Source organism: Burkholderia sp. Ed8, assembly GCF_040761425.1.
GTDB classification, from domain to species: domain Bacteria; phylum Pseudomonadota; class Gammaproteobacteria; order Burkholderiales; family Burkholderiaceae; genus Burkholderia; species Burkholderia seminalis.
In genome coordinates, this window is sequence record NZ_CP142886.1 from 3,648,182 (window position 1) to 3,704,640 (window position 56,459).

At 67.0% G+C, this 56,459-nt stretch carries 52 protein-coding genes and 3 pseudogenes (2 of these 55 running past the window's edge); 17 read left to right on the plus strand and 38 right to left on the minus strand.

Annotated features, from left to right (window positions below; translation table 11 throughout):
- Together VXM69_RS30785 and VXM69_RS30790 are read left to right on the plus strand one after the other, a co-directional pair.
- A protein-coding gene (locus tag VXM69_RS30785; RefSeq protein ID WP_034188908.1) for an inositol monophosphatase family protein crosses the window boundary here: on the plus strand, positions 1-189 show its final stretch. The gene continues 615 nt to the left of window position 1, outside the view; the window shows 189 of its 804 coding nt (coding positions 616-804); its start codon lies off the left edge, out of view; it ends in the stop codon at positions 187-189.
- A 317-nt stretch (positions 190-506) separates the two neighbouring features.
- Positions 507-2,129 (plus strand): NAD(P)/FAD-dependent oxidoreductase, encoded by a 1,623-nt coding sequence (locus VXM69_RS30790; RefSeq protein ID WP_367189726.1) that lies wholly within the window; start codon positions 507-509, stop codon positions 2,127-2,129.
- A gap of 118 nt (positions 2,130-2,247) precedes the next feature.
- On the opposite strand, the gene VXM69_RS30795 is transcribed toward VXM69_RS30790, so the two are convergent.
- On the minus strand, positions 2,248-2,943 hold the full coding sequence (locus VXM69_RS30795; RefSeq protein WP_034188910.1) for an isoprenylcysteine carboxylmethyltransferase family protein: 696 nt from the start codon (positions 2,941-2,943) through the stop codon (positions 2,248-2,250).
- 365 nt (positions 2,944-3,308) lie between these two features.
- Between VXM69_RS30795 and VXM69_RS30800 the strand changes: the two genes are divergently transcribed.
- Positions 3,309-3,845, plus strand: a complete 537-nt coding sequence (locus tag VXM69_RS30800; protein WP_082744779.1) for a 2'-5' RNA ligase family protein — start codon at positions 3,309-3,311, stop codon at positions 3,843-3,845.
- Positions 3,846-3,910: 65 nt separating this feature from the next.
- On the opposite strand, the gene VXM69_RS30805 is transcribed toward VXM69_RS30800, so the two are convergent.
- Complete coding sequence (locus VXM69_RS30805) at positions 3,911-4,576, minus strand: nucleotidyltransferase family protein (RefSeq protein ID WP_319001520.1); 666 nt, start codon at positions 4,574-4,576, stop codon at positions 3,911-3,913.
- A gap of 166 nt (positions 4,577-4,742) precedes the next feature.
- Here VXM69_RS30805 and mutS point away from each other — a divergent pair, with 166 nt between their 5' ends.
- Positions 4,743-7,400, plus strand: a complete 2,658-nt coding sequence (mutS, locus tag VXM69_RS30810) for a DNA mismatch repair protein MutS (RefSeq protein WP_175027432.1) — start codon at positions 4,743-4,745, stop codon at positions 7,398-7,400.
- The gene (locus VXM69_RS30815) at positions 7,381-8,652 is read left to right on the plus strand and encodes a hypothetical protein (protein WP_367189727.1); all 1,272 of its coding nucleotides are present in this window, start codon (positions 7,381-7,383) and stop codon (positions 8,650-8,652) included. Before mutS ends, VXM69_RS30815 begins: the two co-directional genes overlap by 20 nt.
- Here VXM69_RS30815 and VXM69_RS30820 read toward each other — a convergent pair.
- Entirely contained in the window at positions 8,632-9,177 is a 546-nt protein-coding gene (locus tag VXM69_RS30820; RefSeq protein ID WP_034188913.1) for a peptidylprolyl isomerase, read from the minus strand. The genes VXM69_RS30815 and VXM69_RS30820 overlap by 21 nt on opposite strands.
- Positions 9,178-9,209: 32 nt before the next feature.
- Here VXM69_RS30820 and VXM69_RS30825 point away from each other — a divergent pair, with 32 nt between their 5' ends.
- Together VXM69_RS30825 and VXM69_RS30830 are read left to right on the plus strand one after the other, a co-directional pair.
- Complete coding sequence (locus VXM69_RS30825; RefSeq protein ID WP_124609699.1) at positions 9,210-10,430, plus strand: cupin domain-containing protein; 1,221 nt, start codon at positions 9,210-9,212, stop codon at positions 10,428-10,430.
- A gap of 56 nt (positions 10,431-10,486) precedes the next feature.
- Positions 10,487-10,733, plus strand: a pseudogene (locus tag VXM69_RS30830) (hypothetical protein).
- On the opposite strand, the gene VXM69_RS30835 reads toward VXM69_RS30830, so the two are convergent.
- The 11 genes from VXM69_RS30835 to VXM69_RS30885 all read right to left on the minus strand — a co-directional run bounded on the left by VXM69_RS30835 (position 10,734) and on the right by VXM69_RS30885 (position 20,068).
- Entirely contained in the window at positions 10,734-10,937 is a 204-nt protein-coding gene (locus VXM69_RS30835; RefSeq protein WP_006487056.1) for a hypothetical protein, read from the minus strand.
- Between the two features lie 108 nt (positions 10,938-11,045).
- The gene (locus VXM69_RS30840) at positions 11,046-11,822 is read right to left on the minus strand and encodes an MBL fold metallo-hydrolase (protein WP_367189728.1); all 777 of its coding nucleotides are present in this window, start codon (positions 11,820-11,822) and stop codon (positions 11,046-11,048) included.
- A gap of 4 nt (positions 11,823-11,826) precedes the next feature.
- Entirely contained in the window at positions 11,827-12,972 is a 1,146-nt protein-coding gene (gene bamC / locus VXM69_RS30845) for an outer membrane protein assembly factor BamC (RefSeq protein ID WP_034188916.1), read from the minus strand.
- A gap of 111 nt (positions 12,973-13,083) precedes the next feature.
- Complete coding sequence (gene dapA / locus VXM69_RS30850) at positions 13,084-13,986, minus strand: 4-hydroxy-tetrahydrodipicolinate synthase (RefSeq protein WP_034188917.1); 903 nt, start codon at positions 13,984-13,986, stop codon at positions 13,084-13,086.
- Positions 13,987-14,032: 46 nt separating this feature from the next.
- The gene (locus VXM69_RS30855; RefSeq protein ID WP_175027430.1) at positions 14,033-14,635 is read right to left on the minus strand and encodes a bifunctional 2-polyprenyl-6-hydroxyphenol methylase/3-demethylubiquinol 3-O-methyltransferase UbiG; all 603 of its coding nucleotides are present in this window, start codon (positions 14,633-14,635) and stop codon (positions 14,033-14,035) included.
- A gap of 8 nt (positions 14,636-14,643) precedes the next feature.
- Positions 14,644-15,846 carry a tryptophan--tRNA ligase gene (locus VXM69_RS30860; protein ID WP_006487046.1) on the minus strand — a complete coding sequence of 401 codons (1,203 nt, stop codon included), beginning with the start codon at positions 15,844-15,846 and terminating at the stop codon, positions 14,644-14,646.
- 8 nt (positions 15,847-15,854) lie between these two features.
- Positions 15,855-16,517 (minus strand): site-2 protease family protein, encoded by a 663-nt coding sequence (locus tag VXM69_RS30865; protein ID WP_034188919.1) that lies wholly within the window; start codon positions 16,515-16,517, stop codon positions 15,855-15,857.
- Positions 16,518-16,564: 47 nt separating this feature from the next.
- A complete protein-coding gene (locus tag VXM69_RS30870) occupies positions 16,565-17,197 on the minus strand; it encodes an L-threonylcarbamoyladenylate synthase (protein WP_034188920.1) in 633 nt (210 codons plus the stop codon).
- 69 nt (positions 17,198-17,266) lie between these two features.
- The gene (locus VXM69_RS30875) at positions 17,267-18,097 is read right to left on the minus strand and encodes a 3',5'-nucleoside bisphosphate phosphatase (protein WP_034188921.1); all 831 of its coding nucleotides are present in this window, start codon (positions 18,095-18,097) and stop codon (positions 17,267-17,269) included.
- A gap of 82 nt (positions 18,098-18,179) precedes the next feature.
- Positions 18,180-19,070, minus strand: a complete 891-nt coding sequence (locus VXM69_RS30880; protein WP_059562003.1) for an alpha/beta hydrolase — start codon at positions 19,068-19,070, stop codon at positions 18,180-18,182.
- Between the two features lie 140 nt (positions 19,071-19,210).
- Entirely contained in the window at positions 19,211-20,068 is an 858-nt protein-coding gene (locus VXM69_RS30885) for a ferritin-like domain-containing protein (RefSeq protein WP_367189730.1), read from the minus strand.
- Positions 20,069-20,211: 143 nt separating this feature from the next.
- Between VXM69_RS30885 and VXM69_RS30890 the strand changes: the two genes are divergently transcribed.
- The 3 genes from VXM69_RS30890 to VXM69_RS30900 all read left to right on the plus strand — a co-directional run bounded on the left by VXM69_RS30890 (position 20,212) and on the right by VXM69_RS30900 (position 22,203).
- Complete coding sequence (locus VXM69_RS30890) at positions 20,212-20,736, plus strand: gamma carbonic anhydrase family protein (protein WP_034188924.1); 525 nt, start codon at positions 20,212-20,214, stop codon at positions 20,734-20,736.
- Positions 20,737-20,761: 25 nt separating this feature from the next.
- A complete protein-coding gene (hslO, locus tag VXM69_RS30895; protein WP_034188925.1) occupies positions 20,762-21,712 on the plus strand; it encodes an Hsp33 family molecular chaperone HslO in 951 nt (316 codons plus the stop codon).
- Between the two features lie 134 nt (positions 21,713-21,846).
- Entirely contained in the window at positions 21,847-22,203 is a 357-nt protein-coding gene (locus tag VXM69_RS30900) for a hypothetical protein (protein ID WP_049034861.1), read from the plus strand.
- Between the two features lie 87 nt (positions 22,204-22,290).
- On the opposite strand, the gene ftsB is transcribed toward VXM69_RS30900, so the two are convergent.
- The 9 genes from ftsB to VXM69_RS30945 all read right to left on the minus strand — a co-directional run bounded on the left by ftsB (position 22,291) and on the right by VXM69_RS30945 (position 33,253).
- Positions 22,291-22,716 carry a cell division protein FtsB gene (ftsB, locus tag VXM69_RS30905; protein WP_034188927.1) on the minus strand — a complete coding sequence of 142 codons (426 nt, stop codon included), beginning with the start codon at positions 22,714-22,716 and terminating at the stop codon, positions 22,291-22,293.
- Positions 22,717-22,797: 81 nt separating this feature from the next.
- Positions 22,798-24,081, minus strand: coding sequence for a phosphopyruvate hydratase (gene eno / locus VXM69_RS30910; RefSeq protein WP_006478406.1), 1,284 nt, complete (start codon positions 24,079-24,081; stop codon positions 22,798-22,800).
- 106 nt (positions 24,082-24,187) lie between these two features.
- A complete protein-coding gene (gene kdsA, locus VXM69_RS30915) occupies positions 24,188-25,042 on the minus strand; it encodes a 3-deoxy-8-phosphooctulonate synthase (RefSeq protein WP_034188928.1) in 855 nt (284 codons plus the stop codon).
- Positions 25,043-25,045: 3 nt separating this feature from the next.
- The gene (locus VXM69_RS30920; protein WP_034188929.1) at positions 25,046-26,698 is read right to left on the minus strand and encodes a CTP synthase; all 1,653 of its coding nucleotides are present in this window, start codon (positions 26,696-26,698) and stop codon (positions 25,046-25,048) included.
- Between the two features lie 181 nt (positions 26,699-26,879).
- A complete protein-coding gene (locus tag VXM69_RS30925; RefSeq protein ID WP_034188930.1) occupies positions 26,880-27,725 on the minus strand; it encodes an alpha/beta hydrolase in 846 nt (281 codons plus the stop codon).
- A 126-nt stretch (positions 27,726-27,851) separates the two neighbouring features.
- Positions 27,852-30,335, minus strand: a complete 2,484-nt coding sequence (locus VXM69_RS30930; protein WP_367189731.1) for a DNA internalization-related competence protein ComEC/Rec2 — start codon at positions 30,333-30,335, stop codon at positions 27,852-27,854.
- 57 nt (positions 30,336-30,392) lie between these two features.
- Positions 30,393-31,181 carry a TatD family hydrolase gene (locus VXM69_RS30935; RefSeq protein WP_367189732.1) on the minus strand — a complete coding sequence of 263 codons (789 nt, stop codon included), beginning with the start codon at positions 31,179-31,181 and terminating at the stop codon, positions 30,393-30,395.
- Between the two features lie 67 nt (positions 31,182-31,248).
- Positions 31,249-32,007 carry a lipoprotein-releasing ABC transporter ATP-binding protein LolD gene (gene lolD, locus VXM69_RS30940; protein WP_080287859.1) on the minus strand — a complete coding sequence of 253 codons (759 nt, stop codon included), beginning with the start codon at positions 32,005-32,007 and terminating at the stop codon, positions 31,249-31,251.
- Positions 32,000-33,253 carry a lipoprotein-releasing ABC transporter permease subunit gene (locus tag VXM69_RS30945; RefSeq protein WP_034188934.1) on the minus strand — a complete coding sequence of 418 codons (1,254 nt, stop codon included), beginning with the start codon at positions 33,251-33,253 and terminating at the stop codon, positions 32,000-32,002. The genes lolD and VXM69_RS30945 overlap by 8 nt, the downstream gene beginning before the upstream one ends.
- A gap of 162 nt (positions 33,254-33,415) precedes the next feature.
- On the opposite strand from VXM69_RS30945, the gene VXM69_RS30950 reads away from it, so the two are divergent.
- The 5 genes and pseudogenes from VXM69_RS30950 to VXM69_RS30970 all read left to right on the plus strand — a co-directional run bounded on the left by VXM69_RS30950 (position 33,416) and on the right by VXM69_RS30970 (position 40,147).
- Positions 33,416-34,480: a regulator gene (locus tag VXM69_RS30950; RefSeq protein WP_367189733.1), complete on the plus strand. Its 1,065-nt coding sequence runs from the start codon at positions 33,416-33,418 to the stop codon at positions 34,478-34,480.
- 14 nt (positions 34,481-34,494) lie between these two features.
- Positions 34,495-36,191 (plus strand): annotated as a pseudogene (gene recJ / locus VXM69_RS30955) (single-stranded-DNA-specific exonuclease RecJ).
- A 167-nt stretch (positions 36,192-36,358) separates the two neighbouring features.
- Entirely contained in the window at positions 36,359-37,462 is a 1,104-nt protein-coding gene (gene prfB / locus VXM69_RS30960; RefSeq protein ID WP_367189734.1) for a peptide chain release factor 2, read from the plus strand.
- 73 nt (positions 37,463-37,535) lie between these two features.
- Positions 37,536-39,062, plus strand: coding sequence for a lysine--tRNA ligase (lysS, locus tag VXM69_RS30965; RefSeq protein WP_034188937.1), 1,527 nt, complete (start codon positions 37,536-37,538; stop codon positions 39,060-39,062).
- Positions 39,063-39,407: 345 nt separating this feature from the next.
- Positions 39,408-40,147: pseudogene (locus VXM69_RS30970) on the plus strand (glycine zipper 2TM domain-containing protein).
- 145 nt (positions 40,148-40,292) lie between these two features.
- Here the strand turns inward: VXM69_RS30970 and iscX are convergent.
- The 12 genes from iscX to VXM69_RS31030 all read right to left on the minus strand — a co-directional run bounded on the left by iscX (position 40,293) and on the right by VXM69_RS31030 (position 49,421).
- A complete protein-coding gene (gene iscX / locus VXM69_RS30975; RefSeq protein WP_021157676.1) occupies positions 40,293-40,502 on the minus strand; it encodes a Fe-S cluster assembly protein IscX in 210 nt (69 codons plus the stop codon).
- A 19-nt stretch (positions 40,503-40,521) separates the two neighbouring features.
- Complete coding sequence (fdx, locus tag VXM69_RS30980) at positions 40,522-40,863, minus strand: ISC system 2Fe-2S type ferredoxin (protein ID WP_034188939.1); 342 nt, start codon at positions 40,861-40,863, stop codon at positions 40,522-40,524.
- Positions 40,864-40,958: 95 nt separating this feature from the next.
- Positions 40,959-42,827 carry a Fe-S protein assembly chaperone HscA gene (gene hscA, locus VXM69_RS30985; RefSeq protein ID WP_367189735.1) on the minus strand — a complete coding sequence of 623 codons (1,869 nt, stop codon included), beginning with the start codon at positions 42,825-42,827 and terminating at the stop codon, positions 40,959-40,961.
- Between the two features lie 54 nt (positions 42,828-42,881).
- Positions 42,882-43,409, minus strand: coding sequence for a Fe-S protein assembly co-chaperone HscB (gene hscB, locus VXM69_RS30990; RefSeq protein WP_006491598.1), 528 nt, complete (start codon positions 43,407-43,409; stop codon positions 42,882-42,884).
- 94 nt (positions 43,410-43,503) lie between these two features.
- Positions 43,504-43,827 (minus strand): iron-sulfur cluster assembly protein IscA, encoded by a 324-nt coding sequence (gene iscA / locus VXM69_RS30995; protein ID WP_011885413.1) that lies wholly within the window; start codon positions 43,825-43,827, stop codon positions 43,504-43,506.
- Positions 43,828-43,893: 66 nt separating this feature from the next.
- Positions 43,894-44,301, minus strand: a complete 408-nt coding sequence (iscU, locus tag VXM69_RS31000; protein ID WP_006481982.1) for a Fe-S cluster assembly scaffold IscU — start codon at positions 44,299-44,301, stop codon at positions 43,894-43,896.
- 67 nt (positions 44,302-44,368) lie between these two features.
- Positions 44,369-45,592, minus strand: a complete 1,224-nt coding sequence (locus VXM69_RS31005; RefSeq protein WP_034188941.1) for an IscS subfamily cysteine desulfurase — start codon at positions 45,590-45,592, stop codon at positions 44,369-44,371.
- A 65-nt stretch (positions 45,593-45,657) separates the two neighbouring features.
- The gene (iscR, locus tag VXM69_RS31010) at positions 45,658-46,197 is read right to left on the minus strand and encodes a Fe-S cluster assembly transcriptional regulator IscR (RefSeq protein ID WP_006401955.1); all 540 of its coding nucleotides are present in this window, start codon (positions 46,195-46,197) and stop codon (positions 45,658-45,660) included.
- 117 nt (positions 46,198-46,314) lie between these two features.
- Positions 46,315-46,797, minus strand: a complete 483-nt coding sequence (locus VXM69_RS31015) for a low molecular weight protein-tyrosine-phosphatase (RefSeq protein ID WP_124609690.1) — start codon at positions 46,795-46,797, stop codon at positions 46,315-46,317.
- A 101-nt stretch (positions 46,798-46,898) separates the two neighbouring features.
- The gene (locus VXM69_RS31020) at positions 46,899-47,126 is read right to left on the minus strand and encodes a hypothetical protein (protein ID WP_034188943.1); all 228 of its coding nucleotides are present in this window, start codon (positions 47,124-47,126) and stop codon (positions 46,899-46,901) included.
- A gap of 129 nt (positions 47,127-47,255) precedes the next feature.
- Complete coding sequence (locus VXM69_RS31025; RefSeq protein ID WP_034188944.1) at positions 47,256-48,665, minus strand: lactate utilization protein B; 1,410 nt, start codon at positions 48,663-48,665, stop codon at positions 47,256-47,258.
- A gap of 33 nt (positions 48,666-48,698) precedes the next feature.
- The gene (locus tag VXM69_RS31030; protein ID WP_049031305.1) at positions 48,699-49,421 is read right to left on the minus strand and encodes a (Fe-S)-binding protein; all 723 of its coding nucleotides are present in this window, start codon (positions 49,419-49,421) and stop codon (positions 48,699-48,701) included.
- A gap of 183 nt (positions 49,422-49,604) precedes the next feature.
- Here VXM69_RS31030 and VXM69_RS31035 point away from each other — a divergent pair, with 183 nt between their 5' ends.
- Positions 49,605-50,414 (plus strand): IclR family transcriptional regulator, encoded by an 810-nt coding sequence (locus VXM69_RS31035; RefSeq protein ID WP_034188946.1) that lies wholly within the window; start codon positions 49,605-49,607, stop codon positions 50,412-50,414.
- 86 nt (positions 50,415-50,500) lie between these two features.
- On the opposite strand, the gene pbpG is transcribed toward VXM69_RS31035, so the two are convergent.
- Positions 50,501-51,670, minus strand: a complete 1,170-nt coding sequence (gene pbpG, locus VXM69_RS31040) for a D-alanyl-D-alanine endopeptidase (protein ID WP_034188947.1) — start codon at positions 51,668-51,670, stop codon at positions 50,501-50,503.
- 652 nt (positions 51,671-52,322) lie between these two features.
- Between pbpG and VXM69_RS31045 the strand changes: the two genes are divergently transcribed.
- A complete protein-coding gene (locus tag VXM69_RS31045; RefSeq protein ID WP_034188948.1) occupies positions 52,323-52,889 on the plus strand; it encodes a phasin family protein in 567 nt (188 codons plus the stop codon).
- A 205-nt stretch (positions 52,890-53,094) separates the two neighbouring features.
- Here the strand turns inward: VXM69_RS31045 and lpdA are convergent, their stop codons facing one another.
- Positions 53,095-54,858: a dihydrolipoyl dehydrogenase gene (lpdA, locus tag VXM69_RS31050; RefSeq protein ID WP_034188949.1), complete on the minus strand. Its 1,764-nt coding sequence runs from the start codon at positions 54,856-54,858 to the stop codon at positions 53,095-53,097.
- Positions 54,859-55,141: 283 nt separating this feature from the next.
- On the minus strand, positions 55,142-56,459 hold the 3' portion of the coding sequence (gene aceF / locus VXM69_RS31055; protein WP_367189736.1) for a dihydrolipoyllysine-residue acetyltransferase. It continues 335 nt past the right edge of the window; only the last 1,318 of its 1,653 coding nucleotides appear in the window; its start codon lies off the right edge, out of view; the stop codon is at positions 55,142-55,144.

Genomic DNA, 56,459 nt, shown 5'->3' on the forward strand with positions numbered 1-56,459 from the left:
GGCATCAACGTGTGGGACATGGCGGCGGGCAGCCTGCTGATCACCGAGGCCGGCGGCCTCGTCGGCAACTACACGGGCGACGCCGATTTCCTGCATCGTCATGAGATCGTCGCGGCGAACCCGAAGATCTACGCGCAGATGATCCCGATCCTCAACCGCTACAGCCGCTTGCATCCGGCAGCGGAGTAAACGCCCGGGCCGCGCCCGCATGGCGCGGCTTTCGCGCAAACGCTCGTGGGCATCGCCAGGATCGCGTGCCGTCCGCCTCCCGGTCACCCGGGAGGCGCGGTAATCTTCCGTGCGCAAGGCGCGCTTCGTGCGCCTATCCTGAAGTTGCCCGAGTTGTCCGGACGGGCCGGCGCGCTGCCGCTCGCACCGCTTGCCCGTAACGACAACGAATGGTTTGCGCCCGGCAGGCGCGCGCGGCGAACAACGCCGTCATCGGCATGCCGGCCCCCCCTGTATCAACATCGCCACGGCGCCGTGGCAATCGCATCCGAGTCCCCATGTTACGGCTAAGCGAAATCAAACTCCCCCTCGACCACCCCGAAAGCGCGCTCGAGGCCGCGATTCGCGCGCGCCTCGCCGAGCTCGGCGTGGCGGCGGACGCGCTCCTCCGTTACACCGTGTTCCGTCGCGCGCACGATGCGCGCAAGCGTTCGGACATCAAGCTCACGTATATCGTCGATCTCAAGGTCAAGGACGAAGCGGCCGCGCTCGAGCGCATCGCCGGCAAGCCGCATTGCGGCGTGACGCCCGACATGGCCTACCACTTCGTCGCGAAGGCGCCCGAGCGCGCCGATTTCCTGCGCCCGGTCGTCATCGGCATGGGGCCGTGCGGCCTGTTCGCGGGCCTGATCCTCGCGCAGATGGGCTTCCGCCCCATCATCCTCGAACGCGGCAAGGCCGTGCGCGAGCGCACCAAGGACACCTTCGGCCTGTGGCGCAAGAGCGTGCTCAACCCCGAATCCAACGTGCAGTTCGGCGAAGGCGGCGCCGGGACCTTTTCCGACGGCAAGCTGTACAGCCAGATCAAGGATCCCCACCACTATGGCCGCAAGGTGCTGGACGAGTTCGTCAAGGCCGGCGCGCCGGAAGACATCCTGTACCTGAGCCGGCCGCACATCGGCACGTTCCGCCTCGTCAGCATGGTGGAAAAGATGCGCGCGTCCATCCACGAACTCGGTGGCGAAGTGCGTTTCGAAACGCGGGTCGACGACATCGAGATCGACCAGGGCAAGGTGCGCTCGCTCAAGCTGTCGAACGGCGAAACGCTCCGGTGCGACCATGTCGTGCTGGCCGTCGGCCACAGCGCGCGCGACACGTTCCAGATGCTGCACGATCGCGGCGTCCATATCGAGGCGAAGCCGTTCTCGCTGGGTTTCCGGATCGAACATCCGCAGGGGCTGATCGACCGCAGCCGCTTCGGCAAGTTTGCGGGCCACAAGCAGCTCGGCGCGGCCGACTACAAGGTGGTCCATCACTGCAGTAACGGCCGGGCCGTCTACAGCTTCTGCATGTGCCCGGGCGGCACGGTGGTCGCGGCGACCTCCGAGCCGGGCCGCGTCGTCACCAACGGGATGAGCCAGTATTCGCGCGCCGAGCGCAATGCGAACGCCGGCATCGTCGTCGGCATCACGCCGGACGACTATCCCGGCGGCCCGCTGGCGGGCATCGCGTTCCAGCGCAAATGGGAGGAACGCGCGTTCGAACTCGGCGGCGGCGACTACCGCGCGCCGGGCCAGCTGGTCGGCGATTTCATCGCAGGCCGGCCGTCGACCTCGCTGGGTTCCGTGGAGCCGTCGTACAAGCCCGGCGTGAATCCGACCGACCTCAGCACCGCGCTGCCGGACTACGTGATCGAAGCCATCCGTGAAGCCCTGCCCGAGATCGACAAGAAGATCGCCGGCTTCGCGATGCACGACGCCGTGCTGACCGGCGTGGAGACACGCACGTCTTCACCGATCCGGATTCGACGCAAGGACGACTACCAGAGCATGAACGTCGAAGGCCTGTATCCGGCCGGCGAAGGCGCCGGATATGCGGGCGGCATCTATTCGGCCGCCATCGACGGCATCGAAGTCGCGCAGGCGGTCGCACTCAGCATGACGTCGGGGCACACGTCCTGACAGGCCGGAAGGGGTCGGCGCGCGAAGGTCCGTGACCTGAGCGCGCCGACTTTTTTCATGTCTGCCGCACGGGTGCGCTTCGTCGACGCTCGGCCATTGCGCGCTTTCCGCATTCCCGTCAAAACACGCCCGGAATCAGCCGGTACCGGACTGTCGCCTTGTACGCGCGATAATCGGCGTCTTCCGACAGCACCCGTTCTTCCATGCTGATTCGGCCGATCTGCAACAGCATCCAGACGCCGATCGTGACCAGGTTTCGGGTGCTGAAGTTAGCCAGCAGGAAGCCGATTTCGGACAACAGATAACCGGTGTAGATCGGGTGCCGCATGAACCGGTACGCGCCGGTCGAGACGACCCCGCGATTCGCCGGCAGCAAGCCGAACGAGCGCCCGAGCGACAGTTTGGCGAACAGCTGCCACGCGATCCCGATAATTTGCCAGGTGCCCCCCGCCCACTCCGGAATCAGTTGGGTACTGGCGGTCAGCTGATAGGTCAGGCAGTAGAACGAGCCGCCCAGAGAAAAGCACACCGCGACGGGATGCCAGTCGCGCTGTTTCGGCAGTTTCGCAAAAGCCGACATGCCGACGGTCAGTACCGCGGAAACCAGCAGCAGGATCAGCGTGATCCGGCTCGGGTCCGATCGCCACGGTATATAGATCAGATAGGCAAATACGCCCAGCACGGTGACCGACGCCACGCGAGCGCAAAGCTCGATCCAATTGATCCGCTCCGACTCATCCGCGACCGCCGTAACGTGCGGCACCAGGGTATTCTGCGCGCACGCGCCCCCCGCGTCCTGTATGGCCTGCTTCATGGTTGTGCCCCGTAACTCACTGCGTTTTTATATATTGCCGTTTCAGACTAGCACGCTCCCCTCCTTGAAACTTGTCTAAGTTTCAGTTTAGAGAGGTTGATTGGTGTAAGTCCCGAGAGAACAGGCGATTAAAACGGCCGAGTCACTGGAGCAGGTGGCGTGCCAAACGTTTCACAGTTTGCGGCACTCTTCGGCGGACGAAATCGCCTGCAGTCTCCGGTAACGGGCGGCTGGTGTCTTCGATGAAATGGGGGCCTGATTATCCGCACTGTTAAGGCTCTGATCGGAAGGTTACGCTGCAAGCTACGCCACCGCATTCCTACCGTATTGCCGCAATGCGGCGGCCGCCAAAAGAGGATCGCAGTATGGTCACGACAGCGTTTGTCGTCGAAGTTTCCGCAGCCGAACCTGCAGTCGCCGACCTGCGGCGGCGCTTCGATGCTTCTGCAAGCCTGGGCGTCCCGCCACATATCACGCTTCTGTTCCCTTTCATGTCACCCGACGAAATTACGTCGACCGTAATACGACAATCCGAAAGCGCGTTGAGCTTTGTGCCATCGTTCGATTTTTCGTTGACGCAGATTGGTCGGTTTCCGACCACCACCTATCTCACCCCCGACCCTGCCGAGCCGTTCGTCGCACTGACAACTGCTTTAGTCGAACGCTTTCCCGGATATCGTCCGTACGGCGGCGTACACGATGGCACGATTCCGCATCTGACTGTCGCGCACGGTGACGCCGCAACCGCAAATTCCGCAGCCATCGCGCTGGAAGAACGTCTGCGCATGCTTGCGCCGATTCGAACGCGGTGTAGTTCCGTGTCTTTGCTTGAAAACACCTCAGGGCGCTGGAAACAGATGCATGTATTCGAACTTCCCGCAATCAACGTGCGGAGCCGATAGGCCCAGCCCCACCACGCCCGCAACACCTATTGAATGCGCCAGTGACACCGGTACGCCTCGGATAATCAGCAAGGTACGATGACAACTCGAGGCCAGCGCTTTCGGTATTGCTTTTCCGCTACACGCTTTCGATATGTCTCGACACTCACTCGCCGTGGGTTGCGCCGAATGACCATTGAAAAAAGATCGTCCAGCCCATGAGGCGCAATAACGTCGACCGAGTCGTCATCACGAAGCACGACCCCGACCGAGGTCGCAAATTCGGGCCACGACGCGACTGACTCCTCCAGCGAACCCAGTGGTGAAACTGGATGGCCAAAGGTTCGCTCGAACCAGAGGTGAACGGCGGCCTGATTGGTTACCTCCCAGCGCACACCGGGAAGCATGTCGGTCAAACGAAGCTTGAAGCGCGCGTCCCGTGCGGCGGAGAAATCGGTCGAGTCAAAGTAAGCAACATCGATGTCCGATAGCGCAGACGGCGTCCGAAACGCGTGCAGTTCATCCCACACCAGGTTGCGTACCGCTCCTGCCCCAATACACCATGAGGTGAGCTTCAGGCTACGCGTGGCGACGAGTGCCGCCCAGAACCATTCCGATTGGCGCACGATACTCGTGAGACGTGCTTCCAAGTCGACTGCTGACATGGGCGCTTTTTCTCCATTGACGACGCGTTGACTGCCGGCCAAACAGCGCAAGATCCAATAGCGGAAATCGGCAATCAACTTGCCCACCCTTCCGGACGATTGTCGTCCCATCCGAGCGTCATCGTCCAACTATTCGGACACGTGATCTGCCACGCTCCCTCGCCCGCACCTGGCCAAACGGCGAACTTCGCGCGTGCACGTGGACGCGACTGGTAAACTCGTGCAACCCAAGCAACAACTTCCCGCCTGACCTATGACCACGCTGTCGCCCGAAGCCTTCGCCGGCCATACTCCAATGATGCAGCAGTACCTGCGCATCAAGGCCGATCATCCCGACACACTCGTCTTCTACCGGATGGGCGACTTCTACGAGCTGTTCTTCGAGGACGCGGAAAAGGCCGCACGCCTGCTCGACCTGACCCTCACGCAGCGCGGCGCGTCGGCCGGCACGCCGATCAAGATGGCCGGCGTGCCGCATCACGCAGTCGAACAGTATCTGGCGAAGCTCGTGAAGATGGGCGAATCGGTCGCGATCTGCGAGCAGATCGGCGACCCTGCCACATCGAAGGGGCCGGTCGAGCGCAAGGTCGTGCGTGTCGTCACGCCCGGCACGCTGACCGATGCCGCGCTGCTGTCCGACAAGAACGACGTGTACCTGCTCGCGATGTGCACGGGCCACAACAAGCGCGGCGTCACGGTCAATGTCGGCCTCGCCTGGCTGAACCTCGCCAGCGGCGCGCTGCGGCTCGCCGAAATCGAACCCGATCAGCTCGCAGCCGCGCTCGAGCGCATCCGGCCGGCCGAAATCCTGACGCCGGACGGTGCGACCGACGCCGTGCCCGCAAGTGCCGGCGCGAGCAAGCGCGTGCCGGCCTGGCACTTCGACATCGCATCGGGCACGCAGCGCCTGTGCGACCAGCTCGACGTCGCGAGCCTCGACGGATTCGGCGCGCATTCGCTGACGAGCGCGTGCGGCGCAGCCGGCGCGCTGCTGCTCTATGCGGCAGCCACGCAAGGCCAGCAGTTGCGGCACGTGCGCAGCCTGAAGGTCGAGAACGAAACCGAATACATCGGACTCGATCCGGCCACGCGCCGCAACCTCGAACTAACCGAGACGCTGCGCGGCACCGAATCGCCGACGCTGTATTCGCTGCTCGACACCTGCTGCACGACGATGGGCAGCCGCCTGCTGCGTCACTGGCTGCATCACCCGCCCCGCGCGTCGGTCGCCGCGCAATCGCGCCAGCAGGCAATCGGCGCGCTGCTCGATGCGCCGGCGAACGCGAGCCTCGACGCGCTGCGCGGCGCGCTGCGCCAGATCGCCGACGTCGAACGGATCACCGGGCGGCTCGCGCTGCTGTCCGCGCGCCCGCGCGACCTGTCGAGCCTGCGCGATACGTTCGCCGCGCTGCCGGCACTGCGCGAGCGCATCAGCGCGATCGTCGCGAATGCCGATGCGCTCACGCGCGTCGACGCGGCGCTCGCACCGCCCGCGGAATGCCTCGACCTGCTCACCAGCGCGATTGCGCCCGAGCCTGCCGCGATGGTGCGCGACGGCGGCGTGATCGCGCGCGGCTACGACGCGGAACTCGACGAACTGCGCGACATCTCGGAGAACTGCGGGCAGTTCCTGATCGACCTCGAAGCGCGCGAACGCGCGCGCACCGGCATCGCGAATCTGCGCGTCGAATACAACAAGGTGCACGGCTTCTACATCGAGGTCACGCGCGGCCAGACGGACAAGGTGCCCGACGATTACCGCCGCCGCCAGACGCTGAAGAACGCCGAGCGCTACATCACGCCCGAACTGAAAACCTTCGAGGACAAGGCGTTGTCCGCGCAGGAACGCGCGCTCGCGCGCGAGCGCGCGCTGTACGACTCGGTGCTGCAGGCACTGCTGCCGTTCATCCCCGAATGCCAGCGCGTCGCGTCGGCACTCGCCGAGCTCGACCTGCTCGCCGCCTTCGCCGAACGTGCACGCGCACTCGACTGGGTCGCGCCCACCTTCACCGACGAGATCGGCATCGACATCGAACAGGGGCGCCACCCGGTCGTCGAAGCGCAGGTCGAGCAGTTCATCGCGAACGACTGCCGGTTCGGGCCCGAGCGCAAGCTGCTGCTGATCACCGGCCCGAACATGGGCGGTAAATCGACGTTCATGCGGCAGACCGCGCTGATCGCGCTGATGGCTTACGTCGGCAGCTACGTGCCGGCGAAGTCGGCGTGCTTCGGCCCGATCGACCGGATCTTCACGCGCATCGGCGCAGCCGACGATCTCGCGGGCGGCCGTTCGACGTTCATGGTCGAGATGACCGAAGCCGCGGCCATCCTCAACGATGCGACACCGCAAAGCCTCGTGCTGATGGACGAGATCGGGCGTGGCACGTCGACGTTCGACGGCCTCGCACTCGCGTGGGCGATCGCCCGCCATCTGCTCGCGCACAACGCGTGCTACACGCTGTTCGCGACACACTACTTCGAGCTGACCCAGTTGCCGGCCGAATTCCCGCAAGCGGCCAACGTCCACCTGTCGGCCGTCGAACACGGCCACGGCATCGTGTTCCTGCACGCGGTCAACGAAGGCCCGGCGAACCAGAGCTACGGCCTGCAGGTCGCGCAGCTCGCCGGCGTCCCGGCCCCGGTGATCCGCGCCGCACGCAAGCACCTCGCGTATCTCGAACAGCAGTCGGCATCGCAGCACACGCCGCAACTCGACCTGTTCAGCGCGCCGCAGGCGGTCGTCGACGATCTCGAATGCGCGGATGCGCCGGCGTTGCCGGACACGACGCATCCGGCGCTCGACAAGCTGCGCGACATCGATCCCGACGATCTCAAGCCGCGCGAGGCGCTCGACCTGCTGTACGAACTGCGCACGCTGGTCCGGTCGCACGATGCCGACGGCCACGCTTGAACGCGTCTCGCCGGGCCTGCCGGCTCGCGCGGCCGCCGCGCTCGTCGCGGCGGTACTCGTGCTCGTGCAGGCCGGCGCGCAGGCTGCACCGCCGAAGCGCACCGCCGCGCCCTACTCGTTCGCGGTCGTGTCGGGCGTCATCAACGGCCCGGCGGACGAACCGTCCGCCCAGCGGCTGCTCGATGCGATCGCGCGCGAGCGCAACCTCGCTTTCGTCGTCTATGCGGGCGATCTCAAGGGTTCGAAGGAAGCGTGCCGCGACGCGCTGTATTCACAGCGCGGCGCGATCCTGGATTCGGCACGCGTGCCGCTCGTGTTCATTCCCGGCCACGACGACTGGTTGACGTGCAATACGGCAGCCGGCGGCGGTTACGATCCGGTCGAGCGGCTCGACTTCCTGCGGCAGACGCTGCTCGCCGATGCGGCATTGCCCGACCCCGGCGCGCTGCAGATCACGCGGGAGAGCGAAGTCGCACGGTTCCGGCCATATCGCGAGAATGCCCGCTGGATGCGCGACGACATCGTCTACGTCGCGCTCAACGCACCGGCACCGAACAACCATTACCTGACGGCCGGCGGCCGCAACGGCGAATTCGAGGATCGCATCATCGCGAACGGTTTCTGGATCGACCACGCGGCCGAATACGCGAAGCGGCGCGAAGCGCGCGCGATGGTGGTGATTTTTGAAGGCGATCCGCAGTTCGAACGCTACGAACGCGCGGAACGCTTTGCGTGGCTGCGTTTCAACAGGCCGCGCGTACGCGACGGCTTCCGTGAACTGAAACGTACGCTGGTGAAGGCGGCGGCGACGTTCCGCGGCCCGATACTGGTGATGCACGCGAGCGGCGAACCGCTGGCGAACGGTTTCCTGATCGACCGGCCGCTGCGTGCCGACGACGGGGAGCTGATAGGAAACGTGACGCGCGTCGCGATCGGCCCGCGCCATCCGGCGAATCAGTGGGTCAAGGTGAGCGTGTCGCCATCGCGGCAGACGATCTTCAACGTCAGCCTGCAGGAGGTGCCGAAGAACCTGCCGGTGCCGCCCACGCTGCCGCTCGTGCCGCATGACGACGTGCCGCTGCCGCAGATGCCGGAAATCCCCGCGCTGCCGGCACTGCCCGACTCGTCGTCGGTCGCGCCGCCGCTGCAGGGTGACGGCGCCGCTCCGGGCGGCGCGTCGTGGCCGGCGCCGCCCCCTGCATCGGGGCCGGCGCCCGGCCTGCCTGCAAGCTCAGTGCAGGGTACGCCCTGAAGACGGCGCTTCGCCGTCTTCGTCTTCGTCCTCGTCGACGATCTCGAGCCCTTCGGCGCCATGCGCGTGCTCATGCTCGATTTCGTCTTCGGTGGCTTCGCGAACATCCTTCACGGTCAGCGCGAAACGCAGCGCCATGCCGGCCAGCGGGTGATTGCCGTCGAGCACGACCTTGTCTTCGGCGATGTCGGTGACCGTATAGATCAGCGAGTCGACTTCCTCGTCACCGTCTTCCGGCGTGCCTTCGAACTGCATGCCCACTTCGAGCGGCTCGGGAAAACGATCGCGCGGCTCGACCTTCACGAGTTCCGGATCGTAGTCGCCGAACGCGTCCTGCGGCTCGAGCTGCACCTGCGCCTCGTAACCCGGCTCGTGGCCGTCGAGCTGTTCCTCGATCTTGGGGAACGTGCCATCATAGCCGCCGTGCAGATAGACCATCGGCTCGTCGCTTTCCTCGATCAGATTGCCCTGTGCATCCGACAGCTTGTAAGTGACCGACACGACGGTGTTTTTTGCGATTTTCATCCAATTCTCCCAAATACAACTGTCATTATACGATGCGCAACCGGTCTCAAGCCGAACCGCGGGATGCCGCTGCCGCCCCGCTCGGCGCGCCGCCTTCCGATCTTCCCACACCGCTGCTCGGCGGTCTTACGCCGGCGCAATTCATGCGCGGCTACTGGCAGAAGAAGCCGCTGCTGATCCGCCAGGCGATCCCCGGCGTCGCTTCACCGGTCTCGCGCGACGCGCTGTTCGAGCTCGCCGCCGACTATGACGCGGAATCGCGACTCATCACCCATTTTCGTAACAAGTGGCAACTGTCGCACGGCCCGTTCGAACCGGGCTCGCTGCCGGCCGTCACGCGCAAGGCATGGACCCTGCTCGTGCAGGGGCTCGACCTGCACGTCGACGCGGCGCGCGCGCTGCTCGACCGCTTCCGCTTCATCCCCGACGCGCGGCTGGACGACCTGATGATCTCGTATGCGACGGACGGCGGCGGCGTCGGCCCGCATTTCGATTCATACGACGTCTTCCTGCTGCAGGTCGAAGGCCGGCGCCGCTGGCGCGTCGGCGCGCAGAAGGATCTGTCGCTGCAACCGGACGTGCCGCTGAAGATCCTCGAAAACTTCGAGCCGAGCGACGAATGGGTGCTGGAGCCCGGCGACATGCTCTACCTGCCGCCGCACATCGCGCACGACGGCGTCGCCGAAGGCGAGTGCATGACCTGCTCGATCGGCTTCCGGGCCCCGTCCGCCGGCGAACTGGGCGCCCAGTTCCTGTACTATCTCGCGGAGCGCGGCGGCCTGCGCGACGGGGGCGGCGACGACCTCTACCGCGACCCGAAGCAACCGGCCGTCGACACGCCCGCGCAATTGCCTCCGGCGATGGTCGAGCGTGTCGCCGAGATCGTCGACGCGATCCGCTGGCGCAAGCGCGACGTCGCCGAATTCCTCGGTTGCTACCTGAGCGAGCCCAAGCCGAACGTCGTCTTCGACCCGCCGGCGCGCCCGTTGTCCGAGTCCGCGTTCGTCACGCAAGCGTCACGGCGTGGCGTGTGTCTCGACAGAAGGGCCGCATTGATGTATAACGCGCGCTCGTACTTCATTAATGGCGAGGAAGGACCGCTCGAGCAGGCCGATGAATGGCTGCCCGAACTGGCCAATCAACGCCAGATGGAGGCGAAACGGTTTGTAACACTATCCCGGGTTCCCTCGATGACAGCCTTGTTGCACGAGTGGTATTGTGCGGGCTGGATACGGGTCGGAAGCCGGAATTAGTGTGAGTCGCCCCGTATGCCCGTACAGATCAAATTCTGTATGGGAAAGACAACGTATTGACCCCGCATTTGTCGACGGTCGATAGGAAAGTGCATATAATTTCCGCCCAAGCCGTAGGGAAGATTCACGCTCTAAGAAGTGCATCTCCACCAGCGGCCCAGGTCGGTGTTGGAGCACATTACCGGTATTGTTTCGCGCTGTTGCTTACCTTTAACCATAAAAGGACGTGATCATGAAGAAATCCCTCCTCGTAGCTTCCCTGTTGGCTGCTGTTGCACTGGCTGCTTGCAACAAGAGCGCTGATCAAGCTGCTTCGTCGGCTGCAAGCGACGCGGCTGCTGCTGCTTCGTCGGCTGCTTCGGCAGTTGCTGGTGCTGCGAGCGACGCTTCGGCTGCTGCTTCGTCGGCAACGGCTGCTGCGAGCGACGCTGCTGCTGCAGTGGCGTCGGCTGCTTCGGCAGCGACGGCTGCTCCGGCTTCGGGCGCAAGCCAGTAAGCCTTCAGCATCAGCTGAAAAAAAACCGGCCCGAGGGCCGGTTTTTTTACGTCTGCCGTTTCCGAACACCGCGCCCGGCAGCCGCACCGGGCCGCAGCAGCGGCCCTGCCCTGCCCTGCTCATCCGAGCATCAGCCAGTCGAAGCCCGCGTCCTGCGAGGCCACGATCACGTCCTCTCCGTCCGTCCCCAGCACGCCGCCAAACGCCCGGCGGGCCAGTTCCGGCAGGTTGTTCTGCTGGCTCAGGTGAGCCGCGACCAGGTGCTGGAGGCGGCTGCGCTCGAGCGACGCGAGAATGTCGGCCGCCGCGTCGTTGCTCAGGTGGCCATGGTTGCCGCCGATCCGCGCCTTCAGCGATTGCGGATAGCGGCTCGCGGCCAGCATCGCGGTATCGTGGTTGGATTCGAGCACCAGCGCGTCACAGCCGCTCAGGACGGCCGTAATGTGCGGCGTGGCCATCCCGACGTCCGTCAGCACGCCGAGCCGGCTGCAGCCGTCCATGAAGACGAACTGGAGCGGCTCCCGCGCATCGTGGGGGACCGTATAGGGCATCACGGCCAGATCGCGGATCGCGGCCGTCTCGTCGCCCCACAGCACGTGGAGATCGACATCGGCCTCGTCCGCGCCCACCGCGCGCGCGGTGCCCCAGCTCATGTAGAGCGGCAGCGACGCACGGCGGGCGAGCGTCAGCGCGCTGCCGACGTGGTCGCTATGTTCGTGGGTGACGAGAATCGCATCGAGATCGTCGATGGCGAGATTCAGTCGGCCGAGCCGGCGCTCGACCTCCTTGGCGGAAAAGCCGCAGTCGAGCAGCACGCGGGTGGTCGTCGTGCCGCTCGAGGCCTCGACGACCAGCGCATTGCCTTCGCTGCCGCTTCCGAGGCTGGCGAATCGCACGCGCTCAGTTCAGCTGAGCGTGCAGCAGCGAGATGATCCGCTGCGCGTCCGACGAGTTGTCGATCTGGCCGTTCGCACCGACCACCGCGACCTGCGTGCCGCCGGCGCCCTGCGCGCGCACGTTGACGAGATATTCCTTGCCCGGCTTCGCCGCCGACGGGCCGCCGTAGAACAGCTTGCCGAACAGGCCGTCACGCTTGAGCTCTTCCATCGAATTCGCATAGCGCACGGTGTACACGCCCTTCTCGCGGTCGCGATTGTCGACCGTGAAGTTGGTGCGGTCGAGCGCCAGGCCCACGCGCAGCCACGCGCGATCGAACGACTCGGCCAGTTGCAGCGTCGCCGCGCCGCTGCTCGTGTCGCTGACCTGCGCCGGCGCCGTCGCGGGGCGCGCATCGGTCAGCAGCTGCTTCGCCTGGGCGTCGGTCAGGCCGAACTTCTGCATCAGCTTCGACAGGAACACGGCTTCGAGCACCGGGTTGCGCGGACGCTCTTCCCAGCGCGACGACGTGCCGCCCTGCGGGCCGACCATCATTTCCTCCATCGCGCTGTGCGTGATAGAGATGTCGGTGTTGCCGTCCGACGTACGGTTCACGAGCGTGCGGAAACGGTCGCGCGTGCCCGACGAATACGCGAAATCGATGACCTTGCCGATCGTGCGGCGGAACCAGTCGTCCGGAATGTTCGCGCGGTTTTCGGCCCAGTCGGTGGCCATGATGCCGGTCGACGGCGCGTCGGTCTTCAGCGAGAAGCCGTTCTCCTGCCAGAACTCCTTCAGGATCGGCCACAGCTGCTCCGGCGTGCGGCCATCGACGACGAGCCAGCGGCGATCGCCGTCGCGCTCGATGTGCATGCCGAGCGGATCCTGCGCGCTCGGGATGCCGTCGGTCGCGTTGCCGGCCTGCGTCGTGACCCGCGGCGGCAGCGTGCCGAGCCCGGCGTTGCTCGGCGGCGCAACGAACTGCTGCGTCGTCGGCACCGGCTTCAGGTCGCTCGGCACGGCCAGCGGCGGCGCCGACCCGGTGTTCTTGTAGTTGACCCGGTCGGGGGCCAGGTAATCGTTCAGCGTATCGCAGCCAGCGAGCGCGCCCAGCGCCAGCGCCACCACCGACAGCTGGATGGCGCGAGAGGAAATGGCGAAACGTTTCATGAAATCCTTCGTCTTGCTAGAACGCTCGTCAGGAGCGGCGCCGGACGGAGCCGGCCGGTGCGGGTTGATCAGGGGTCGAGCCGGCGGCCGCAGGACGCGGCCACCTCGGCATCAGAGGACGCCGGCCTCGACGAGGGCCGAACGCACGGCATCGTGGCAGCGCTCGTCGAGCGCCGTGAGCGGCAGCCGGATGCCGCCCTGCATCTTGCCCATCGCCTGCAGCGCCCACTTCACGGGGATCGGGTTCGCCTCGATGAACAGGTTCTTGTGCAGCGACAGCAGCTTCATGTGCAGCGCGCGGGCCGTCTGGACGTCGCCGGCCAGCGCCGCGCGGCACAGATCGCTCATCGCACGCGGTGCGACGTTCGCCGTCACCGAGATATTGCCGTGGCCGCCGAGCAGCATCAGCGCGATCGCGGTCGGATCGTCGCCGCTGTAGATCGCGAAATGCTTCGGCGCGGCCTTGATCAGGTGCGCGGCGCGATCGATGTTGCCGGTCGCTTCCTTCACGCCGATGATGCCCGGCACTTGCGCGAGGCGCAGCGTCGTCTCGTTCGCCATGTCGGCGACCGTGCGGCCCGGCACGTTGTACAGGATCACCGGCAGGTCGACCGCTTCGGCGATCGTCCGGAAATGGCGGTACATGCCTTCCTGCGTCGGCTTGTTGTAGTACGGCACGACCTGCAGCGTCGCGTCCGCGCCGACGGCCTTCGCGTGCTTCGTCAGCTCGATCGCCTCGGCGGTCGAGTTGCCGCCCGCGCCCGCGATGATCGGGATGCGCTTCGCCGCGTGCTCGACCGCCGTGCGGATCATCAGGATGTGCTCTTCGACGTTGAGCGTTGCCGACTCGCCGCTCGTCCCGACCACGACGAGCGCATCGGTGCCTTCCGCGATGTGCCAGTCGATCAGTTTGCGAAACGCCGGCAGGTCGAGACTGCCGTCTTCGAGCATCGGGGTGACGATCGCGGGGATGCTGCCGCGGATTTGAATGCCGTCTTGGGTGCCGTTAGCCATGAAACGCGATTGAATGTGTACCGGTAAACGTTGAGATTGTAGCGGATTAGCCGGGCAGTTCGTAACGTGGAATTCCCGCCCCCGCCTTCGGGGTCGCGCCCTCGCGCACCGCGCTGAGACGCTGGACGAACGCCTCGCGCGGCGCGGCGACGAAACCGTCCTCGTACGCAACCACCCGCAGGTGGCCGTGCACGGCGTCCAGCAACTCGCCCGGGGCGAGCAGGAACGCGGGGTTGGACGGTTTGCCGACCGTTTCGTTTCCTTGCGCGAAGGTTTCGTAGATCAGCACGCCGCCCGGCGCCACCGCATCGAGCAGATGGGGCCAGAGCGGACGATGCAGGTAGTTGGTGACGAGCACGGCCGAAAACCGCTCGCCGGCCGGCAGCGGCCACGGCGCGCCTTCGAGATCGGCCGCACGGGCATCGACGCCGGGAATCGCCCGCAACGCGGCCAGCGCGGCCGGATCGCGGTCGAGCGCGACGACCGGATGCCCGCGCGACGCGAACCAGCGCGCATGGCGCCCGCCGCCCGCGGCGACGTCGAGCACCGCGCCGCCGGCCGGCACGAGCCGCGACCATTGCGCGACCCAGCGCGACGGCTCGGCCTGGGCGACGTGGCCGCCCGCGGCGGCGATGACGGATTCGCTCATGCGCCGGATCAGTTGTACGACAGGCCCATCGCGTCGCGCACGTCGCGCATCGTTTCCGTCGCGTACTTGCGTGCCTTGTCGCAACCGTCCGCGACGATCGCGCGCAGCAGCGACGGATCGTCCATGTACTTCTGCGCGCGCTCGAGCATCGGCTGCTGTTCGCGCAGGATGCCCTCGACGACCGGCTGCTTGCAGTCGAGGCAACCGATGCCCGCCGAGCGGCAGCCCTTCTGCACCCACTCGTGCGTCGCTTCGTCCGTATAGACCTGGTGCAGTTGCCACACCGGGCACTTGTCGGGATCGCCCGGATCGGTGCGGCGCACGCGCGCGGGGTCGGTCGGCATCGTGCGGACCTTCTTCGTGATCGTCTCGGCGTCTTCGCGCAGGCCGATCGTGTTGCCGTACGACTTCGACATCTTCTGCCCGTCGAGGCCCGGCATCCGCGATGCCTCGGTCAGCAGCGCCTGCGGCTCGACCAGGATGATCTTGCGCGCGCCCTCGAGATAGCCGAACAGACGCTCGCGGTCGCTCATCGACAGGCTCTGCGATTCCTGCAGCATCGCGCGCGCCTGTTCGAGCGCCTCGTCGTCGCCCTCCTGCTGATACGCGTTGCGCAGTTCGTGATAGAGCTTCGCGCGCTTGCCGCCGAGCTTCTTCGCGGCTTCGAGCGCCTTCTCCTCGAAGCCCGGCTCGCGGCCGTACAGGTAGTTGAAGCGGCGCGCGATCTCGCGCGTCATCTCGACGTGCGGCACCTGATCCTCGCCGACCGGCACGAGCGAGCCGCGATACAGCAGGATGTCGGCCGCCATCAGCACCGGGTAGCCGAGGAAGCCGTAGGTGGACAGGTCCTTGTCCTTCAGCTTCTCCATCTGCTCCTTGTAGGTCGGCACGCGTTCGAGCCAGCCGAGCGGCGTGCTCATGCCGAGCAGCAGCGCGAGTTCCGCGTGCTCGGGCACCTTGCTCTGGATGAACAGCGTCGCCTGCGCCGGATCGATGCCGGATGCGAGCCAGTCGATCAGCACGTCCCACACGTTCTTCTCGATGACCTCGGGCGTCTCGTAGTGCGTCGTCAGCGCATGCCAGTCGACGACGCAGAAGAAACACGGGTACTCGGACTGCAGCTTCACCCAGTTTTTCAGCACGCCGTGGTAATGACCGAGGTGCAGCGACCCGGTAGGTCGCATGCCGGAGAAAATACGTTCTGGGAACATGATTGTCGTTAGAAAAGCGAGGCGAATGGGGACAGGATGGCGCTCAGGACGGCATAACCGACGTTGACGAGCGGGCGCAGCCAGAAGTTCGTCAGCACGCCCGTCGCGACCAGCGCGAGGACGATGATGAAACCGTACGGCTCGATGCGCGACAGCGCGATCGATTGCTTCGGCGGCAGCAGCGCCGCCAGGATACGGCCGCCGTCGAGCGGCGGCAGCGGAAACAGGTTCAGCACGCCGAGCACGAGGTTCGCGCTGACGCCGGCGAACGCCATCCGCGTGAAGAACGGCTCGTCGATGCCGACGGCGGGCAGCACGAGGGTCAGCAGGCCCCAGACCAGCGCCTGCACGAAGTTGCAGGCCGGACCCGCGAGCGATACCCACAGGCTGCCCCAGCGCGGATTGCGCAGATTGCCGAACGAAACCGGCACCGGCTTCGCATAGCCGAACAGGAACGCGCCGCCCGTCACGAAGTACATCACGAGCGGGATCGCGATCGTGCCGAGCGGATCGATGTGGCGCATCGGGTTGAACGACACGCGCCCCATCACGTAGGCGGTGTTGTCGCCGAGCAGGCGGGCGGCGTAGCCGTGCGCGGCCTCGTGCAGCGTGATCGCGAAGATCACGGGCAGCGCGTAGACGGCGATGGTCTGTATCAGGGAAGCATCCATATCGCGTCATTGTAACAAGCGCATTCGCGCAAAATTGAACGACCCGCTCAGGCGGCCGAGAGGCCGAACGGTTCCAGCGCGCCGCGCCCCGCACGCACGAGCTCCGGCGCGTCGCCGGTCAGGTCGATCACCGTCGACGGTTCGCGCGGGCAGGCGCCGCCGTCGATCACGAGATCGACCTGTTTCTCGAGCCGCGTGCGGATTTCCTCGGGATCGTTGAGCGGCTCGTCGTCCGGCGGCAGGATCAGCGTCGTGCCGAGCAGCGGCTGGCCGAGCGACTCCAGCAGCGCGAGCGTGATCGCGTGGTCGGGCACGCGCAGCCCGATCGTCTTGCGCGACGGATGCGACAGCCGGCGCGGCACTTCCTTGGTCGCCTGCAGGATGAACACGTACGGGCCCGGCGTCACCGACTTGATCTGCCGGTACTGGCGGTTGTCGACCATCGCGAAGTTGGCCAGCTCCGACAGGTCGCGCACGAGCAGCGACAGGTGCTGCTTCTCGTCGAGGCCGCGAATCCGGCGCACGCGCTCGACCGCATCCTTGTCGTCGAGATGGCACGCGAGCGCATAGCTCGAATCGGTCGGCATCGCGATCACGCCGCCCTTGCTGATGATCTCCACGGCCTGCTTGATCAGGCGCGGCTGCGGATTATCCGGATGAATCCTGAAGAACTGGGACATGGGGGTACGTAAAGGGGGATGAATCGGCAACGCACGGCGGCGGCACGGGCGGCGCTCGGCCGCCCGGCGTCAGAGCCAGCGCTCCCAGACCGGCGTGAGGTCGGACGGCAACGGCGGCAGGCTGCCGAGCTCGACGCGGCCCTCGCCCGGCGCATGGAAATCGGAGCCGCGCGACACTTCGAAGCCGAAGCGACGCGCGACGTCCGCGTATTCGCGGTACTGGTCGGGCGTATGGCTGCCCGTGATGACTTCGATCGCGCGGCCGCCCAGATCGATGAACTCGCCGAAGAAGGCGTCGAATTCGACGGGCGTGTACCGGTAGCGGCCCGGATGCGCGACCACGGCTTCGCCGCCCGCCGTACGGATCCAGCCGACCGCGTCGGACAGCGATGCCCAGCGATGCGGGACGAAGCCGGGCTTGCCGTCGCCGAGCAGGCGGTCGAACACGTCGGACGTCGATTCGGCGTGGCCGTTCTCGACGAGAAAGCGCGCGAAATGCGTACGCGAGATCAGGTCGGGATTCGACACGTACTTCAGCGCGCCGTCGTATGCACCGGGAATGCCGAGCGTCGCAAGCTGCTCGCCGATCGCCACCGCGCGGGCCGCACGACCGTGGCGCGTACGGTACAGGCCGTCGACCAGCGCCGGGTTCGCGGGATCGATGTTCAGGCCGACGATGTGCACGGTGCGCGACGCCCACGTGACCGAAATCTCGACACCGCTCAGGTAGCGCATGCCGAGCGCTTCCGCCTCGCTGCGTGCCGCTGCCTGGCCGCCGATTTCATCGTGGTCGGTCAGCGCCCACAGGGTCACGCCGCCCGCATGTGCGCGGCGCGCGACGTCGGCAGGCGACAGCAACCCGTCGGAAACATTGGAATGGCAGTGGAGATCGGCGTTCATTGTCGGTATGGCAGGTAAGGCTTCATTCTACTGCAACGCGGCAATTGCGCCGCCCGCCTGCCCTGCCGCCGGCGTCGCGCGCCTACGCGCAGAACGCCTCGATCAGCGCCGCGACCTGCTCGGGCTGGTCGTGATGCACCATGTGACCGGCGTCCTCGACGAGCTTTTCGCGCCAGTCGGGGAACGCGGCGAAGCGCGCCTTGAACTCGGGCAGCGGGATGTCGCCGGCGATGTGCGCGAGCGTCGGCGAGTTGACGGCTTCGACGTGCAGCACCTTCGCGCGCACCTGCTTCCACGTGGCCATCACCTCGTCGAGCCGGTACAGCAGCGGGCCCGGCATCTTGTGCGCCGGGTCGGCCAACAGGTGGTAGAGACCGTCGTCGCCGCGCGTCGACCAATGCTCGGCGAGAAATGCGGCCCGGCGCGGGGCGAGCCGCGGATTGGTCTTGATCAGGCGCGCCGCCACGTCGTCGAGGGACGCGTAGGGCCGCAACGCGGGCGGCTCGCGCAGCTCGTCCAGCCAGCCGCGCAACCGGCGCGGCGCCTGTTCGGCACGCGCGGGCGCGAGCCCGAAGCCTTCGAGGTCGACCACGCGCCGCACGCGTTCCGGCCGAGCGCCGGCGTACAGGCACACGACGTTCGCACCCATGCTGTGGCCGACCAGGTTGACTTCGCCGCCCGGCGCATAGTGGTCGACGAGCGCATCGAGATCGCCCAGGTATTCGTGGAACCAGTAGTGGCCGCCGCCCTGCCGGGCGACCGGCCAGTCGGACAGCCCGAAGCCGCGCGCATCGGGCGCGATCACCTGCCAGTCGCCCGCGAACGCATCGACGACGAACTGGAACGACGCCGCGACGTCCATCCAGCCGTGCAGCATGAACAGCGTCGGCGCATCGGGCCGGCCCCAGCGCCGCACATGCAGCCGGACGCCGCGCACCGTGACGAAATCGGAAACAGAACTCGAGGCACTCATGGCAGCCGCCAAAAAAGAATGGTCGTTCGATTATAGCGGCGGCGCTTCCGTTCCGGCGGCCCGCAATCGAGGCCGCGCTCTAGCGGCGGCGGCATTCGAGCGGCCGCCGGCTCGCACCGCCGGCCGGGCGCGCGGGTCGGCTAACGTGCCGCGTGTGCGTCCGCGGCGTCCTGCGCGGTCAGTTCGTCGAGTTCGGCCTGCTCGAAGCCGGCATCGCGCCGCGCGTCGACATTGAACGGGCCGCGCAGCCGCGGCGCATGGTATTGCCCGGCAAGCTGCCGGTAGGTCGGCACCGGATCGCGGCCGGCTGCATCGCACAGATGCCGGAACCAGCGGTTGCCGATCGCGACATGGCCGATCTCGTCGCGCAGGATCACGTCGAGGATCGCGGCCGACGCGTCGTCGCCCGCCTGCACGAGCCGCGCCCGGATCGGCGGCGAGGCATCGAGCCCGCGCGCCTCGAGCGTGCGCGGCACGAGCGCCATGCGCGCCAGCACGTCGCCCTTGGTCCGCTCGCACATCTCCCACAGTCCGTTGTGCGCCGGAAAATCGCCGTACCCATGCCCGAATGCCGCCAGCCGGTCGGACAGCAGCGTGAAGTGATAGGCCTCCTCGGCCGCCACCTTCAGCCAGTCCGCGTAGAACGCATCCGGCTGGCCCGCGAAGCGCCAGACCGCGTCGAGCGCCAGGTTGATCGCGTTGAATTCGATATGGGCGAGCGCGTGCAGCAGCACCGCGCGCCCTTCGGGCGAACGCATGCTGCGCCGTTGGAGCTGGCGCGGCTCGACGAGCGGCGGGCGGGCCGGACGTCCGGGCAGGTCGGCCGGTTCAGGCAACGCGAGCGACGGTGCGATCGTGGCCTGCCCGGCCCGCAGCGCATCGTGCAGCGCGCGGACCCGGGCTGCCTTCGCCGCCGGTTCGGACAGGCACAGCGCATCGAGCGCCACGCGGCGCACGCAGGCCGGCGCGATGCCGGAAGAAGAAGACTCCATGCTCATAAACGGGGACACCTTGCGTACGCGTCGCGGGAGCACCTGCACGCGACGGTTTACAATATGCGTTTGTTCCGCGGCGCCACGCGCCGGGCAAACCGGACGCGCCATTTTACCGGCGCCCCTCATCGAAGAGACAAGGAGACTCCGTGACGATCTACAAGCTGGGCGAGACGGCCCCGACGATCCACGAAAGCGTGTTCGTCGCCGATACGGCGGCCATCATCGGCAAGGTCGTGCTCGAGGAGAATTCGAGCGTGTGGTTCGGCGCGACGATTCGCGGCGACAACGAGACCATCGCCGTCGGCGCGGGCAGCAACGTCCAGGAAGGGGCGGTCCTGCATACGGACCCGGGCTTTCCGCTGACGATTGCCGAAAACGTGACGATCGGGCACCAGGCGATGCTGCACGGCTGCACGATCGGCGAAGGTTCGCTGATCGGGATCCAGGCGGTGGTCTTGAATGGAGCGGTCATCGGCCGCAACTGTCTGGTGGGTGCCGGCGCGGTCGTGACGGAAGGCAAGACGTTCCCGGACAACTCGCTGATTCTCGGCGCGCCGGCGAAAGTCGTGCGCGAGCTGTCGGCGGAAGACATCGCGCGGCTGCGCGCGAACGCGAAGACGTATGTCGAGCGGCGCGCGCATTTCAAGGAGCAACTCGTGCGGATCGGGTGATTCGCGCGGATTTCAAGGAAGAAGAGTGAGCGACCAGTTACAGAAATTCATGTTCAATGCGGCGCCCGTGCGCGGCGAGATCGTTTCGCTGCGCAATACGTGGCAGGAAGTGCTCGCCCGCCGCGACTACCCCGCCCCGGTGCGCACGGTGCTCGGCGAGATGATGGCCGCGTGCGCGCTGCTGTCCGCGAACCTGAAATTTCACGGCACCCTGATCATGCAGATCTTCGGCGACGGGCCGGTCCAGATGCTGGTCGTCCAGTGCGGCTCGGATCTGTCGATGCGGGCTACCGCGAAATTCGCCGGCGACGCGGCGCAGACGATCGGCGACGACACGAGCTTCGCGTCGCTCGTCAACGCGAGCGGCCACGGCCGTTGCGTGATCACGCTCGACCCGGCCGACAAGCTGCCGGGCCAGCAGCCGTACCAGGGCATCGTGCCGCTGAACGGCGTCGACGGCCCGCTCGAATCGGTGTCGCAGGTACTCGAGCACTACATGCATCACTCGGAGCAGCTCGACACGCGGCTGTGGCTCGCGGCCGATCGCGACCGCGCGGTCGGCATGCTGCTGCAGAAGCTGCCGGGCGACGGCGGCATCGTGCCGCGCAACGCCGAAACCGATATCGACACGTGGGAGCGCGTCTGTACGCTCGGCGGTACGCTGTCCGCGAAGGAGCTGCTCGAGGTCGAACCGGAAGTCGTGTTCCGCCGGCTGTTCTGGCAGGAAAACGTGCAGCACTTCGAGCCGGCCGGCACGCGCTTCCAGTGCTCGTGCTCGCGCGAGAAGGTCGGCGCGATGCTGCGCATGCTCGGCCGCGAGGAAGTCGACAGCGTGATCGTCGAGCGCGGCCACGTCGAGATCCACTGCGAGTTCTGCAACCAGCGCTACGAATTCGATCCCGTCGATGTCGCGCAGCTGTTCGCGGCGCCCGGCGTCGAGACCGGCATCGCGCCGGCAACCGACCAGCGTCACTGAGCGGCGTGCCCGTGCCCGCCACCCGGGCACGGGCGCATAATGACGCACGAGCGCCGCACGCACGGTTCTGGCGCCGGAGGCCCGGCCTTCGGCGCACACCGCTTCCCGCCGTCGGCGCGCTGCAGGAGAAACACATGAATCGCCTCCGCCCGTTTCGCCCCCTCATCCTGACGAGCGTCGCCGCCGGCACGCTCGCGCTCGCCGGCTGCGCGATGCCGCCGCCGACTTCCACGATCCTGAGCCGCCTGCCCGAGCCGGGCGCGTCGAACGGCCGCCCACCCGCGCTGTCGAGCGCCGAACGCAAGCGCTACGACGAAATCGACCAGCAGGTCCTGCGCGAACAGAACAGCGCGATCGCAGCCGAGGCCGCCGCGCGCGCATGGGCGTACTACTCGCCGCCACCCGTGACGGTCTACGGCGGGTATTACGGCGGATGGGGAAATCGCTGGGGAACGGGTATCGGCTACGGCTACCCGGGCTGGTGGTGGTAAGCCGTCAATCGATCGATTGATGCCTGGCAGGAAATAAAAAAGCGCGGTATTTCCCGCGCTTTTTCAATGGATTCGACCGTATCGCGATCAGTGATGCGCTGACTTGCCCTTGTCGCCGCCATGGTGCCGCGACGGCTTCGCGATCGACTGCGGATTCGGCACGACACGCACCGGCGCCGCGGAGACGGTACCGCGCGTCGACGTGTTCGACGGCGTGTTGTTCAGCGGCCCCGCAGGCGCATTGGGCGACACGAACTGCACGAACACCTCGCCGTCCTTCACCATGCCCATCTCGTAGCGCGCACGCTCCTCGATGGCCGCGGTGCCGCTCTGCAGATCCTGCACTTCGCCGGCCGTGCGCTCGTTGCGCAGCTTCTCGTCCGCATTCTTCTGGAGCTGGTCGTCGAGCTGCTGACGCAATTCATGCACCCGCAGCCAGCCGCCGTGTCCCCACCATAGGGGGTACTGAATGAGCGCCAGCAAGGCAATCAGGACGACAGTGACAAGCCGCATGTAAGAGACGCAGATATAAGAAGCGCCGCTCCGCGCACGAGCACAGAGCGGCGTCGATATGACGAACCCGATAGTAGCGCGTTAGCGCAGGTTATAGAAAGCCGATTTACCCGGGTAGCTCGCGATGTCGCCGAGATCTTCCTCGATGCGCAGCAGCTGGTTGTACTTCGAGATGCGGTCGCTGCGCGACAGCGAACCCGTCTTGATCTGACCGGCGTTCAGGCCGACCGCGATGTCCGCGATCGTCGAATCTTCCGTTTCGCCCGAGCGGTGCGAGATCACGGCCGTGTAGCCCGCGCGCTTCGCCATTTCGATCGCCGCGAACGTTTCGGTCAGCGTACCAATCTGGTTGATCTTGATGAGGATCGAGTTCGCGATGCCCTTCTCGATGCCTTCCTTCAGGATGCGCGTGTTGGTGACGAACAGGTCGTCGCCGACCAGCTGCACCTTCTTGCCGAGGCGGTCGGTCAGCAGCTTCCAGCCGTCCCAGTCGCTTTCGTGCATGCCGTCCTCGATCGACACGATCGGGAACTTGTCGGCGAGCGTCGCGAGGTAGTCGGTGAATTCGGCCGACGACAGTTGCAGGCCTTCGCCCGCGAGCTGGTACTTGCCGTCGTGGTAGAACTCGGATGCCGCGCAGTCGAGCGCGAGCAGCACGTCTTCGCCCGCACGGTAGCCGGCCTTCTCGATCGCCTGCAGGATCGTCGACAGGCACTCGTCGTTGCTGCCGAAGTTCGGCGCGAAGCCGCCTTCGTCGCCGACTGCCGTGCTCATGCCGCGGTCGCTCAGGATCTTCTTCAGCGCGTGGAACACTTCCGCGCCGCAACGCAGGGCTTCACGGAACGTCGGCTGGCTGACCGGGACGATCATGAATTCCTGGATGTCGAGGCTGTTGTTCGCGTGCGCGCCGCCGTTGACGATGTTCATCATCGGCACCGGCAGCTGCATGGCGCCCGAACCGCCGAAGTAGCGGTACAGCGGCAGGCCGGCCTCTTCGGCGGCCGCCTTCGCGACGGCCATCGACACGGCCAGCATCGCGTTCGCGCCGAGGCGCGACTTGTTGTCGGTGCCGTCCAGCTCGAGCAGCGTCTTGTCGAGGAACGCCTGTTCCGACGCGTCGAGGCCCATGATGGCTTCGGAGATTTCGGTGTTGATGTGCTCGACGGCCTTCAGCACGCCCTTGCCGTTGTAGCGGCCGGCTTCGCCGTCGCGCAGTTCAATCGCTTCACGCGAGCCGGTGGACGCGCCCGACGGCACCGCCGCGCGGCCCATCGTGCCCGATTCGAGCAGCACGTCGCATTCGACGGTGGGGTTGCCGCGCGAATCCAGAATCTCGCGGCCGATGATATCTACGATGGCACTCATGGGTTTCCTCTGAGAATGACGATGGATTCTTCAAACTGCGACGGCGCGCGCGCCGAAACCGCTTTCGCTACAGACGCGCGAAGCCGTCGCAAGGTTCATTCGATCTTTAATTGAAATCGTTTTCCAGGAACGGATTGCGCTTCACCGCCTGGTCGAGCGTAACGAGCGTCTCCAGCAACGCGCCCATCCGGTTCAGCGGCACCGCGTTCGGGCCGTCCGACTTCGCTTCCGCCGGATTCGGGTGCGTTTCCATGAAGAGGCCGGCGACACCCGTCGCGACCGCCGCACGCGCGAGCACCGGCACGAATTCGCGCTGGCCGCCCGAGCTCGTACCCTGCCCGCCTGGCAACTGCACCGAGTGGGTCGCGTCGAACACGACCGGCGCGTGCGTCTCGCGCATGATCGCGAGCGAGCGCATGTCCGACACGAGATTGTTGTAGCCGAACGAGACGCCGCGCTCGCACGCCATGAAGCGGTCTTCCGACAGCCCCGCTTCGCGTGCCGCGTCGCGCGCCTTGTCGATCACGTTCTTCATGTCGTGCGGCGCGAGGAACTGACCCTTCTTGATGTTCACGGGCTTGCCCGAGCGCGCGCATGCGTGGATGAAGTCGGTCTGGCGGCACAGGAACGCCGGCGTCTGCAGCACGTCGACGACCGACGCGACCTGCTCGATCTCGTCGATCGCGTGCACGTCGGTCAGCACCGGCAGGCCGAGCTGGCGCTTCACCTCGGCGAGGATCCGCAGGCCTTCGTCCATTCCGAGGCCGCGGAACGACTTGCCCGAGCTGCGGTTCGCCTTGTCGTAGGACGACTTGTAGATGAACGGAACGTTCAGCTTCTCGCAGATCTCCTTCAGGCGGCCCGCCGTGTCGATCGTCATTTGCTCCGATTCGACGACGCAGGTACCCGCGATCAGGAAGAAAGGCTTGTCGAGACCGACCTCGAAATCGCACAGCTTCATGCTTTACACTCCGCGCGCTTGCTTGTTGGCGAGCGCGGCTTCGACGAACGACTTGAAGAGGGGATGGCCGTCGCGCGGCGTGGACGTGAATTCCGGGTGGAACTGGACGCCGACGAACCACGGGTGCATCGAGCGCGGCAGCTCCATCATTTCCGGCAGATCCTCGCTCGGGGTACGGGCGCTGATGATAAGGCCGCCGGCTTCGAGCTGGGGCACGAAGCGGTTATTCACTTCATAACGATGGCGATGACGTTCGTTCACGTCCTTGCCATAGATTTCTTCCGCCATCGTGCCCGGCTTGATCGGGCAACGCTGCGAACCCAGGCGCATCGTGCCGCCGAGGTCGGATTCCTCGGTGCGCGTCTCGACCTTGCCTTCGCGGTCGTACCATTCGGTGATCAGCGCGACCACGCGCTCCGGCGTGTCCGGATCGAATTCCGTGCTGTTCGCCTGCTTCAGGCCGACGACGTCGCGCGCGAATTCGATCACCGCGAGCTGCATGCCGAGGCAGATGCCGAGGTACGGCACCTTCGACTCGCGCGCGTAGCGGATCGCCGCGATCTTGCCTTCCGTGCCGCGACGGCCGAAACCGCCCGGCACCAGCACGGCGTCGAGATGCTTCAGGCTGTCGACACCGTTCGTCTCGATCTCTTCCGAGTCGATGTACTCGATGTTGACCTTGGTCGACGTATGCAGCGATGCGTGGCGCAGCGCCTCGATCAGCGACTTGTACGACTCGGTCAGGTCGACGTACTTGCCGACCATGCCGATCGTCACTTCGTGCTTCGGGTTCTCGAGCTTCTCGACGAGCGCCGACCACATGCTCAGGTCGGCGTCCTTCGGCGACAGCTTCAGCTCGTCGCAGATGATGCGGTCGAGGCCCTGGTCGTGCAGCATCTGCGGAATCTTGTAGATGCTGTCGGCGTCCCACACCGAGATCACGGCGTCTTCCGGCACGTTCGAGAACATCGAGATCTTCTTCGATTCGTCGTCGGGGATGCGGCGATCCGCACGGCACAGCAGCACGTGCGGCAGGATGCCGATCTCGCGCAGCTTCTGCACGCTGTGCTGGGTCGGCTTCGTCTTCAGCTCGCCCGCCGTCGCGACGTACGGCACCAGCGTCAGGTGCACGAAGCACGCGCTGTTGCGGCCGAGGCGCAGGCTCATCTGGCGCGCAGCCTCGAGGAACGGCAGCGACTCGATGTCGCCGACCGTGCCGCCGATCTCGACGATCGCGACATCCGGCTCGCCGCAGGTGGCCGACGCGGCTCCGCGCTCGATGAACGCCTGGATTTCGTTCGTGATGTGCGGAATGACCTGCACGGTCTTGCCGAGATAGTCGCCGCGGCGTTCCTTGCGGATCACCGATTCGTAGATCTGGCCGGTCGTGAAGTTGTTGGCCTTGCGCATCTTCGTGCTGATGAAGCGCTCATAGTGGCCGAGGTCGAGGTCGGTCTCCGCCCCGTCTTCCGTCACGAACACTTCCCCGTGCTGGAACGGGCTCATCGTGCCGGGGTCGACGTTGATGTACGGATCGAGTTTGAGGAGGGTGACTTTCAGACCGCGCGATTCAAGGATCGCGGCGAGGGAAGCGGCGGCAATACCCTTGCCAAGGGAAGAAACTACGCCGCCGGTGACGAAAACATATTTGGTCATCGCTGGATGCTCGCGGGAAAAACGGATTATACCGTAAAGCCCGCCCTTTTCTCAGCAATTGCCGTGGTGATCGCGCCCTTTCGCGCCGGCCCGCGCCAGCCGTACGCGCCGCGGAAAACCGGCCGGCCGGGCAACGCGGCCGGCTCGCCGCGGCCCATGACGGGCCTCGCCGGACGACGCGTCAGGCGCGCCTCGCGAGCGGTGCGCCGCCGTGCGCCGCCCCGGCCTCTTCCGCCCGCAGCGAATTCAGCATCCGCTGCAATGCGCGGGCGGTCTCGAGCGGCCGCTCCATCGGGAACAGGTGGCTGCCTTCCAGCCACTCGACGCGGCCGCGCGCCGCCCGCCGCGTCGCATCGAGCCCGACCTGCCGCACCTCGCGCGAACGCGTGCCGGCGAGGAAGCCGAGCGGCACCGGCGCGCCGTGCGCGAGCCGCGGGCCGAGCGTGTGCGGCAGCGTCCGGTAGATCAGGTATTCGACCTGCCGGTCGAACGCGAGCGCCCGCTCGCCGTCGGCGCCAGCCTGCGGAATCCCGTAATCGATGTAGTCGGCCAGCATCCGTTCGTCCCAGCGCGCGAACGCCGGCTTCTCGCGGAAGTGCCGCCAGACTTCGTCGCGGCTCACCCAGCGCGTGCGCCGGTTGCGCGTCGCGGCGGCCGGCGACAGCCGCTCGTCGAGCCCCGCCCACTGGCTCGCCCGCAACGCGCCGGCACGCCATCCGGCGATGATCGGCGAGTCGATCATCACGACGCCGCGCACCCATTGCGGCTTCTTCAGCGCGGCCATCAGCGACAGGTAGCCGCCGAGCGAATGGCCGACGAGCCATACCGGGCGCTCGTAGCGGCTGCCGATGTCGTCGAGCAGCTGCTCGACGAGATGCGGCCAGTCGCGCGTCACCGGATAGCGGCGGTCATGGCCGATCCGCTCGATGTAGCGCAGCTCGTAGTCGTCGGCCAGTTCGGCGAAGATCGTCCGGTACGTGGACGCCGGGAAGCCGTTCGCATGCGAGAAGTGGAGGATGTCCTTCAAACGCCGATGTCTCCTGTGTCGACCGGAGTGAGTGCTTCGGCACGTGCTCCGGCTCCATGCTTTGCGTTCTGTCGGGCTCGCGCGCCGGCACGGTGCGCGGAGCCGCGCTTTCCGTCCCGCCCGCCGTCACCGCTCCATCCAGTACCGGCGCCGCTCGTCGCGATAACGCGCGAATGCGAACCCGCCGCCGGCCGGCGCGACGTCGAACCGCACGGCACCGTCGCGATCGGTGCGCGGCAGCGGTATCCCGCGCGCCTCGTAGCGCGCGAGGACGGTCCGGTGCGGATGCCCGAAACGATTGCGATAGCCTACAGGAAATACCGCGACGCGCGGCCCGACCGAATCGAGGAAAGGCTCGACCGACGACGTGCGGCTGCCGTGATGCGGCACGACCAGGATCTGCGCGGCCAGCGCGTCCGGCGTCGCGTTCACGAGCTCGCGTTCGCCGCGGGCGTCGATGTCGCCCGTCAACAGCGCGGACGTGCCGCCCGCGTCGACGCGCAGCACGCACGACTGCCCGTTCGACGAGCCCGCGCCCGGGCCGCCGCGCGGCCACAGGATCGTGAAGACGACGCCGTCCCAGGTCCAGCGCTGCCCGGCCGCGCACGGCAGCCGGTCGGCGACGCCGGCGGCCGCGGCGTCGCGCCACAGCCGGCTGTTCGGCGGAATGCCGGCCAGCAACTGGCGCACGTCGGCCGCCGCATAGACGGCCGGCGCACCGCCCGCATGGTCGGCATCCGCATGACTGAGCACGAGCGAATCGATTGCCGCGATGCCGCGCGCCCGCAACGCCGGCGCGACGATCCGCGTGCCGGCGTGCGTCGACTCCGGCCCCGGGCCGGCATCGAACAGCAAGGTCCGCCGCGCGGTTTCGACCAGCACCGACGCCCCCTGCCCGACATCGAGCACGGTCATCCGGAAACCGCCAGGCGGCGGCGCATCGGGCGCCGGCGCAACGAGCGGCAGCCACGTGAGCGGCGCCGCCCAGCGCAACGGCCAGCCGCGCGGCATCAGCGCCCAGGCGACGCCCACGCAGGCGAGCGCCAGCACCGGCCAGTCGGGCATGCGCAGCCAGAGCACGCCGGCCGGCCAGTCGGCGAGGCGCCCGAGCAGCGTCATCATCGGTTCGAGCGCCGCATGCGCGAGCCGGAACGCGTAAGCATCGAACGGCGCGGGCAACGCGATGCCGGCCAGCACGACCGGCGTCACGACCGAGCTGACCCACGGAATCGCGAATGCATTGCCGAGCGGCCCCGACAGCGAAACCTGCGCGAACCACGCGGCGGTGAGCGGCGCGAGACCGATCGTCACCGCGTATTGCACGCGCGCGGCCTCGGCGACGCGGCGGCCGGCGCGCCGGCCCCAGGCACGCAACCGGCTCGACGGACTCGCGCCGCCGCTGCCCTCGTCGCCCTCCGCGTCGGCCACGCGCACGGCGCGCCAGCCGGCGACGGCCAGCAGGATCACGGCGACCGCGCCGAACGACAGCCAGAACCCGGCCGACAGCACGGCCCACGGATCGGCGAGCAGCACGCCGCCAAGTGCCGCGCCCAGCACCGCGGATGTCGGCACGCTGCGTCCGGCCAGATACGCGACGCCTCCGCCCGCGATCATCCACCACGCACGCTGCGCCGGCACGTTGAAGCCGGCCAGCGCCGCATAGCCGGCCGCGGCCACCAGCGCGGCGAGCGCGGCCGCGTACGGCGCCGGCAATACGAGCGTCGCGGCCCGCGCGCGCCAGCGCACGCGGCGCCAGACCATCGACACGAGCCCACCCGCGATCGCGCCGACCAGCCCGACATGCAATCCGGAAATCGCGACCAGGTGGCTCGTGCCCGTGTTGCGCAGGACACGCCAGTCGTCGTCGCCGATGGCCGACTGGTCGCCGATCGCCAGTGCGGCAACGATGCCGCGATGCGCCGCATCGACACCGAGCGTCTCGCCGATGCGTGTCCGCAGCCAGTCGCGTACCCGGTCGATCGACGCGCGCCATCCCGTTGCGCGCGCATCGAGCAATGCCGTCCGGTGCGGCGCGCTGACATAGCCGATCGCGCGAATCCCCGCGGCGAGCCACGCCGCCTCGCTGTCGCGCACGCCGGGATTGGCCTCGGCATGCGGACGCTTCAGGCGCACGACGAAACGCCAGCGCTGGGCGGCCCGCAGGTCGGGCAGCGCGTCACGTGCCGCGGGCGCGCCATACGCGCGCCACGACAGCCGGATCAGCGGCGGGAAACGGGCCAGCCCGGCATCGTTCGACTCGACCGCGAACAGCAGCCGCGCACCGCTCTCGTCGACGACGGGCAGCCCCCTGATCACACCGGTGACGACGATGTCGCGCCCTTCCCATTCCGCCGGCAAGCTGTCGCTCAACCGCCATTCGGCGCGCACGGCCGCGTAGCCGAATCCCGCGACGCAGGCCGCGAGCGTGCACAGCATCCATCCGAGCGCGGCCGTCGCGCGCGTGCGCCGGCGACGCATGCACCACGCACCCAGCGCCGCGCATCCGGCGAGCACGACCGCACCGGCCATCCATGCGATCGCACCCGGCAACGCCGCCTGCCGCTGCAGCACGACGACGCCGAGCGCGAACGCGATCCACCCCACGCGCATCGCGCCTCCTCGTCGACCTGGCGCCGCGCTGACGAATGCGGCGCCTTCCGGCAACGATTATGCGGACGAAAGCGCGAGTCGCGGCAGCGCGGCGAGCGCGTTGGCCGTTGTGGATAGACCGAGTGAACGGGTATCGATCCCGCGCAGTTCGGCGAGCACGTCACCGATGCGCGGCACCTGGTCGGGCGTATTGCGGGATTTGTACGCCCATTCGGGCGCGATGTCGGGCGCGTCGGTCTCGACGACGAGCGCGTCGAGCGGCAGTTCCGTGGCGAGCCGGCGGATCTGCAGCGCGCGCGAGAACGTCACGTTGCCGCCGAAGCCGAGATGCAGCCCTTGCGCGAGATACGCGTCGGCCTGCTCGAAACTGCCGTTGAACGCATGCGCGATGCCGCGCCGCACGCCGAAACGGCGCAGCCCCGCGAGCACGCGATCCTGCGACTTGCGCACGTGGCACAGCACGGGCAGGTCGAATTCGCGTGCCAGCTTGAGCTGTCCCTGATAGAAGAACTGCTGCCGGTCTTCGTCGAGCCCCGGCACGAAGTAGTCGAGGCCGATCTCGCCGATCGCGACGAAGCGCGGATCGTCGAGACTCGCTTCGATCTCCATGCGCAGGCGGTCGAGATCCTCGTCGCGCGCCTGCGGCGTATACATCGGATGGATGCCGAGCGCATAGACGGCGCCCGGCGTGCGTTGCGCGAGTTCGCGCACCGTCGTGAAGTTGTCGCGCCCGATGCTCGGGATCACGATGCGCGACACGCCGGCCGCGCGCGCCGCATGCGCGACCGCGTCGCGGTCGGCGTCGAACTCGGCGGCGTCGAGATGGCAGTGCGTGTCGATCCACATGGCGGCAGTCCTGCGCCCCTGCGCCGCGCCGGGACCCACCCGGCATCGGCTCAAGGACGATCGCGTATCACACCGGCAGCGCCGGCTCCTCGTGCAGCACGCCGTCGCGCAGCCGCATGATGCGGTCGCAGCGTGCGGCGAGATCGGGATCGTGCGTGACGATCACGAAGCTCGTTTCGAGCGTCTCGGACAGTTCGAGCATCAGGTTGAACACCGTGTCGGCCGTCGTGCCGTCGAGGTTGCCGGTCGGCTCGTCGGCGAGCACGCATGCCGGCTTCGTGACCAGCGCGCGCGCGATCGCGACGCGCTGGCGCTCGCCGCCCGACAGCTCGCCCGGCCGGTGCTTCGCGCGCGGGCCGAGACCGACGCGCTCGAGCATCGCCTGGGCCTGCTCGCGCGCATCCTCGGTCGTCATCCGGCGGATGCGCAGCGGCATCGCGACGTTGTCGAGCGCGGTGAATTCGGGCAACAGGTGATGGAACTGGTAGACGAAACCGAGCGCGCGGTTGCGCAATTCGTTGCGCTCGCGCTCGGCGAGTTGCGTAAACGGCTTGCCGAGCAGCGAAACCTCGCCCGCGCTCGGCTCGTCGAGCCCGCCGAGCACATGCAGCAGCGTGCTCTTGCCGGAGCCCGATGCGCCGACGACCGCGAGTTTCTCGCCGCGCCGCACCGTCAGCTCGGTGTTGCTGAGCACCTGCACGTTGAAGCCGCCCTGCACGAACGCCTTCGTGATCCCGCGCGCCTGAAGCACGTATTCCTGCATACCAGCCGAATCCTGTCTGTTGTGTTGTCGTGAATCCGCGAATGCGGTCGCGCGGTCATTCATAGCGGAGCGCCTCCGCCGGCTTCACCTTCGCGCCGCGCCAGCTCGGATACAGCGTCGCGACGGCCGACAGCGCGAACGCGATCAGCCCGATCCGGATCACGTCGCTCGCGACGAGTTCGGACGGCAGCTCGCTGATGAAGTACACCGACGGCGGCAGGAACTGCACGCCGAACAGGTGCTCGATCATCGGGATCAGCCACGGGATGCTCCACGCGATCAGGCAGCCGAGCGCGACGCCGGATGCGGTGCCGACGAAGCCGATCGTCACGCCCTGCACGACGAAGATCTTCATGATCGACCCCGGCTGCGCGCCGAGCGTGCGCAGGATCGCGATGTCGGCCTGCTTGTTGGTCACCGTCATCACGAGCGACGACACGAGGTTGAACGCGGCCACCGCGATGATCAGCGTGAGGATGATGAACATCATCCGCTTCTCGATCTGCACGGCCGAGAACCAGGTCTTGTTCTGCTGCGTCCAGTCGCGGATGTACAGGCTGCCCGACAGCGTGTGCGACAGCTCGACCGCGACCTGCGGCGCCTTCTGCATGTCCGTCAGCCGCAGCCGCACGCCGGTCGGCGCGGTCATCCGGAACAGCGCCTCGGCGTCGCGGATGTTGATCATCGCGAGCGTGCTGTCGTATTCGTAGTGGCCCGATTCGAACACGCCGACGACCGTGAACTGCTTCAGCCGCGGCATCATGCCGGCCGGCGTGATCGAGCCTTCGGGCGCGACCAGCGTGACCTTGTCGCCGACCGTCACGCCGAGGTTGCCGGCGAGCGCATCGCCGAGCACGATCCCGAACTGCCCCGGCACGAGCGCGGCGAGCTGCCCGGCCTTCATGTCCTTGCCGATGTCGGACACCTGCGGCTCGAGCGTCGGCTCGACGCCGCGCAGCATCACGCCGCTCACCGCGTCCTGGCGCGTGAGCAACGCCTGCGCGTCGACGTACGGCGCCGCGCCGATCACCGACGGATTGCGGCGCGCTTCCTGCGCGGTCAGTTGCCAGTCGGGCATCGAGCCCGTCGGCGAGAACACCTCGACGTGCGCGAGCACCGACAGCATGCGGTCGCGCACTTCCTTCTGGAAGCCGTTCATCACCGACAGCACGACGATCAGCGCCGCGACGCCGAGCGCGATCCCGAGCATCGACACGAGCGCGATGAAGGAAATGAAGCCGTTGCCGGTCGTGCGTTTGCCGGCGCGCGTGTAGCGCCAGCCGATCTGCCATTCATACGGAAGTTTCAAGCGAATCCTTTCTGCTGGTTACGGCGGGGAGGCGCCCCGCGGCCGGACCGCCGCCCGGTGGCGGCCATCGGTCCGGGCACGGTCGAAAAACGGCCGCCGGACGCAAACGGGCCGTCGGCCGGCCCGATCACGCGCGCAGTTTGCCATACAATGCGCACCATCATGCACGACCGACGCCTCCATTTTCTCGTTCCGTTCGCACTGCCGTCGGCAGCCGATGCGGCCTCGTCCCTGCACACGCTGGACAGCCCCGCGCTCGAAAAGTTGCTCGCCCGCGCCAGCCTCGTCGAGCGCGTGGCCGGCGAGGACTTCCAGCGCACGCTGCCGCACGAGCGCTGGCTGGCCCGCCGGTTCGGCGCGACCCAGGGCAACGCCGCGGACGAGGCGCCGCTCGCGCCCTACATGCTGCTGGCCGACGGCGGCGACCCCGGCGCGCACGCGTGGGCGTGCGTCGAGCCCGTTCACGTCGAAATCGCGCACGATCACCTGGTGCTCGTCGATCCGGCCGCCCTCGCGCTCGAAGAAGGCGACGCGGCCGCGCTGCTCGCGGTCGCGCGGCCGCTGATCGAGGAGCTCGGCGTGCGGCTCGACGCGCCGAACCCGGCGCGCTGGTACCTGTCGAGCGACCAGCTCGCCCGGCTGGCCGGCGCCGCGCCGCTGCGCGCGAGCGGCCGCAACATCGAGATCTGGCTGCCGCACGAGGCCCACACCGGCGAACGCTCGCGGATGTGGATGAAGCTGCAGAACGAAGTGCAGATGGCGTGGTTCCAGCACCCGGTCAACGAAGCCCGTGAGGCGCGCGGGCTGCCGGCCGTCAATTCGATCTGGTTCCATGCGCAGGGCACGCTGAAACCGGTCGGCAAGCCGTTCGCGCGCGTGCTGTCGGCGTCGCCCGCCGCGCTCGGCCTCGCGCGCGCCGCGCAAATCGAAGGCGGCAGCGCCCCCGCGACGTTCGGCGCGCTGCCCGCCGCCGACGGCGCGACGCTCGTCGAGCTGCCGGCGCTGACCACCCCGTTCATCGAACAGGACTGGGCGCGCTGGCACGACGGGCTCGCCGCGCTCGAGCGCGACTGGTTCGCGCCGGCCCTCGCCGCGCTGCAGACCGGCGCCTTGTCGAGCGTCGATGTCACGTTGTGCGGCGACACGAGTTCCGTGACGCTGCATGCGACGCGCGGCGACCTGCGCAAGTTCTGGCGCCGCCGCGCCCTCGCCTCCCTGTTCGAATAACCCACCCACCGCGTATGACCCGGATCGTTACCCGCCCCGTCGCGCCCGCCGACGCAGAAGTGCTCGCGCGCCACGGCCTGCACCCCGTGCTCGCGCGCCTGTATGCGTCGCGCGGCGTGCAGTCGCCCGCCGACATCGAGACCGCGCTGGCGCGCCTCGTCCCGCCCACCGAACTGAAGGGCTGCGCCGATGCGGCGTCGCTGCTCGCCGACGCGATCGCCGACAAGCGGCGCCTGCTCGTCGTCGCCGACTACGACTGCGACGGCGCGACCGCCTGCGCGGTCGCGGTGCGCGGCCTGCGGATGTTCGGCGCACAGATCGACTACCTGGTGCCGAACCGCTTCGAATACGGCTACGGCCTCACGCCCGAGATCGTCGAACTCGCGGCCGCGCGCAAGCCCGACCTGCTGATCACCGTCGACAACGGGATCGCGAGCGTCGCGGGCGTCGAAGCCGCGGCCGCGCGCGGCATCGACGTGCTCGTGACCGACCACCACCTGCCCGGCGACGCGTTGCCCGCCGCCCGCGCGATCGTCAACCCGAACCAGCCCGGCTGCGCGTTCCCGAGCAAGCACCTCGCCGGCGTCGGCGTGATGTTCTACGTGCTGCTCGCGCTGCGCGCCGAGCTGCGCCGCCGCGGCGCGTTCGCGAGCAAGGAAGCCGAACCGCGCCTCGACGGGCTGCTCGACCTCGTCGCGCTCGGCACCGTCGCCGACGTCGTGCGGCTCGACGGCAACAACCGCGTGCTCGTCGCGCAGGGGCTGCAACGCATCCGCAACGGCCGCATGCAGCCGGGCGTCGCCGCGCTGTTCCGCGCCGCCGCGCGCGAAGCGCGCACCGCATCGGGCTTCGACCTCGGCTTCGGCCTCGGCCCGCGCCTGAACGCCGCCGGGCGGCTGTCCGACATGTCGCTCGGCATCGAGTGCCTGATCACCGACGACATCGGCCGCGCCTGGGATCTCGCGCAGCAGCTCGACGTGATGAACCGCGAGCGCCGCGAGATCGAGGCCGGCATGCAGCAGCAGGCGCTCGCCGATCTCGCCGACGTCGACCCGGCCGACGCGTGCACGATCACGCTGTTCAACCCCGAGTGGCACCAGGGCGTGATCGGCATCGTCGCCGGCCGGCTCAAGGAAAAATTCCACCGGCCGTCGTTCACGTTCGCGCACGCCGACGAAGAAGGCAAGCGGGTCAAGGGTTCGGGCCGGTCGATCGCCGGCTTCCACCTGCGCGACGCGCTCGACCTCGTGTCGAAGCGCGAGCCCGACCTGATCGTCGCATTCGGCGGCCACGCGATGGCGGCCGGCCTCACGCTCGACACCGAGAACGTGCCGCGCTTCGCGGCCGCGTTCGAGGCCGTCGCGCGCGAATGGCTGTCCGACGACGCGCTCGCCCGCGTGATCGAGACCGACGGCGAGCTCGAGGACGCCTACTTCACGCCGCAGTTCGTCGGCCTGCTCGACGAGGCCGTGTGGGGCAAGGCTTTCCGGCCCCGCTTTTCTCGGGTGAATTCGACGTCGTATCGCAGTCGCTCGTGAAGGAAAAGCACCTGAAGCTGCAGCTCGCGCGCGGCCGCCAGCGCTTCAACGCGATCTGGTTCAACCACACCGAGCCGCTGCCCGCGAGCGCGCTGGTCGCGTACCGGCTCGTTGCCGACACGTGGAACGGCGTCACGCGCGTCCAGCTGATCGTCGAGCACGCGGCCGGCTGAGCGGCGGGCCACTGGGCCCGCCCCGAGTGCGCCCCCGAGTACGCCCCCGCACGCGCACCGCGCCGGACGGGGCCGCGGCACGCATGCGCCCACCGTTTGCGTCACCGGGCAACCCGGCCGATCGGCTATAATTCCGCTTTTTTACGAAGCAAGAACAGCGAACGATCATGGAAGCGGAACGACTCAACGCGATCGAAAGCTCCCTGCTCGACCTGCGCAACCGCGCGGGCGAGCTCCGGGGTATCTTTGACTACGACGCCAAGGCTGCGCGTCTGACCGAAGTCAACAAGGAACTCGAAGACCCGAACGTCTGGAACGATTCGAAGAACGCGCAGGCGCTCGGTCGCGAGAAAAAGCTGCTCGAAGGCGTCGTCACGACGCTCACCGCGCTCGATAGCGACCTGCGCGACGCGCTCGACCTGTTCGAGCTGGCGCGCGAGGAAGGCGACGAAGACACGCTCGTCGCGTCGGAAGAAGACGCCGCGAAGCTCGAAGCGCGCGTCGGCGACATCGAATTCCGCCGGATGTTCTCGAACCCGGCCGACCCGAACAACTGCTTCATCGACATCCAGGCAGGCGCCGGCGGCACTGAGGCGTGCGACTGGGCGTCGATGCTGCTGCGCCAGTACCTGCGCTACTGCGAACGCAAGGGCTTCAAGGCCGAAGTGCTCGAAGAGTCCGACGGCGACGTCGCCGGCATCAAGAACGCGACGGTCAAGGTCACGGGCGAATACGCGTACGGCTTCCTGCGCACCGAGACGGGCATCCACCGCCTCGTGCGCAAGTCGCCGTTCGACTCGTCGGGCGGCCGCCACACGTCGTTCTCGTCGGTGTTCGTCTATCCGGAAATCGACGACTCGATCGAGGTCGAGATCAACCCGGCCGACCTGCGCATCGACACGTACCGCGCATCGGGCGCGGGCGGCCAGCACATCAACAAGACCGACTCCGCGGTGCGGATCACGCACATGCCGACCGGTATCGTCGTGCAGTGCCAGAACGACCGCTCGCAGCACCGCAACCGTGCCGAAGCGATGGCGATGCTGAAGTCGCGCCTGTACGAAGTCGAGATGCGCAAGCGCCAGGCCGAACAGGACAAGCTCGAATCGAGCAAGACCGATGTGGGCTGGGGCCACCAGATCCGCTCGTACGTGCTCGACCAGAGCCGCGTGAAGGACCTGCGTACGAACGTCGAAATGAGCAACACGCGTGCGGTGCTCGACGGCGATCTCGACGACTTCATCAGCGCGAGCCTCAAACAGGGCGTGTAAGCGCCGCGGCGCGGCCTGGCCCGCGCCGCCCTTCCCGTTTGCGTTGCCGCACCCATTCCGAATTCCGACCATCATGACCGAACCGACCCAAACGCAGCCCGCCGTCACGGCGGACGAAAACCAGATCATCGCCGAGCGCCGCGAGAAGCTGCGCGCCCTGCGCGAGCAAGGCGTCGCCTATCCGAACGACTTCCGGCCCGAGCACCACGCAGCCGACCTGCAGGCGAAATTCGCCGACTCGGACAAGGCCGCGCTCGAAGCGAACCCGGTCGAGGTGTCGGTGGCCGGCCGCATGATGCTCAAGCGCGTGATGGGCAAGGCGAGCTTCGCGACGGTGCAGGACGGTTCGGGCCAGATCCAGTTCTTCGTGACGCCGAACGACGTCGGCGCCGACACCTACGACGCGTTCAAGAAGTGGGACCTCGGCGACATCGTCGCCGCGCGCGGCGTGCTGTTCCGCACCAACAAGGGCGAGCTGTCGGTCCAGTGCAAGGAGCTGCGCCTGCTGTCGAAGGCGCTGCGTCCGCTGCCGGACAAGTTCCACGGCCTGTCCGACCAGGAAATGCGCTACCGCCAGCGCTACGTCGACCTGATCGTCACGCCGGAAACGCGCGATACGTTCCGCGCCCGCACGAAGACGATCGCGTCGATCCGCAAGTTCATGGACAACGCCGCGTTCATGGAAGTCGAAACGCCGATGCTGCACCCGATCCCGGGCGGCGCCGCGGCGAAGCCGTTCGTCACGCATCACAATGCGCTCGACATGCAGATGTTCCTGCGCATCGCGCCGGAGCTGTACCTGAAGCGCCTGATCGTCGGCGGCTTCGAACGCGTGTTCGAAATCAACCGCAACTTCCGGAATGAGGGCGTGTCGCCGCGCCACAACCCGGAATTCACGATGATGGAGTTCTACGCCGCGTACACCGACTACCGCTGGCTGATGGACTTCACCGAGCAACTGATCCGCCAGGCGGCGATCGATGCGCTCGGCACCGCGACGATCCAGTATCAAGGCCGCGAGCTCGACCTCGCGAAGCCGTTCCATCGCCTGACGATCACGCAGGCGATCCAGAAGTACGCACCGGACTATACCGACGGCCAGCTGTCGGACGACGCGTTCCTGCGCACCGAACTGAAGCGCTTCGGCGTCGACGTGTCGCAGCCGGCGTTCCTGAACGCAGGCATCGGCGCGCTGCAGCTCGCGCTGTTCGAGGAAACGGCCGAAGCGCAGCTGTGGGAACCGACGTTCATCATCGACTACCCGGTCGAGGTGTCGCCGCTCGCACGCGCATCGGATACCGTGCCGGGCATCACCGAGCGTTTCGAGCTGTTCATGACCGGCCGCGAGATCGCGAACGGCTTCTCCGAGCTGAACGATCCGGAAGACCAGGCCGCGCGCTTCAAGAAGCAGGTCGAACAGAAGGATGCGGGCGACGAGGAAGCGATGTTCTTCGACGCCGACTACATCCGCGCGCTCGAATACGGGATGCCTCCGACGGGCGGCTGCGGGATCGGCATCGACCGTCTCGTGATGCTGCTGACCGACAGCCCGACGATCCGCGACGTGTTGCTGTTCCCGCATCTGCGCCGCGAAGACTGACGGCCGCGACCGCGTGTGCGCCGCGCCCCTGCGGCGCGCACGCGTCAGCTTTGTAACGACGCGTAAATCCCGCCAGCCGGCGTTCGCCGGCTTTCGATCTCTCCCCGTTTTATTCCCTCGTCGCGACGGCCTTCTGCGGGTTTTCCCTGCCATGATCGCCGCTGCCCTGCTGCAATTCGTTACACCTTGATACGGCGCGCCGCTTGCCGGTGGACGACACTCCTCTTGCGTCACCACGCATGACCACGGGACCAGAACTGGGCGCAGGAACGCCGAGTCTGCTCGCTCCCGAGCGTGGGATCCGGCCCGGCGCCGCGCCGATCCGGATCGACATCGGAGAAAAAAATGGACAACCAGAATCAGACCACGCCGCAAAAGCAACGCCTCCATCCGCTCATCGCCACCGCCGCCGGCGCCGTCATCGTCGCCAGCCTCGCGGCGACGGCAGCGATCACGGGGCTCATCCCGAAGGCCAGCAGCAACAACGCGCAAAGCGGCCAGACCCAGGCCGCGCTGATCGCGTCGCAGCCGGCCGTCGACACGGCCGCAGCCGCCAGCGCGGCGCTCGCCGCGCAAGCGCAGCAGCAGGCCGCGGAACAGGCCGCGCAGCAAAAGCTGGCCGCCGAGAAAGCGGCGGCCGCGCAAGCCGAGCCGAAGCCCGCGCCGCGTCCGGCCGCGCCGCATCGCCGTCATACGACGGCACCGCAGCCGCCGCAGTACGCGCAGCAGCCGTCCGCGCCCGCGCAGACTTACTGCCAGAGCTGCGGCACGATCGTCGCGATCACGCAGACGCGTACTCCGGGCCAGAGCTGGGGATCGGCGCCGTGGGCGGCGCCGCCGCCGGCGGCCTGCTCGGCAACCAGTTCGGCCACGGTAACGGCCGCACCGCGATGACGATCATCGGCGCGCTGGGCGGCGGTCTCGCCGGTAACCAGGTCGAGAAGCAGGTGCGCGCGGAAACCGACTATCAGGTGCAAGTGCAGATGGAAAGCGGCGCGACGCGCACGTTCACGTACCACAACCCGCCGCCGTTCGGCCAGGGCCAGCGCGTGCGGATCGAGAACGGCACGCTGGTCGGCGCGTAATCGCCCGATCGCTGCGCCCCCTGCCCGCCTGTCGTGCGGGGGCATGGCCGGCCGGAAAACGAAAACGGCTCGCGAGCAATTGCCCGCGAGCCGTTTTTTCATTGGTGCCACGCGCGCCCACGCGACGCACGCCGTGCCCGATCGGTCAGTCCTCGTCGTCGAAATCCGATTCGTCGATCCAGTGTGCCTGGATCGCTTCGAGGATCTTCTCGCCGGAGTGCTTCGGATCGTCGTCGAAGCCGTCGAGTTCGAGCACCCACTGGCGCAGGTCGACGAAATTGATCCGCTGCGGGTCGATGTCGGGGTGCTTGTCCGCCAGCGCAATGGCTATTTCACGCGAATCGGTCCATTTCATCGCCTGCCTCCGGGTTAGGTCAGTGGTTTTCCTTCGCGTGGTTGATCGAGTACTTCGGAATCTCGACCACCAGGTCCGAATCTTCCGTCACGATCGCCTGGCACGACAGCCGCGACGTCGGCTCGAGGCCCCACGCCTTGTCCAGCAGATCGTCCTCGTCCTCCTCGGACGGCGCCAGATCGTTGAAGCCCTCGCGGATCACCACGTGGCACGTCGTGCATGCGCACGACTTCTCGCATGCGTGCTCGATCTCGATCCCGTGATCGAGCAGGTTGTCGCAGATACTCTTGCCGGGCGTCGCGTCGATCACTGCGCCATCCGGGCACAGTTCGACGTGAGGCAGCACCACCAGTTGAGGCATGTCCGTTCCGTCAGTCAGGGTACGGCGCCACGCGCCGCACGGTTCATTACATGATCGCGCGCGGGCCGTCGCCGGCCGACGCGCGGTTCGCAAGTTCAGATCTCGTCGAGCCGACGGCCCGACAGCGCGCGCTTGATGCTCTTGTCCATCCGGCGCGCCGCGAATTCGTCGGTGCCGTCGGCCAGCGCCTTGGTCGCCGCTTCGATCGCGTTCGTATCGTCGCCCTGCGCGACCGCGCGCAGCGCGGCGGCCAGCGTATCGACCTGCGTGCGCTCGTCGGCGTCGAGCAGTTCGCCGTCGGCCGCCAGCGCGGCCTGCGTCGCCTCGAGCATCCGCTCGGCCTCGACCTGCGCTTCGCGCAGCGCGCGGGCGCGCATGTCGATTTCGGCGGTCTTGAAGCTGTCCTCGAGCATCTTCGCGATGTCGTCGTCGGCGAGGCCGTACGACGGCTTCACGACGACCGACGCCTCGACGCCCGACAGTTGCTCGCGTGCGAACACCGACAGCAGGCCGTCCGCGTCGACCTGGTAGGTCACGCGAATGCGCGCGGCGCCGGCCGTCATCGGCGGAATGCCGCGCAGCTCGAAGCGCGCGAGCGACCGGCAGTCGGCGACGAGCTCGCGCTCGCCCTGCACGACGTGGATCGCCATCGCGGTCTGGCCGTCCTTGAAGGTCGTGAATTCCTGCGCACGCGCGATCGGAATCGTCGAGTTGCGCGGGATGATCTTCTCGACGAGACCGCCCATCGTCTCGACACCGAGCGACAGCGGAATCACGTCGAGCAGCAGCCAGTCGTCGCCGGTGCCGCGATTGCCCGCGAGCAGGTCGGCCTGGATCGCCGCGCCGAGCGCGACGACCTGGTCCGGATCGAGGTTCACGAGCGGCGGCTGACCGAAATATTTCGCGACCGCGTCGCGGATCACCGGCATGCGCGTCGCGCCGCCGACCAGCACGACACCCTTGATGTCGGCCGGCGTGACCTGCGCGTCGCGCAGCGCCTTGCGGGTCGGCGTGAGCGTACGCTGCACGAGTGGCTCGACGAGCGACGCGAACGTATCGTGCGAAATCGTCTGAACGAGGTGCGCACCGCCCGACAGCGTCACGTCGAGCGCGGCCTCCGGTGCCGACGACAGCGCTTCCTTCAGCACGCGCACGCGGTCGAGCAGCAGGCGCACGTCCTCGGGCGCCAGCGTCTTCGCGTCGATGCCGGCCTGCGCGAGCACGTGGCCGAACAGCGCATGGTCGAAATCGTCGCCGCCGAGCGCTGAATCGCCACCCGCGGCCAGCACCTCGAATACGCCCTTCGTCAGTTTCAGGATCGACAGGTCGAACGTGCCGCCGCCGAGGTCGTACACCGCGTAGAGGCCTTCGGACCCGTTGTCGAGCCCGTAGGCGATCGCGGCGGCGGTCGGTTCGTTCAGCAGGCGCAGCACGTTGAGGCCCGCGAGACGCGCCGCGTCCTTGGTCGCCTGGCGCTGCGCGTCGTCGAAGTACGCGGGCACCGTGATCACCGCGCCGACCAGATCGTCGCCAAGCGAATCCTCGGCGCGATAGCGCAGCGTCGCGAGGATCTCGGCCGACACTTCGACCGGGCTCTTCACGCCGTCGACGGTGCGGATCTGCACCATGCCCGGCGCATCGACGAATTCATACGGCGCGTTCGCCGCGCCTTCGACTTCGGCCTTGCCGCGGCCCATGAAGCGCTTGACCGAGACGATCGTGTTGCGCGGATCGGTCGCGGCCTGCTCCTTCGCTTCGTGGCCGATGCGGCGGCCGCCCTTTTCGAGGTAGCGGACCACCGACGGCAGCAGCACACGGCCCGCTTCGTCCGGCAGCACCTCCGGCACGCTGTTGCGCACGGCCGCGACGAGCGAGTTCGTCGTGCCGAGATCGATCCCGACGGCAAGTCGCCGCTGGTGCGGCGCCGGCGCCATGCCCGGTTCGGAAATTTGCAGTAAAGCCATCTTGGTTCGTTCGGGCGCTCGGCCCGTTTGCTGCGCGTGCCGCGAGGCACGCGGTTAAGTTTCGAGGCGCTCGATCTGCGCGCCCACTTCCGACGCGACGCGTTCGATGAACATCAACTGGCGCACGGCTTCCGCGGCGGCCTGGTCGGCGCCGCTGTCGAGCAGCGTACCGAGGCGCTCGACGCGCACGCGCTTCTCGTCGCGCAACTCGGCGAGCAATGCGTCGAGCGCGTCGACGTTGCGGGCGGCCGCGGCATCCTCGATGCCCTCGCGCCACTCCATCTGCTGCATCAGGAATGCAGGCTCCATCGCCGTGTTGTTTTCCGCGCCGATGTCCACACCGCGCAGCGACAGCAGATAGGACGCGCGCTTCAGCGGATCGCGCAGCGTGCGGTACGCCTCGTTCGCACGGGTTGCCCATTGCATCGCGATGCGCTTCTGCGCATCGCCGGCCGCCGCAAAGCGGTCCGGATGCACCTGCGTCTGCACCGTTCGATAGGCGGCGTCGAGCGCCGTTTCGTCGAGCGCGAATTGCGCCGGCAGGTGAAACAGGTCGAAGTGGCTGTCTTTCAGCGAGACCATCGTCGCGTTCAATTCCGGTTCGTCGCGCGGCAAACGCCGCACATTAAAAAGGCGGCCCGTGCCGCCTCTTGCCCGCATCGCGCGGAGACCCGCGTCACACGCGGAACGATTCGCCGCAACCGCACTCGTCCTTCACGTTCGGGTTGTTGAACTTGAACCCTTCGTTCAGGCCTTCGCGGGCGAAGTCGAGCTCGGTGCCGTCGATGTACGCGAGGCTCTTCGGATCGACGACGACCTTCACGCCATGGCTCTCGAACACCTGATCCTCGGGAGCCAGCTCGTCGACATACTCGAGCTTGTACGCGAGCCCCGAGCACCCGGTCGTGCGAACGCCAAGCCGCAGGCCCACCCCCTTGCCGCGACGGACGAGGTATTTCTGAACGTGCTGTGCTGCTTTTTCGGTCAGTGTAATTGCCATGATGTCCTTGCCGCGGCGCGCCACCGGGGCCCGCCGCGTTCCCTTCTCTAACCCGCTCGATGCCGCTCAGGCTGCTGCCTGATCGCCTTCCTTGGTGTCGTGGCGCTTCTTGTAGTCGGCCACGGCTGCCTTGATCGCGTCTTCCGCGAGGATCGAGCAGTGAATCTTCACCGGCGGCAGCGCGAGTTCCTCGGCGATCTGCGTGTTCTTGATCGACAGTGCCTCGTCGAGCGTCTTGCCCTTCACCCACTCGGTGACGAGCGAGCTCGACGCGATCGCCGAACCGCAACCGTAGGTCTTGAACTTCGCGTCTTCGATCACGCCGTCCGCGCCGACGCGGATCTGCAGCTTCATCACGTCGCCGCACGCCGGCGCGCCGACCATGCCCGTGCCGACCGTGTCGTCGTCCTTCGCGAACGAACCGACGTTGCGCGGGTTTTCGTAGTGATCCAGAACCTTGTTGCTGTAAGACATGACTCAGACTCCTTGACTCGTTACGTCTGCGTGCGTCAATCCGCCCGCGGGTGCATTCAATGCGGTGTTAGTGAGCGGCCCATTCGATCGTCGACAGATCGATGCCTTCCTGGTGCATTTCCCAGAGCGGCGACAGTTCGCGCAGCTTCGCGATCTTGCTGTTCAGCAGGTTGATCACGAAGTCGACTTCCTGCTCCGTCGTGAAGCGGCCGACCGTGAAGCGGATCGAGCTGTGCGCGAGTTCGTCGTTGCGGCCGAGCGCACGCAGCACGTACGACGGCTCGAGCGACGCCGACGTGCACGCGGAGCCCGACGACACCGCGACGTCCTTGATCGCCATGATCAGCGACTCGCCTTCGACGAAGTTGAAGCTGATGTTCAGGTTGTGCGGGACACGGCGTTCCATGTCGCCGTTCACGTAGGTTTCCTCGATCTGCGACAGGCCGCGCAGCAGCTTGTCGCGCAGCATGCGCACGCGCTCGTTCTCGGTCGCCATTTCCTCGCGGGCGATGCGGAACGCTTCGCCCATGCCGACGATCTGGTGCGTCGGCAGCGTGCCCGAACGCATGCCGCGCTCGTGACCGCCGCCGTGCATCTGCGCTTCGATGCGCACGCGCGGCTTGCGGCGCACGTACAGCGCGCCGATGCCCTTCGGGCCGTAGGTCTTGTGCGCCGAGAACGACATCAGGTCGACCTTCAGCTTCGCGAGGTCGATGCCGACCTTGCCGGTCGACTGCGCGGCGTCGACGTGGAACACGATGCCCTTCTCGCGGCAGATCTCGCCGATCGTCTCGATGTCCTGGATCACGCCGATCTCGTTGTTCACGTGCATCACCGACACGAGGATCGTGTCCGGGCGCAGCGCGGCCTTGAACACGTCGAGGTCGATCAGACCGTCATCCTTCACGTCGAGGTAGGTGACGTCGAAACCGTCGCGCTCGAGCTCGCGGCAGGTATCGAGCACGGCCTTGTGCTCGGTCTTCACCGTGACGATGTGCTTGCCCTTGCCCTTGTAGAAGTTCGCGGCACCCTTGATCGCGAGGTTGTCCGATTCGGTTGCGCCGGACGTCCAGATGATCTCGCGCGGATCGGCGTTCACGAGTGCGGCCACCTGTTCGCGCGCTTCCTCGACCGCACGCTCCGCGTCCCAGCCGTAAGCGTGGCTGCGCGACGCCGGGTTGCCGAACTGCTCGCGCAGGTACGGCACCATCTTGTCGACCACGCGCGGGTCGACGGGGGTCGTCGCGCTGTAATCCATGTAGATGGGCAGGTGGAGAGTCTCTTGGGTCATCTGTCGCTCCGGGTATTCTGTGCAGGGACTATGTGCGTTATGGGGTATGGCGGGCGCCTTCGCGCTCACGAACTCGCGATGTTGAACACCGAATTGGGGCCCAGCGGCATCGTGCGCACGGGCTCGGCCGGTGCGGCGACGGGCTCCGGCGCGCGGCGGTCGCGCAGCACCGCGGGCGCCCCCTCGCGTGCGCGCTGCTGATCGACGAGATCCTGCAGCGACACGGAGTCGAGGTATTCGACCATCTTCTGGTTCAGGGTCGACCACAGCTCGTGCGTCATGCAATGGCCGTCGGGCTGCTTCGAGCCGTCGCACGTGCCTTTGCCGCCGCACTGCGTGGCGTCGAGCGGTTCATCGACCGCGATGATGATGTCGGCAACGGTGACGTCCTGCGCGCGGCGCGCGAGGTTGTAGCCGCCGCCCGGGCCGCGCACGGATTCGACGATTTCATGCCTGCGCAGCTTGCCGAACAGCTGTTCGAGATACGAGAGCGAAATCCGCTGGCGCTGGCTGATGCCTGCAAGCGTCACCGGGCCCTGCTCCTGGCGCAGTGCCAAGTCAATCATCGCCGTGACGGCGAAACGGCCTTTGGTGGTGAGTCTCATGGTGTCTAGGGGACTGCAATCTTGACGATTTTGGTCAAGTATAAATATTTGACGTTTTTAGTCAAGTATCCATGTCTTTGAAAGGGTATTCGCAGACCGCTGAATACCACCGTGCGATCAGCGCGCCGTACGGGCTCGGAGTGTCTCCAGCAGGCCCGCGCACGCGCGTTCGACCTGATCGAGCACCTGTTCGAAGCCCTGCGCGCCGCCGAAATACGGGTCGGCCACTTCGGTTTCGGTCGAATCCGGCGCGAATTCCATCAGCAGGCGCACCTTGTCGCGATACTGCGGCGGGCAGCGGCGCTGCAATTCCGCGAGATTCGCCTCATCCATCGCAAGCAGCAGGTCGAAGCGCTCGAAATCCGCCGCACTCACCTGCCGCGCGCGCAGCGCCGACAAATCGTAGCCGCGACTGCGTGCCGCCGCCTGCGCCCGTGTATCGGGCGGCTCGCCCACGTGCCAGTCGCCGGTGCCGGCCGAATCGATCGCGATCCGGTCGGCCAGCGCGGCCGCGTCGACCTGGTGGCGCATCACGCCTTCCGCGGTGGGCGAACGGCAGATGTTGCCGAGACAGACGAAACAGATCGCAACGCGGGTCATCGCACTATCGAAAAGTTGCGGCGGACCGCGTGGAAGAACAACACGCCATTATACAAAGGCGGCCGAAATCGCGCCGTCGCCCGACGCGACGGCGCCATGCCTCACAGCGCCTTCGGCGCGGCGAGCACGATGTCGCCGGATGCCGCCGGCAGCGGCTGCGCCGCGTCGCCGACCAGCCCGAACGACACCGCGCGCGCCAGCTCGGCGGACGCCTGGTGAACCGCGAGCGGACCGCGCGACGGCGCATCGGCCATCGTGTGCAGATAGGCTGCCGCTGCCAGCGGGACGACGATTGCCAGCGGCCAGTACATCGATATTGTCTTTCTCATGATGCGGACCTCCTTGACCCGGTACCCCGAAACCCAATTCCGGGGACTACAGACCAGATTCTATAGACCGCATCTATCGAGATAAATATGCAAATAGCGAACGCACTGTTGCCGCCCGCTGAACAGTCGTCAGCCGAGGTGGCTCTGGGACGCCGCGTACAGCTCGCGGAACGTGCGCCCGGTCGGCGTCGGCATGTCGCGCGTGTCCATCCAGCCGCCCATCATCGGCAGGCGCCGCAGCGTGCCGCCGTTGCCCAGCCGCTCGAGGACGCGCACCGCGAGCTTGGTCGTCAGCGCGTACAGCATCGGCCGCCGCGCGAAGAAGCCCCATGCGGCGAGCGCCGCCCGCTCGCGCCACGGCCGCAGGTGCCGCTCGACCTGCTTCTCGCGCAGCGTGCGCAGCAGGTGCGACAACGGAATCCCGGCCGGGCACACGCTGTCGCATTCGCCGCATAGCGTCGCGGCCTGCGGCAGGTCGAGCGTACGGTCGAGCCCGACGTAGCTCGGCGTCAGCACCGACCCCATCGGCCCCGGATAGACCCAGCCGTACGCATGGCCGCCGACCTTCTGATATACCGGGCAATGGTTCATGCACGCGCCGCAGCGGATGCAGCGCAGCATCTCCTGGAATTCGCCGCCGATCAGGCCCGTGCGGCCGCCGTCGACCAGTACCACGTAGTTGTGCTCGGGGCCGTCCTCGTCGCCCGGCCCGCGCGGCCCGGTCAGCAGCGAGAAATAGTTCGACGTCTTCTGCCCGGTCGCCGAACGCGGCAGCAGGCGCATCGCGGTCGCGAGATCCTCGAGGGTCGGCAGCACCTTCTCGATGCCCGTCACCGCGACGTGCACGCGCGGCATCACCGTGCACATGCCTTCGTTCCCTTCGTTCGTCACGATTGCGACCGAGCCCGTCTCGGCGATCACGAAGTTGCCGCCCGTCACGCCCATGTCGGCCGACATGAAATGCGGGCGCAGCACCTCGCGCGCCTCGCGCGTCATGTCCGGAATCTCGGTGAGCCGCTCGCGGTGGTGCGTGCGCGCGAACAGGTCGGCGATCTCGTCCTTGTCCTTGTGCACGACGGGCGCGATGATGTGGCTCGGCGGCTCGTTGTCGTTGATCTGCAGGATGTATTCGCCGAGGTCCGTCTCGATCGACTGCACGCCCATCTCCGCGAGCACCGCGTTCAGGCGCATTTCCTCGGACACCATCGACTTGGTCTTGATGACCTTCTTCACGTCGTGCCGGCGCGCGATGTCGGCCACCAGCCGCGCGGCATCCGCGGTCGTTTCGGCGAACAACACCGTCGTGCCGCGCCGCGTCGCCTCCTGCTCGAAAGCCTCGAGCCACACGTCGAGGTTCTCCAGCGCGCGGTTGCGGCGCGCCTTGAGCGCGGCGCGCGTGGCCGGGAAGTCGATCGCGGTCATCGCGTCGGCGCGCGCGGACACGAACTTCGTCGACAGCTTCTTCAGGTTCTGCTGCAGGCGCTGGTCGGCCAGCTTCTGGCCGGCGCGCGCCTTGAAATGCATCGATTGGACTTGCATCGCGGTATCGGGAAAAGTGAGCGGAACCGGGCGTCAGACGTCGCCCGCCAGCACCTGCGCGACGTGCAGCACGCGCGTGTCGCGGTCGCCGGTGCGGCGCAACCGCCCTTCGATGTTCAGCATGCAGCCGAGATCGCCGAGCACGACGGCGCCCGCGCCCGACGCACGCACGTTCGCGCATTTCTCGTCCGCGATGGCCGCCGAGATGTCGCCGTACTTGATCGCGAACGTGCCGCCGAAGCCGCAGCAGTGCTCGCAGTCCTTCATCTCGGTGACCGCAACGCCGCGCTGCGCGAGCAGCGCGCGCGGCTGCGCCTTCACGCCGAGTTCGCGCAGGCCCGAACACGAGTCGTGATAGGTGACGGGGCCGGTGAACTCGCCCGGCGCGAGCGACACCTTCGCGACGTTCGCGAGGAAATCGGTCAGTTCGTAGACCTTCTGCTGGAACCGCGTGTAGCGCCCCATCAGTTCGGGGTCGTCGCGAAACAGGTCGCCGTAGTGCGCGCGGATCATCCCGCCGCACGAGCCCGACGGCGCGACGACGTAATCGAACTGCTCGAACTCGCGCAGCGTCTTTTCGGCGAGGTCGCGCGCGAGCGCGCGGTCGCCCGAGTTGTAGGCCGGTTGCCCGCAGCAGGTCTGCGCGGGCGGCACGATCACTTCGTAGCCGGCGTCGCGAATCAGCTTGAGCGCCGAGAAACCGATTTCGGGGCGCATCAGATCGACCAGGCAGGTCACGAACAAACCGACTCGCATACGTGCTCCTTCGAGAAAACGGCTCTCATTATCCGCCGTTTGGCCAGCAAGACCAACGCCGGCTCGCATGCAAGCCCGTCGCGCACGAAACGAGGACTTCCTCGAACGGCGTTCGCTTTTTTCACAATACGAGATACAATCGTTGCAACACCGCTTGACGCGTCAACCGATTTCTCCCCCGACATGAGCCAACCCACCCCGGATTCAAAAACGTCGATCCAGGTGATCGAACGCATGATGCGGCTGCTGGACGCGCTCGCCGCGCACAGTGATCCTGTCAGCCTGAAGGAACTGGCGCAGCGCACGGAGCTGCACCCGTCGACCGCGCACCGCATCCTCAACGACATGGTGACCTGTCGCCTCGTCGACCGCTCCGATCCCGGCACCTACCGCCTCGGCATGCGGCTGCTGGAGCTCGGTAACCTCGTGAAGGCGCGCCTGTCGGTACGCGACGCGGCGCTGATGCCGATGCGCGAGCTGCACCGCCTCACCGGGCAGACCGTGAACCTGTCGGTGCGCCAGGGCGACGAGATCGTCTACATCGAGCGTGCGTATTCCGAGCGCTCGGGGATGCAGGTCGTCCGCGCGATCGGCGGCCGCGCGCCGCTGCACCTGACGTCGGTCGGCAAGCTGTTCCTCGCGGCCGACGAAACGTCGCGCGTGCGCGCCTATGCGACGCGCACGGGGCTGTCCGGCCATACGCAGAACAGCATCACCGACATCGCGAAGCTCGAGCGCGAGTTGACGATCGTCCGCCAGCAATCGTGCGCGCGCGACAACGAGGAGCTGGAGCTCGGCGTGCGCTGTATCGCGGCCGGCATCTACGACGATTCGGGCAAGCTCGTCGCGGGCCTGTCGCTGTCGGCACCGGCCGACCGCCTGCAGGACGCATGGCTCGGCCAGCTGAGCCGCACGGCACTCACCATCTCGGAATCGCTCGGCTACCGGCCGACGCCCGCGAAGGACGTGGACGGGCTGCAGCGGCAGGCGTAAGCCGCCCGCCGGCCTCGATGCCGGTTCCGCCGGACGTAAAAAAGCCCCGCGATTGCGGGGCTTTCTTGTTGCAGCCTGCGGCGCGATCAGGTTCCGCCGTTCGGCGTGTTGGCCGCCGTCAGGCGCTCGCCGCCGCCGGCGTCGAGCCAGTTGCGCAGGCGCGATGCGTCGGCGAAGCGCGAGTACTTGCCGAACGAGTCGAGCAGCACCATCACCATCGGCCGGCCATGGATCGTCGCCTGCATCACGAGGCATTCACCCGCTTCGTTGATGAAGCCCGTCTTCTGCAGGCCGATGTCCCACGAGCCGTTGCCGCGGATCAGCGCGTTCGTGCTGTTGTACGCGAGATTGCGCTTGCCCGTGAACACCTCGTAGCTGCGATCGGTCGAGAACTGGCGGATCATCGGATACTGATACGCGGCATTGACCATCTTCACGAGATCACGCGCACTCGACACGTTCGAGCTGGACAGGCCGGTCGAATTCTCGAAATGCGTATCGGCCATGCCGAGCGCCTTCGCCTTCGCGTTCATCGCGGCGATGAACGCCGGACGGCCGCCCGGGTAATAACGCGACAGCGCCGCGGCCGCGCGGTTTTCCGACGCCATCAGCGCGATGTGCAGCATGTCCTCGCGCGACAGCACCGAGCCGACCGACAGGCGCGAGCCCGTGCCCTTCTCGTAGTCGCGGTCTTCGTCGGTGACTTCGATCTGATCGGTCATCGGCGCCTTCGAGTCGAGCACGACCATCGCCGTCATCAGCTTCGAGATCGACGCGATCGGCACGACGGCGTGCGAATTCTTGTCGAACAGCGGCTCGCCGGAATTCTGGTCGACGACGTACGCGACGCTCGAACGCAGCGCGAGCGCGTCGGGCGTATCGTGCAGGCCGAACGCCTGACCGACCGTCGGCCGGCGCGGCTGGAACGCGACCTTGCGGACCGCGCCGCGATGGCCGCCATGCAGGTTGTTCGCCGCGAGCGTCACGCGCTTTCGCGACGCCTTCGCGCGCGGCGCATCGGCCGCGGCGACCTTGGCGGATTTGTCGGACGTCGCCTTCGCCGACTTCTTCTTCGCTGACGAAGCAGGAGCGACGGCTTTTTTCTTGGCGGCTTGTTGGGTCTTCGCAGTGGCGGCAAAGGCGTCAGCAGGCGCGACGGACGCGGTGGTCGCCAGCAAGGCGACTGCGACCGACACAGCCGTGCCGAGCGTCATGCTCTGCAACAATCTGCGCGGTGAAAACGATTCGGCTTTCATTGGGGTCTGGACAAAGCGGCGGGAGGTTTCCGCAAGTGTAGTTAAAGCTGAAAAAAAGAGCAATATTAGGCACTTACCGATCGTCGTTAAACCGGAATGTAAGGGTCGGCCAACCTCAGACCAATCGACCCTCCCGCCCCCATCGAAAAAACTCATGGGTGCACTGCCCGACAGCGCCCGTCTCCCGATTACCACTCGGTTAATTGAGATAACGTCACTTCGGAGGCGATTTAAAGCGGGGAAACTACGTATCCGGTGCTCGGCGTGCCAGGGGCGCCGGTCTCGACCGTGGCGGCGGCACGTCGCCACGGCACGCGCATCGAAACGGCGCGTTTTTCGACAGGAACAGAAGGATAACGTTCCATGGGCCTGTCAGGTTTACCTGTGCATGATCATGGTGCGCCGCGCTTTCCCCGCCGTCGTGCGCACCATCTGGGAACGCGCCTGAAACCGATTCCGGACGACCGCGATAACCCGTTGTTTTATCGATAATTTGTCGCGATTGTGCAACGCACAAAAAACACTTGACATCCGTTTTCTCTGCCCTAAAATAAGCCTCATTGCTGCGTTGCACAAAGCACGCGCATCCGAGATTCCCCGTCGTAGTGCCCTTTACCCTGCGATCGACGCGATCGCTTTTCAGGAGCTGGACATGTCCTTGCTGACCCCCGAGCAAATCGCCGCTGCACAGAAAGCCAACCTCGAGAGCCTGTTCGGTCTGACGACCAAGGCGTTCGAAGGCGTCGAAAAGCTGATCGAACTGAACCTGCAGGTCGTGAAGTCGACGCTGGCCGAAGGCCAGGAAAACGCACAACGCCTGCTGTCGGTGAAGGACGCGCAGGAACTGATCGCGCTGCAAGCCAGCCTGTCGCAGCCGGTCGCTGAAAAGGTGCTGTCGTACGGCCGTCACCTGTACGAAATCGCATCGTCGACGCAAGCCGAGTTCGCGAAGGTTGCCGAAGCGCAATTCGACGAGCAGAACAAGAAGGTCCAGGCACTCGTCGACAACGTCGCGAAGAACGCCCCGGCCGGTTCGGAAACGGCTGTCGCCGCGCTGAAGTCGGCACTGAACGCCGCGAACACCACGTACGAAACGGTTCAGAAGGCCACGAAGCAAGCCGTCGAAATCGCTGAAACGAACTTCAACGCTGCTGCTGCCGTCGCGACGAAGGCTGCTACCGCCGCCGCCGCACGCCGTTCGAGCAAGCCGGCCGCGTAAGCGCCCCCTGCTCCTGAAAGAGCCGCGCCCAGCGCGGCTTTTTCGTTTCTGGCGCCGGAACACGTGCGAACCGGCAAACGCCGGCCGGCTTCAAGCCGTCGTCCGGCCGCCGCGCCGGCTGCGCACAAAAGAAAACGCCGCCGCCCGGATCGTCCGGGCGGCGGCGTTTTTCGTGGCCGGCGCATGGCCGGCCGTTCCGGTCGCGTTACTTCTTGCGTTGCGGCGGCAGGTCCGTACAGACGCCTTCGTACAGTTCGGCGGCCATGCCGACCGACTCGCCGAGCGTCGGGTGCGGATGGATCGTCTTGCCGATGTCTTCCGCGTCCGCGCCCATCTCGACGGCGAGGCACACTTCGCTGATCAGGTCGCCTGCGTTCAGGCCGACGATGCCGCCGCCGATCACGCGATGGGTTTCCTCGTCGAAGATCAGCTTCGTGAAGCCTTCGTCGCGGCCGTTCGCGATCGCGCGGCCCGAAGCGGCCCACGGGAACACGGCCTTGCCGTACTTGATGCCTTCGGCCTTGCACTGGTCTTCCGTCTTGCCGGCCCACGCCACTTCCGGATCGGTGTAGGCCACCGACGGGATCTGCAGCGCGTCGAAATACGCCTTCTCGCCGTGCGCGGCTTCAGCTGCGACGTGGCCTTCATGCACGGCCTTGTGCGCGAGCATCGGCTGGCCGACGATATCGCCGATCGCGAAGATGTGCGGGACGTTCGTGCGCATCTGCTTGTCGACGTCGATGAAGCCGCGATCCGTGACCGCGACGCCGGCCTTGTCGGCACCGATCTTCTTGCCGTTCGGGCTGCGGCCCACCGCGACGAGCACGAGGTCGTAGCGCTGCGCTTCCGCCGGCGCCTTCTCGCCCTCGAACTTCACGTAGATGCCGTCTTCCTTCGCTTCCGCGCCGACCGTCTTGGTCTTCAGCATCACGTTGCCGAAGCGCTTCGCGTTGTACTTTTCCCAGACCTTCACGAGATCGCGGTCCGCGCCCATCATCAGGCCGTCCATCATTTCGACGACGTCGATCTCGGCGCCGAGCGTCGAGTACACCGTGGCCATTTCGAGGCCGATGATGCCGCCGCCGATCACGAGCATGCGCTTGGGCAGCTGGCGCAGTTCGAGTGCGCCGGTCGAGTCGACGACACGCGGGTCTTCCGGCATGAACGGCAGCTTCACGGCTTGCGAGCCCGCGGCGATGATCGCCTGCTTGAACTTCACGACCTTCTTGCCGTTTTCGCCCTGCACTTCCATGTGGAACGGATCGACGAACGCACCGACGCCGGTGACCACTTCGACCTTGCGTGCCTTGGCCATGCCGGCGAGGCCCGTCGTCAGCTTCTTGACGACGCCGCCCTTGAAGTCGCGCAGCTTGTCGAGATCGACCTGCGGCTTGCCGAACGTGATGCCGTGCGACGCGAGCGCCGCGGCTTCCTCGACGACGAGCGACGTATGCAGCAGCGCTTTCGACGGGATGCAGCCCACGTTCAGGCACACGCCGCCGAGCGTCGAGTAGCGTTCGACGAGCACGGTCTTCATGCCGAGGTCGGCCGCGCGGAACGCGGCCGAGTAGCCGCCGGGGCCGGCGCCGAGCACGAGCATGTCGCACTCGATGTCGGCGGCGCCGGCATAGCTGCCGGCTTGCGGCGCGGGCGCCGGAGCGGCGGCAGCCGGTGCCGGCGCGGCTGCGGGCTTCGGCGCTTCAGGCGCTTTCGCGGGTGCGGCGGCACCGGCCGACGCTTCGACGATGGCGATGACGGTGCCTTGCGAGACTTTCTCGCCGGCCTTGACCTTGACTTCCTTGACGGTGCCGGCGACGTCGCTGGGCACTTCCATGGAGGCCTTGTCGGATTCGAGCGTGATGAGCGTTTGCTCTTTTTCGATCACGTCGCCGGGCTTCACGTTGACTTCGATGACATCGACGCCGCTGAAATCGCCGATATCCGGAACCTTGACTTCGATGAGACTCATGACTGTCCCCTTCTTGATTGGCTGCAGAGAGAGAGGGAGGGACTGGCGGAAAGACGGAACCTGACGACAAGCGGCCTGACAAGAGCACGCGACGTTGGGCAGGACTACCTTTGCCGTCCGCCCAAGGACGCGCCTTTCTTTTGGTCACTTTTCTTTGGAAGACAAAGAAAAGTGACCGCCGCCCCGCGCAGGGGCGACGCCGGCAGACCGTTGGCAAAACAGGTTCAACGACAAGCGCGTGGCGAACCGACAAGAACCACGCCCCCGCGAGCCCCTCATCTCATCAAAGAATGATGCGGCGGAAATCGGCCAGCAACGCACCGAGATACGCGTTGAACCGTGCGGCCTCCGCACCGTCGATGACACGGTGGTCATACGACAGCGACAGCGGCAGCATGAGACGCGGCACGAACTGCTTGCCGTCCCACACCGGCTTCATCTGCCCACGCGACAACCCGAGGATCGCCACTTCCGGCGCGTTGATGATCGGCGTGAAGTTCGTGCCGCCGATCCCGCCGAGCGACGAGATCGAGAAGCAGCCGCCCTGCATCTGGTCCGGCTTCAGCTTGCCTTCGCGCGCGGCCTTCGACAGGTCGCTCATTTCCTTCGCGATGTCGACGAGGCCCTTCTTGTCCGCATCGCGGATCACCGGCACGACGAGGCCGTTCGGCGTATCGGCCGCGAAACCGACGTGGAAGTACTGCTTGAACACGAGGTTGTCGCCGTCGAGGCTCGCGTTGAAGGTCGGGAATTTCTTCAGTGCGGCGACGACTGCCTTGATCACGAACGCGAGCATCGTGAACTTCACGCCCGCCTTTTCGTGTTCCTTGTTCAGCTGGACACGCAGCGCTTCGAGCTCGGTGATGTCCGCTTCGTCGTTGTTCGTGACGTGCGGGATCATCACCCAGTTGCGATGCAGGTTCGCGCCGGAAATCTTCTTGATGCGCGACAGCGGCTTCGCCTCGAACGGGCCGAACTTCGAGAAGTCGACCTTCGGCCACGGCAGCAGGTTCAGCTCGCCGCCGCCTGCCGGCGCAGCCGCTGCTGCACCCGGTGCCGCGCGCTGGCCCGTCATCACGCCCTTCACGAAACCGGTGACGTCGTCCTTCGTGATGCGGCCCTTCAGGCCCGAACCCTGCACGCGTGCGACGTCGACGCCGAGTTCGCGCGCGAACTTGCGCACCGACGGCGATGCATGGCTCGCGCGGTACTCGCCCGACGGCGCGGCGGCCGGTGCGGCGGCAGCCGGTGCCGGCGCTGCCTTCGCGGGTGCCGGTGCGGCGGCGGGTGCCGGAGCCGGCGCGGCCGCAGCCGGCGCCGGTACGCTCGCCTGCGCAGCGGCAGAGGACGCGCCTGCGGCTTCGAGCAGCACGATCAGCGTGCCTTCCGATACCGAATCACCCACCTTGACCTTGATGTCCTTCACGACGCCGGCGGCCGGGCTCGGCACGTCCATCGTCGCCTTGTCGGACTCGAGCGTGACGAGCGACTGTTCCTTCTCGACCGTGTCGCCGACCTTCACGCCGATCTCGATCACCGGCACGTCCTTGTAATCGCCGATGTCGGGCACCTTCACTTCGAGCGTGCCGCCGGCTGCTACC

Excerpts from the sequence above, each read along its gene's own strand:
- fdx (WP_034188939.1), bottom strand. The coding sequence starts at position 40,863 with ATGCCTCAACTGGTGGTGCTGCCTCACGTCGAACTGTGCCCGGATGGC.
- lolD (WP_080287859.1), bottom strand. The coding sequence starts at position 32,007 with ATGAATGACCGCGCGACCGCATTCGCGGATTCACGACAACACAACAGA.
- prfB (WP_367189734.1), top strand. The coding sequence starts at position 36,359 with ATGGAAGCGGAACGACTCAACGCGATCGAAAGCTCCCTGCTCGACCTG.
- VXM69_RS31045 (WP_034188948.1), top strand. The coding sequence starts at position 52,323 with ATGTCCTTGCTGACCCCCGAGCAAATCGCCGCTGCACAGAAAGCCAAC.
- VXM69_RS30795 (WP_034188910.1), bottom strand. The coding sequence starts at position 2,943 with ATGAAGCAGGCCATACAGGACGCGGGGGGCGCGTGCGCGCAGAATACC.
- VXM69_RS30885 (WP_367189730.1), bottom strand. The coding sequence starts at position 20,068 with ATGAGCATGGAGTCTTCTTCTTCCGGCATCGCGCCGGCCTGCGTGCGC.
- VXM69_RS30920 (WP_034188929.1), bottom strand. The coding sequence starts at position 26,698 with ATGACCAAATATGTTTTCGTCACCGGCGGCGTAGTTTCTTCCCTTGGC.
- hscB (WP_006491598.1), bottom strand. The coding sequence starts at position 43,409 with ATGGTCTCGCTGAAAGACAGCCACTTCGACCTGTTTCACCTGCCGGCG.
- VXM69_RS30935 (WP_367189732.1), bottom strand. The coding sequence starts at position 31,181 with ATGTGGATCGACACGCACTGCCATCTCGACGCCGCCGAGTTCGACGCC.
- pbpG (WP_034188947.1), bottom strand. The coding sequence starts at position 51,670 with ATGAAAGCCGAATCGTTTTCACCGCGCAGATTGTTGCAGAGCATGACG.
- VXM69_RS31020 (WP_034188943.1), bottom strand. The coding sequence starts at position 47,126 with ATGAGAAAGACAATATCGATGTACTGGCCGCTGGCAATCGTCGTCCCG.
- VXM69_RS30815 (WP_367189727.1), top strand. The coding sequence starts at position 7,381 with ATGCCGACGGCCACGCTTGAACGCGTCTCGCCGGGCCTGCCGGCTCGC.
- lysS (WP_034188937.1), top strand. The coding sequence starts at position 37,536 with ATGACCGAACCGACCCAAACGCAGCCCGCCGTCACGGCGGACGAAAAC.
- VXM69_RS30855 (WP_175027430.1), bottom strand. The coding sequence starts at position 14,635 with ATGAGCGAATCCGTCATCGCCGCCGCGGGCGGCCACGTCGCCCAGGCC.
- hscA (WP_367189735.1), bottom strand. The coding sequence starts at position 42,827 with ATGGCTTTACTGCAAATTTCCGAACCGGGCATGGCGCCGGCGCCGCAC.
- lpdA (WP_034188949.1), bottom strand. The coding sequence starts at position 54,858 with ATGAGTCTCATCGAAGTCAAGGTTCCGGATATCGGCGATTTCAGCGGC.
- VXM69_RS30790 (WP_367189726.1), top strand. The coding sequence starts at position 507 with ATGTTACGGCTAAGCGAAATCAAACTCCCCCTCGACCACCCCGAAAGC.
- VXM69_RS31015 (WP_124609690.1), bottom strand. The coding sequence starts at position 46,797 with ATGACCCGCGTTGCGATCTGTTTCGTCTGTCTCGGCAACATCTGCCGT.
- VXM69_RS30860 (WP_006487046.1), bottom strand. The coding sequence starts at position 15,846 with ATGTTCCCAGAACGTATTTTCTCCGGCATGCGACCTACCGGGTCGCTG.
- VXM69_RS30820 (WP_034188913.1), bottom strand. The coding sequence starts at position 9,177 with ATGAAAATCGCAAAAAACACCGTCGTGTCGGTCACTTACAAGCTGTCG.
- iscA (WP_011885413.1), bottom strand. The coding sequence starts at position 43,827 with ATGGCAATTACACTGACCGAAAAAGCAGCACAGCACGTTCAGAAATAC.
- VXM69_RS30870 (WP_034188920.1), bottom strand. The coding sequence starts at position 17,197 with ATGTCCCAGTTCTTCAGGATTCATCCGGATAATCCGCAGCCGCGCCTG.
- VXM69_RS30950 (WP_367189733.1), top strand. The coding sequence starts at position 33,416 with ATGCACGACCGACGCCTCCATTTTCTCGTTCCGTTCGCACTGCCGTCG.
- iscR (WP_006401955.1), bottom strand. The coding sequence starts at position 46,197 with ATGAGACTCACCACCAAAGGCCGTTTCGCCGTCACGGCGATGATTGAC.
- VXM69_RS31030 (WP_049031305.1), bottom strand. The coding sequence starts at position 49,421 with ATGCGAGTCGGTTTGTTCGTGACCTGCCTGGTCGATCTGATGCGCCCC.
- VXM69_RS30800 (WP_082744779.1), top strand. The coding sequence starts at position 3,309 with ATGGTCACGACAGCGTTTGTCGTCGAAGTTTCCGCAGCCGAACCTGCA.
- bamC (WP_034188916.1), bottom strand. The coding sequence starts at position 12,972 with ATGAAACGTTTCGCCATTTCCTCTCGCGCCATCCAGCTGTCGGTGGTG.
- eno (WP_006478406.1), bottom strand. The coding sequence starts at position 24,081 with ATGAGTGCCATCGTAGATATCATCGGCCGCGAGATTCTGGATTCGCGC.
- VXM69_RS31005 (WP_034188941.1), bottom strand. The coding sequence starts at position 45,592 with ATGACCCAAGAGACTCTCCACCTGCCCATCTACATGGATTACAGCGCG.
- VXM69_RS30825 (WP_124609699.1), top strand. The coding sequence starts at position 9,210 with ATGCGCAACCGGTCTCAAGCCGAACCGCGGGATGCCGCTGCCGCCCCG.
- VXM69_RS30930 (WP_367189731.1), bottom strand. The coding sequence starts at position 30,335 with ATGCGCGTGGGGTGGATCGCGTTCGCGCTCGGCGTCGTCGTGCTGCAG.
- VXM69_RS30835 (WP_006487056.1), bottom strand. The coding sequence starts at position 10,937 with ATGCTGAAGGCTTACTGGCTTGCGCCCGAAGCCGGAGCAGCCGTCGCT.
- iscU (WP_006481982.1), bottom strand. The coding sequence starts at position 44,301 with ATGTCTTACAGCAACAAGGTTCTGGATCACTACGAAAACCCGCGCAAC.
- iscX (WP_021157676.1), bottom strand. The coding sequence starts at position 40,502 with ATGAAATGGACCGATTCGCGTGAAATAGCCATTGCGCTGGCGGACAAG.
- kdsA (WP_034188928.1), bottom strand. The coding sequence starts at position 25,042 with ATGAAGCTGTGCGATTTCGAGGTCGGTCTCGACAAGCCTTTCTTCCTG.
- VXM69_RS30865 (WP_034188919.1), bottom strand. The coding sequence starts at position 16,517 with ATGGATGCTTCCCTGATACAGACCATCGCCGTCTACGCGCTGCCCGTG.
- dapA (WP_034188917.1), bottom strand. The coding sequence starts at position 13,986 with ATGGCTAACGGCACCCAAGACGGCATTCAAATCCGCGGCAGCATCCCC.
- ftsB (WP_034188927.1), bottom strand. The coding sequence starts at position 22,716 with ATGCGGCTTGTCACTGTCGTCCTGATTGCCTTGCTGGCGCTCATTCAG.
- mutS (WP_175027432.1), top strand. The coding sequence starts at position 4,743 with ATGACCACGCTGTCGCCCGAAGCCTTCGCCGGCCATACTCCAATGATG.
- VXM69_RS30880 (WP_059562003.1), bottom strand. The coding sequence starts at position 19,070 with ATGAGTGCCTCGAGTTCTGTTTCCGATTTCGTCACGGTGCGCGGCGTC.
- VXM69_RS30900 (WP_049034861.1), top strand. The coding sequence starts at position 21,847 with ATGAATCGCCTCCGCCCGTTTCGCCCCCTCATCCTGACGAGCGTCGCC.
- VXM69_RS30875 (WP_034188921.1), bottom strand. The coding sequence starts at position 18,097 with ATGAACGCCGATCTCCACTGCCATTCCAATGTTTCCGACGGGTTGCTG.
- VXM69_RS31025 (WP_034188944.1), bottom strand. The coding sequence starts at position 48,665 with ATGCAAGTCCAATCGATGCATTTCAAGGCGCGCGCCGGCCAGAAGCTG.
- VXM69_RS31035 (WP_034188946.1), top strand. The coding sequence starts at position 49,605 with ATGAGCCAACCCACCCCGGATTCAAAAACGTCGATCCAGGTGATCGAA.